This is a genomic window from Ensifer sp. M14 (genome assembly GCF_003355565.1).
Lineage (GTDB): Bacteria > Pseudomonadota > Alphaproteobacteria > Rhizobiales > Rhizobiaceae > Ensifer.
The window spans coordinates 675,035-732,705 of record NZ_QJNR01000004.1 but is presented as its reverse complement, the minus strand read 5'-3'; the positions used below and the strand labels follow the sequence as shown (position 1 = coordinate 732,705).

General features: G+C 63.2%; 40 protein-coding genes (1 of these 40 cut by a window edge). 13 read left to right on the top strand and 27 right to left on the bottom strand.

Annotated elements, in window-relative coordinates; translation table 11 throughout:
- The 4 genes from ispG to BLJAPNOD_RS03550 all read right to left on the bottom strand — a co-directional run.
- Positions 1-82 carry the start of a flavodoxin-dependent (E)-4-hydroxy-3-methylbut-2-enyl-diphosphate synthase gene (gene ispG / locus BLJAPNOD_RS03565; protein ID WP_115418930.1) on the bottom strand. The gene continues 1,172 nt to the left of window position 1, outside the view, so only the first 82 of its 1,254 coding nucleotides appear in the window; it begins with the start codon at positions 80-82; its stop codon lies beyond the left edge, outside the window.
- Positions 83-272: 190 nt separating this feature from the next.
- Positions 273-1,457, bottom strand: a complete 1,185-nt coding sequence (locus BLJAPNOD_RS03560) for an MFS transporter (RefSeq protein ID WP_199565884.1) — start codon at positions 1,455-1,457, stop codon at positions 273-275.
- A gap of 32 nt (positions 1,458-1,489) precedes the next feature.
- Positions 1,490-1,876, bottom strand: coding sequence for a VOC family protein (locus tag BLJAPNOD_RS03555; RefSeq protein WP_115418928.1), 387 nt, complete (start codon positions 1,874-1,876; stop codon positions 1,490-1,492).
- On the bottom strand, positions 1,873-2,655 hold the full coding sequence (locus tag BLJAPNOD_RS03550; protein ID WP_115418927.1) for a DeoR/GlpR family DNA-binding transcription regulator: 783 nt from the start codon (positions 2,653-2,655) through the stop codon (positions 1,873-1,875). Before BLJAPNOD_RS03550 ends, BLJAPNOD_RS03555 begins: the two co-directional genes overlap by 4 nt.
- 272 nt (positions 2,656-2,927) lie before the next feature.
- Between BLJAPNOD_RS03550 and BLJAPNOD_RS03545 the strand changes: the two genes are divergently transcribed.
- From BLJAPNOD_RS03545 to BLJAPNOD_RS03535, 3 genes are all read left to right on the top strand, one after another.
- On the top strand, positions 2,928-3,701 hold the full coding sequence (locus BLJAPNOD_RS03545; protein ID WP_115418926.1) for an amino acid ABC transporter substrate-binding protein: 774 nt from the start codon (positions 2,928-2,930) through the stop codon (positions 3,699-3,701).
- A gap of 206 nt (positions 3,702-3,907) precedes the next feature.
- Positions 3,908-4,588 (top strand): amino acid ABC transporter permease, encoded by a 681-nt coding sequence (locus tag BLJAPNOD_RS03540; RefSeq protein ID WP_077500952.1) that lies wholly within the window; start codon positions 3,908-3,910, stop codon positions 4,586-4,588.
- Positions 4,585-5,346: an amino acid ABC transporter ATP-binding protein gene (locus BLJAPNOD_RS03535; protein WP_115418925.1), complete on the top strand. Its 762-nt coding sequence runs from the start codon at positions 4,585-4,587 to the stop codon at positions 5,344-5,346. The genes BLJAPNOD_RS03540 and BLJAPNOD_RS03535 overlap by 4 nt, the downstream gene beginning before the upstream one ends.
- 104 nt (positions 5,347-5,450) lie before the next feature.
- Here BLJAPNOD_RS03535 and pyc read toward each other — a convergent pair whose 3' ends face one another.
- A complete protein-coding gene (pyc, locus tag BLJAPNOD_RS03530; RefSeq protein WP_115418924.1) occupies positions 5,451-8,909 on the bottom strand; it encodes a pyruvate carboxylase in 3,459 nt (1,152 codons plus the stop codon).
- 115 nt (positions 8,910-9,024) lie between these two features.
- Positions 9,025-9,765 (bottom strand): autoinducer binding domain-containing protein, encoded by a 741-nt coding sequence (locus BLJAPNOD_RS03525; RefSeq protein ID WP_077500898.1) that lies wholly within the window; start codon positions 9,763-9,765, stop codon positions 9,025-9,027.
- A gap of 390 nt (positions 9,766-10,155) precedes the next feature.
- On the opposite strand from BLJAPNOD_RS03525, the gene BLJAPNOD_RS03520 reads away from it, so the two are divergent.
- The gene (locus BLJAPNOD_RS03520) at positions 10,156-11,913 is read left to right on the top strand and encodes a glucan ABC transporter ATP-binding protein/ permease (protein WP_115418923.1); all 1,758 of its coding nucleotides are present in this window, start codon (positions 10,156-10,158) and stop codon (positions 11,911-11,913) included.
- A gap of 63 nt (positions 11,914-11,976) precedes the next feature.
- Here the strand turns inward: BLJAPNOD_RS03520 and opgC are convergent, their stop codons facing one another.
- The 3 genes from opgC to BLJAPNOD_RS03505 form a co-directional block, all read right to left on the bottom strand.
- A complete protein-coding gene (gene opgC / locus BLJAPNOD_RS03515; protein ID WP_115418922.1) occupies positions 11,977-13,134 on the bottom strand; it encodes an OpgC domain-containing protein in 1,158 nt (385 codons plus the stop codon).
- A gap of 213 nt (positions 13,135-13,347) precedes the next feature.
- Positions 13,348-21,963 carry a cyclic beta-(1,2)-glucan synthase gene (ndvB, locus tag BLJAPNOD_RS03510; RefSeq protein WP_115418921.1) on the bottom strand — a complete coding sequence of 2,872 codons (8,616 nt, stop codon included), beginning with the start codon at positions 21,961-21,963 and terminating at the stop codon, positions 13,348-13,350.
- A gap of 349 nt (positions 21,964-22,312) precedes the next feature.
- Positions 22,313-23,227, bottom strand: coding sequence for a LysR family transcriptional regulator (locus tag BLJAPNOD_RS03505; protein WP_115418920.1), 915 nt, complete (start codon positions 23,225-23,227; stop codon positions 22,313-22,315).
- Between the two features lie 113 nt (positions 23,228-23,340).
- Here BLJAPNOD_RS03505 and BLJAPNOD_RS03500 point away from each other — a divergent pair, with 113 nt between their 5' ends.
- From BLJAPNOD_RS03500 to BLJAPNOD_RS03485, 4 genes are all read left to right on the top strand, one after another.
- Entirely contained in the window at positions 23,341-24,741 is a 1,401-nt protein-coding gene (locus BLJAPNOD_RS03500) for a VOC family protein (protein ID WP_115418919.1), read from the top strand.
- A 10-nt stretch (positions 24,742-24,751) separates the two neighbouring features.
- On the top strand, positions 24,752-26,173 hold the full coding sequence (locus tag BLJAPNOD_RS03495) for an FAD-binding oxidoreductase (protein ID WP_115418918.1): 1,422 nt from the start codon (positions 24,752-24,754) through the stop codon (positions 26,171-26,173).
- A gap of 90 nt (positions 26,174-26,263) precedes the next feature.
- Positions 26,264-27,796 (top strand): aldehyde dehydrogenase family protein, encoded by a 1,533-nt coding sequence (locus tag BLJAPNOD_RS03490; RefSeq protein WP_115418917.1) that lies wholly within the window; start codon positions 26,264-26,266, stop codon positions 27,794-27,796.
- 10 nt (positions 27,797-27,806) lie between these two features.
- Complete coding sequence (locus tag BLJAPNOD_RS03485; RefSeq protein WP_115418916.1) at positions 27,807-29,039, top strand: pyridoxal phosphate-dependent aminotransferase; 1,233 nt, start codon at positions 27,807-27,809, stop codon at positions 29,037-29,039.
- A gap of 256 nt (positions 29,040-29,295) precedes the next feature.
- Here the strand turns inward: BLJAPNOD_RS03485 and BLJAPNOD_RS03475 are convergent, their stop codons facing one another.
- A complete protein-coding gene (locus BLJAPNOD_RS03475) occupies positions 29,296-29,844 on the bottom strand; it encodes a cupin domain-containing protein (protein WP_065794728.1) in 549 nt (182 codons plus the stop codon).
- A gap of 148 nt (positions 29,845-29,992) precedes the next feature.
- Here BLJAPNOD_RS03475 and BLJAPNOD_RS03470 point away from each other — a divergent pair, with 148 nt between their 5' ends.
- Complete coding sequence (locus tag BLJAPNOD_RS03470) at positions 29,993-31,330, top strand: aspartate aminotransferase family protein (protein WP_115421113.1); 1,338 nt, start codon at positions 29,993-29,995, stop codon at positions 31,328-31,330.
- 179 nt (positions 31,331-31,509) lie between these two features.
- Here the strand turns inward: BLJAPNOD_RS03470 and BLJAPNOD_RS03465 are convergent, their stop codons facing one another.
- The 9 genes from BLJAPNOD_RS03465 to BLJAPNOD_RS03425 all read right to left on the bottom strand — a co-directional run bounded on the left by BLJAPNOD_RS03465 (position 31,510) and on the right by BLJAPNOD_RS03425 (position 41,460).
- Entirely contained in the window at positions 31,510-32,781 is a 1,272-nt protein-coding gene (locus BLJAPNOD_RS03465; protein WP_115418915.1) for a glycerate kinase, read from the bottom strand.
- A 4-nt stretch (positions 32,782-32,785) separates the two neighbouring features.
- Positions 32,786-33,103 carry a Dabb family protein gene (locus BLJAPNOD_RS03460; RefSeq protein ID WP_115418914.1) on the bottom strand — a complete coding sequence of 106 codons (318 nt, stop codon included), beginning with the start codon at positions 33,101-33,103 and terminating at the stop codon, positions 32,786-32,788.
- 8 nt (positions 33,104-33,111) lie between these two features.
- On the bottom strand, positions 33,112-34,767 hold the full coding sequence (locus BLJAPNOD_RS03455; protein ID WP_115418913.1) for a GMC family oxidoreductase N-terminal domain-containing protein: 1,656 nt from the start codon (positions 34,765-34,767) through the stop codon (positions 33,112-33,114).
- A 105-nt stretch (positions 34,768-34,872) separates the two neighbouring features.
- Positions 34,873-35,652, bottom strand: coding sequence for a 3-ketoacyl-ACP reductase (locus BLJAPNOD_RS03450; RefSeq protein ID WP_115418912.1), 780 nt, complete (start codon positions 35,650-35,652; stop codon positions 34,873-34,875).
- The gene (locus BLJAPNOD_RS03445; RefSeq protein WP_115418911.1) at positions 35,649-37,148 is read right to left on the bottom strand and encodes a GMC family oxidoreductase; all 1,500 of its coding nucleotides are present in this window, start codon (positions 37,146-37,148) and stop codon (positions 35,649-35,651) included. The genes BLJAPNOD_RS03450 and BLJAPNOD_RS03445 overlap by 4 nt, the downstream gene beginning before the upstream one ends.
- 6 nt (positions 37,149-37,154) lie before the next feature.
- Positions 37,155-38,270, bottom strand: coding sequence for a sn-glycerol-3-phosphate ABC transporter ATP-binding protein UgpC (gene ugpC, locus BLJAPNOD_RS03440; protein WP_115418910.1), 1,116 nt, complete (start codon positions 38,268-38,270; stop codon positions 37,155-37,157).
- A 4-nt stretch (positions 38,271-38,274) separates the two neighbouring features.
- The gene (locus BLJAPNOD_RS03435) at positions 38,275-39,156 is read right to left on the bottom strand and encodes a carbohydrate ABC transporter permease (protein ID WP_077500914.1); all 882 of its coding nucleotides are present in this window, start codon (positions 39,154-39,156) and stop codon (positions 38,275-38,277) included.
- Positions 39,153-40,034 (bottom strand): sugar ABC transporter permease, encoded by an 882-nt coding sequence (locus BLJAPNOD_RS03430; RefSeq protein WP_077500915.1) that lies wholly within the window; start codon positions 40,032-40,034, stop codon positions 39,153-39,155. The genes BLJAPNOD_RS03435 and BLJAPNOD_RS03430 overlap by 4 nt, the downstream gene beginning before the upstream one ends.
- 181 nt (positions 40,035-40,215) lie before the next feature.
- Positions 40,216-41,460 carry an ABC transporter substrate-binding protein gene (locus BLJAPNOD_RS03425; protein WP_077500916.1) on the bottom strand — a complete coding sequence of 415 codons (1,245 nt, stop codon included), beginning with the start codon at positions 41,458-41,460 and terminating at the stop codon, positions 40,216-40,218.
- Positions 41,461-41,764: 304 nt separating this feature from the next.
- Between BLJAPNOD_RS03425 and BLJAPNOD_RS03420 the strand changes: the two genes are divergently transcribed.
- Positions 41,765-42,829 (top strand): LacI family transcriptional regulator, encoded by a 1,065-nt coding sequence (locus BLJAPNOD_RS03420; RefSeq protein ID WP_077500917.1) that lies wholly within the window; start codon positions 41,765-41,767, stop codon positions 42,827-42,829.
- A gap of 100 nt (positions 42,830-42,929) precedes the next feature.
- Here BLJAPNOD_RS03420 and BLJAPNOD_RS03415 read toward each other — a convergent pair whose 3' ends face one another.
- From BLJAPNOD_RS03415 to BLJAPNOD_RS03395, 5 genes are read right to left on the bottom strand one after another with little or no spacing between them, the layout of a single operon-like run.
- Positions 42,930-44,438: an aldehyde dehydrogenase family protein gene (locus BLJAPNOD_RS03415; RefSeq protein WP_115418909.1), complete on the bottom strand. Its 1,509-nt coding sequence runs from the start codon at positions 44,436-44,438 to the stop codon at positions 42,930-42,932.
- The gene (locus BLJAPNOD_RS03410) at positions 44,438-45,217 is read right to left on the bottom strand and encodes an enoyl-CoA hydratase/isomerase family protein (protein WP_115418908.1); all 780 of its coding nucleotides are present in this window, start codon (positions 45,215-45,217) and stop codon (positions 44,438-44,440) included. Before BLJAPNOD_RS03410 ends, BLJAPNOD_RS03415 begins: the two co-directional genes overlap by 1 nt.
- Entirely contained in the window at positions 45,210-46,829 is a 1,620-nt protein-coding gene (locus BLJAPNOD_RS03405; RefSeq protein WP_077500920.1) for an acyl CoA:acetate/3-ketoacid CoA transferase, read from the bottom strand. Before BLJAPNOD_RS03405 ends, BLJAPNOD_RS03410 begins: the two co-directional genes overlap by 8 nt.
- A 4-nt stretch (positions 46,830-46,833) precedes the next feature.
- A complete protein-coding gene (locus tag BLJAPNOD_RS03400; RefSeq protein WP_077500921.1) occupies positions 46,834-47,835 on the bottom strand; it encodes a Gfo/Idh/MocA family oxidoreductase in 1,002 nt (333 codons plus the stop codon).
- Positions 47,832-48,875: a LacI family DNA-binding transcriptional regulator gene (locus tag BLJAPNOD_RS03395; protein WP_077500922.1), complete on the bottom strand. Its 1,044-nt coding sequence runs from the start codon at positions 48,873-48,875 to the stop codon at positions 47,832-47,834. The genes BLJAPNOD_RS03400 and BLJAPNOD_RS03395 overlap by 4 nt, the downstream gene beginning before the upstream one ends.
- Positions 48,876-49,192: 317 nt before the next feature.
- Here BLJAPNOD_RS03395 and BLJAPNOD_RS03390 point away from each other — a divergent pair, with 317 nt between their 5' ends.
- Entirely contained in the window at positions 49,193-50,365 is a 1,173-nt protein-coding gene (locus BLJAPNOD_RS03390) for a dihydrodipicolinate synthase family protein (protein ID WP_115418907.1), read from the top strand.
- 63 nt (positions 50,366-50,428) lie between these two features.
- On the opposite strand, the gene BLJAPNOD_RS03385 is transcribed toward BLJAPNOD_RS03390, so the two are convergent.
- A complete protein-coding gene (locus BLJAPNOD_RS03385) occupies positions 50,429-52,450 on the bottom strand; it encodes a TonB-dependent receptor (RefSeq protein ID WP_244610996.1) in 2,022 nt (673 codons plus the stop codon).
- Positions 52,451-52,752: 302 nt separating this feature from the next.
- On the opposite strand from BLJAPNOD_RS03385, the gene BLJAPNOD_RS03380 reads away from it, so the two are divergent.
- Positions 52,753-54,210, top strand: coding sequence for a glycosyl transferase family protein (locus BLJAPNOD_RS03380; RefSeq protein WP_115418905.1), 1,458 nt, complete (start codon positions 52,753-52,755; stop codon positions 54,208-54,210).
- Positions 54,211-54,225: 15 nt separating this feature from the next.
- Here BLJAPNOD_RS03380 and BLJAPNOD_RS03375 read toward each other — a convergent pair whose 3' ends face one another.
- Together BLJAPNOD_RS03375 and BLJAPNOD_RS03370 are read right to left on the bottom strand one after the other, a co-directional pair.
- Positions 54,226-56,289 carry a M3 family metallopeptidase gene (locus BLJAPNOD_RS03375; protein ID WP_115418904.1) on the bottom strand — a complete coding sequence of 688 codons (2,064 nt, stop codon included), beginning with the start codon at positions 56,287-56,289 and terminating at the stop codon, positions 54,226-54,228.
- Positions 56,290-56,413: 124 nt separating this feature from the next.
- The gene (locus tag BLJAPNOD_RS03370) at positions 56,414-57,055 is read right to left on the bottom strand and encodes a LysE family translocator (protein WP_115418903.1); all 642 of its coding nucleotides are present in this window, start codon (positions 57,053-57,055) and stop codon (positions 56,414-56,416) included.
- A 432-nt stretch (positions 57,056-57,487) separates the two neighbouring features.
- On the opposite strand from BLJAPNOD_RS03370, the gene BLJAPNOD_RS03365 reads away from it, so the two are divergent.
- The coding region (locus BLJAPNOD_RS03365; RefSeq protein WP_244610869.1) for an isocitrate/isopropylmalate family dehydrogenase at positions 57,488-57,671 on the top strand (184 nt) is incomplete at its 3' end.

The window sequence follows — 57,671 nt, the reverse complement described above, 5'->3', positions numbered from 1 at the left end:
CGCCGCCCACTATGACGCCGCCGACATCGACGGCGACGGACGCGCGGCGGGGCTGCGGATCAAAATCGAAGGCGGCAGACATGAAGGCCTCTTGGTCCCCCGGGTCACATCCCGTGCCCCGGTCTCGTCGTTTCAGCGCGGGATGCGGAGGGAAAATCCCATGGGTTTTCCCCGCTCCGCTCTCGCTTTTCGTCCATCAGGTGGATGAGGAAAGCATCGTTGTCAACGGCGACATCATGCCCTGACGGCGATTTGATGGCAGGCGCCCGGCCTCAATGCCCCTTTGCGTGGTCCGCGTGATGCGCATGATGCGACAGCAGGAGCACGACGATGAACAGCACCGGCACCGAGGCGAAGATGATCGCAAAGCCGGTATGCTCGGCGACGAAGCCAATCAGCGACGGTGCGAACAGCATGCCGGAGTAGCCCATGAAGGTTGCGACCGAGAGCCCGATGCCCGGCTGCAGGCCCGGCATGTTGCCGGCGGCCGAAAACGCGATCGGCACCATGTTGGAGATGCCGATGCCGGCAATCGCAAAACCAAGGATGGCGATGTAGGCATTCGGTGCGAGGCCCGCCAGCACCATGCCGACAAGCGCCGTGACCGTGCAGATGCGCAACGTGCGCTTGGCGCCGAAACGATCGCGCACATGGTCGCCGGCAAAGCGCATCGTCGCCATGGTCGCCGAGAAGGCGGCAAAGCCGAAGCCGGACAGTTCGACGGAGGCACCGAGTTCGTTGCGCAGGTAGAGCGCGCCCCAGTCGAGCACGGTTCCCTCCGGCACCATCGAAAACAGCGCCATGATGCCGATCAGCCAGGGAAGCGGCGTCATCGGCAGGCGCAGTTTCTCCTTGGTTGCCGCCGGATGCGGCTTGTCGGCGAGGATCATCGGCCAGGCAATTGCAATGACCACAAGCGAAAGCACAGTGACGACGAGGACGTGCGGCAGCACGCCGAAGCGCGCCATCAGGAAGCCGCCGATACCGGCGCCGATCAGGCCGCCGAGGCTCCAATAGGCATGGCAGGAGGACATGATGGCGCGGCGCATCGACTTTTCGACCTCGACCGCGTTGGCGTTCATCGCCACGTCCATCGCGCCGACGAAGCCGCCAAGCAGGAACATGCCGACGGCAGCCGCCCAGACATTCGGCAAAAGCGTCAAAAGCAGCAGCAGCGGCGACAAGAGGATGGCGGTGACCTTGACGACCTTCTGCGAACCGACCCGGGCGATGAAGCCGCCGGCAATCGGCATCAGCACTAGCGAGCCGATGCCGAACATCAGGATGAGAAGGCCGAGCACGCTTTCGCTGATATCAAGACGATCCTTGAATTCGGGAATCTTGGGAGCCCAGCTTCCCGTGACGAAACCGTTCATCAGGAACAGCAGCGAAACGGCAAGCCTGTTTCGGGTCATGTAACCCTGCCGAACGGCAGTGGAAGCGGAGCGTTGGTCCATGGATCTATGCCTCTATGCCGGAAGCCGCCGGCTCAAATGGTGATTTCGATCAGATTGCCGTCGGGGTCGCGAAGCACGGCCTCATAGAAGCCGTCTCCGGTCCACCGCGCCGGCGCTACCAGAATGCCCTCGGCGACCGCCCGGGCCGCCATCGCATCGACGGCCGCTTCGCTGCCGAGCGACAGGGCGACATGGGCAAAGCCTACACGTTCGACGCCTTCGGGATCGGCCGGAGCCACCCAGGGTCCTTCCATGATTTCGATCGCCGGCCCGTTGCCCAGGGTCAGGAAGCGGGAACGAAATCCCGGGCGGCGCCGGCTTTCGTATACCTCGCCGACGTCGGCGCCCAGAAAGCTCGACCAGAAAGCTGCAACAGCCTCCAGATCCTTCGTCCAAAGAGCCACATGGGCGATGCTCATCGTTCGCTTCCTTCAGCCATGATCACGGTCGTCCCCGCTGCCTTGAAGGCGGCGACGTAAGGCGCCGGTGCATCGGCCTCCAGCACCAGCGTCGTCACGTCGTCGATTCCAACGACCGCATGGGATGCGGCCGTGCCGAGCTTGTCGTTGGTAACGGCGACGAGCAGGGCGCGGCTGCGGGACGCCACCAATCGCTTGAACTCGGCGTCCTCAAAATAGATCGCCGTCAGGCCGGCATCGGCATCGGCGCCGCAGGTGCCGAGAATGCAGAGGTCGGGTCGAAGCTGCTCGATATCGCGCTGCGCACGCGCGCCGACGGCCGCGCCGACGGCGCGGTTGAGCGGGCCGCCGACAAGGATCAGGTCGATGCCCGGCTTCTCCATCAGGGCGGCGGCAATCAATGGCGTGTTGGTAACGATGGTCGCCTTCCGGTCCGGCGCGATCAGCTGGGCAATCGCCAGATTGGCCGAGCCGGCGTCGAGGAACACCGTGCTCCCGGGTACGATGAAGCCGACCGACGCGCGGGCAAGCGCTGCCTTGCGCTCCGGCGCCATCGCCACGCGCTGGCTGAGGGGCAGCGAACTCGGCGCAAGCGGCAGCGCGCCGCCGTAGACCCGTTCGCACAGGCCCGCTGCCGCCATTTCCCGCAGGTCGCGCCGGATCGTATCCTCGGAGACCCGGAACTCGGCGGCAAGGTCGGCTGCAAGCACCCGGCCGTCAACCTTCAGCCGTTCCTGGATGATTGTCTTTCGTTCGCGAAGAAGCAGGTCTGTCGACATTTCGCCAATCGTGCATAAACGTGCATGAATCGATGGAAATGTGCATAGCGAATTTTGAAAGCGATTTCAACTGCGCTCGCGCGACAAAATCGAAAACGGCCAGATTTGGCGACAGGCGCGCATTTTGGATGAAAATTCTCCCGATCCGGGGAAAAATCTTCATCAAAATGCTCAGGAATTGGAGTTTTATGCGCTCAAGTACCGGTTTTTTTGTGCGATTCTCCCCTCAATCCGGACGACGGGCCGGAACATGTGAAAGATGGAAAGACACGATGAAACTCCTCCCCACGCTCTTTACCGCCGCCCTCCTGCAGGTTGCCGCTTTCGTGCCCGCGCAGGCCGGTGAGAACCTCGACCAGATCAAATCCGCTGGCGTGCTGAAGATCGGCACCGAGGGCACCTATGCGCCCTTCACCTACCACGACAAGTCAGGCGCGCTCGTCGGCTTCGACGTCGAGATCGGCCAGGCTGTTGCCAAGAAGCTGGGCGTCAAGGCCGAGTTCCTGGAAGGCAAGTGGGACGGCCTGATCGCCGGCCTCGACGCCAACCGGTACGACACGGTCATCAACCAGGTCGGCATCACCGAGGAGCGCAAGAAGAAGTATGACTTCTCCGAGCCCTACATCGCCTCCAAGGCCGTGCTGATCGTCAAGGGCGACGATGCCGAGATCAAGGACTTTGCCGACCTCAAGGGCAAGAAGTCAGCCCAGTCGCTGACGAGCAACTTCGGCAAGCTGGCTGAGGCTTCCGGCGCTGAACTCGTCGGTACCGACGGCTTCGACCAGTCGATCCAGCTGGTTCTGACCGGCCGCGCCGACGCCACCATCAACGACAGCCTCTCCTTCCTCGACTTCAAGAAGCAGAAGCCGGATGCCAACGTGAAGATCGCCGCCGAGAAGGCCGACGCCGACTATTCCGGCATCATCATCCGCAAGGATGAACCGGAACTGCTCGAAGCCATCAACAAGGCGCTGGTCGACATCAAGGCAGACGGCACCTACGAGAAGATCTCGCAGAAGTACTTCGGCGCCGACGTCTCGAAGTAACATCCGTTGGAGATCAAGGCCGGTTTACACCCAGCCTTTCTCGTAACAGCGCCCCGTCGGTCATGATGCGCAAGGGACGCTGAAAGATCTCAAACACGCTGCATGGCCGCGCTTCAAACCGATTTCGATTTAAGGTGTCATGCAGTATGAAAAACGATCCGTTTCGGTCCCCGGAGCGGATCGCGCTTTTTCGAAAGGCCTGTCCCTTGCCCACCTGGCTCCAACTCATGCTGGATTCGCTGCCGTCCCTGCTGTGGGCCGGGCTGACATTCACCATCCCGCTGACGCTGCTTTCGTTCATTCTCGGGCTGACGCTCGGCCTGGCAACGGCCATCGCCCGCCTGTTCGGCCCGGCGCCCGTGGTTGCCGTTGCACGGTTCTATGTCTGGGTCATCCGCGGCACGCCGCTGCTGGTCCAGCTCTTCGTGATCTTCTACGGCCTGCCGAGCATGGGCATCCTGCTCGACGCCTTCCCGGCGGCGCTGATCGGCTTCACGCTCAATGTCGGCGCCTATACCTCGGAGATCATCCGCGCGGTGATTTCGTCGGTGCCGCGCGGGCAGTGGGAAGCGGCCTACTCCATCGGCATGAGCTGGAGCCAGGCGATGCGACGCACGATCCTGCCGCAGGCAGCGCGCGTCGCCGTGCCGCCTTTGTCGAACACCTTCATCTCGCTGGTGAAGGATACGTCGCTGGCGGCCGCAATCACCGTTCCCGAGCTTTTCCAGACGGCGCAGCGCATCGTCGCCACCACCTATGAGCCGCTGATCCTCTATATCGAAGCGGCCCTCATCTATCTCGCCATGAGCTCGGTTCTGTCAGCCCTGCAGGTGCGGCTGGAGCGCCGGTTCGCCCGCTATGGCGGCTTTCTGGAGGCGCGGACATGATCGAGCTTTCCCACATCGAAAAACGCTTCGGCGACAACCTCGTGCTGAAGGACATTTCCGTCACGCTGGCCGAAGGCACGGTGACGGCTCTGGTCGGCCCCTCCGGCGGCGGCAAGAGCACGCTTTTGCGCTGCATCAACCTGCTGGAGATCCCGACATCAGGTTCGATCCGGCTCGGCGACGACAAGCTCGACTTTCAGCCCGGGCGTAAAACCGGCTGGCAGGCGATCCAGCGCCTGCGCCGCCAGACCGGCATGGTGTTCCAGAACTTCCAGCTTTTCCCGCACCAGACCGCACTCGGCAATGTCATGGAAGGCCTTGTCACCGTGTTGAAATGGCCAGCCGACAAGGCGCGCGCCCGCGCCATGGAACTGCTCGAAAAGGTCGGCATGGCCCAAAAGGCCGATGCCTGGCCGGCAACGCTTTCCGGCGGCCAGCAGCAACGCGTGGCGATCGCCCGCGCGCTGGCGCCCTCCCCGCGGGTCCTTCTCTGCGACGAGCCGACCTCGGCGCTCGATCCGGAACTGGCGGAGGAAGTGGTCGAGGTGCTGAGCCGGCTTGCCCGCGAAGGCACGACCATGGTGATGGCGACCCATGACCTCCGGCTCGCCTCGCGCGTCGCCGACAAGGTGGTCTTCCTCGACGGCGGCGTGATCGTCGAAAGCGGCGCTCCGAAGACGATCTTCTCGACGCCCGAACGCGAGCGCACCAAGAAGTTCATCGCCTCACTGAGCGCGCCGCACAGCTACGATATCTGAGCTGCGCCTCAGGGGGCATGGTGGACGGAGGGCGAGTTCCCTTCCGCACATAAAAAACGGCCGGACTCGCGCCCGGCCGTACTTGTCTTGTCTCGCCGAAAGCCTCAGCCGCCAAAAACGATCAGCAGGTCCTTGGCATCGATCTGGTCGCCGGCACGCACCAGAACTTCGGCGACCGTGCCGTCCTTCTCCGCATGCAGCGCAGTTTCCATCTTCATCGCCTCGATCGACAAGAGCACGTCGCCGGCCTTGACCGCCTGGCCCGCATGGACCGCGACCGTCGAGATCACGCCCGGCATCGGCGCGCCGAGCTGCGTGGCGCTGCCGGCCTCCGCCTTGCGGCGGATGGCGCTGGAGGCACCGCGGTTGCGATCGGGAACCTTGATCGGACGTGGCTGGCCGTTGAGTTCGAAGAACACCTTGACCATGCCCTTCTCGTCGATCTCGCCCTGGGTCTGGTTGAGGATGACGAGCGTCTTGCCCTTTTCGAGGTCGGCGAACAGTTCCTCGCCCGGCGCCATGCCGTAGAAATAGGCCGGCGTCGGCAGCACGCTGACCGGGCCATAGGTCTCGGCTGCCAGCGCATAATCGGTGAAGACCTTGGGATACATCAGATAGGAGGCGAACTCGTAGTCGTTGACTTCGCGCTCGAGCTTTTCTTCGATGACTTTACGCTCCGCATCGAGGTCGGCGGCTTCGAGCAGCGAACCGGGGCGGACCACATAGGCCTTCTCACCCTTCAGCGCCTTCTTCTGCAGGCCTTCCGGCCAGCCGCCCGGAGGCTGGCCGAGATCGCCCTTCAGCATAGACACAACCGATTCCGGGAAGGCGATGTCCTTGGCCGGGTTCTCGACATCGGCAACGGTCAGGTCCTGGCTGACCATCATCAGCGCCATGTCGCCGACCACCTTCGAGGACGGCGTCACCTTGACGATGTCGCCGAACATCTGGTTGGCGTCGGCATAGGCCTGCGCCACCTCGTGCCAGCGGGTCTCGAGACCAAGCGAGCGGGCCTGCTCCTTGAGGTTGGTGAACTGGCCGCCCGGCATTTCGTGCAGGTAGACTTCCGACGCCGGTCCCTTGAGGTCGCTCTCGAAGGCGGCGTACTGGTGACGCACCGCTTCCCAGTAGAAGGAAATACGGCGGATCCATTCGGGATCGAGACCCGGATCGCGCTCGGAGCCGCGAAGCGCCTCGACGATCGAGCCGAGGCACGGCTGCGAGGTGTTGCCGGAAAGCGAATCCATCGCCGCGTCGACGACGTCGACGCCGGCATCGACGGCCGCCAGCACGGTGGCAGCGGCGATACCCGATGTGTCGTGGGTGTGGAAGTGGATCGGCAGATCGGTCGCTTCACGCAGCGCCTTGAACAGCACGCGAGCTGCAGCCGGCTTCAACAGGCCGGCCATGTCCTTGACCGCGATGATGTGCGCACCGGCCTTTTCCAGCTCGGCGGCAAGCGCCGTATAGTATTTGAGGTCGTATTTCGGCCGCGCGGCATTGAGGATATCGCCGGTATAGCAGATCGCCGCTTCGCAGATCTTGTTCTCTTCGGCGACCGCTTCCATCGACACGCGCATGTTGTCGACCCAGTTGAGGCAGTCGAAGACGCGGAAGACGTCGATGCCGCCCCGTGCAGCCTGGCGCACAAAGTATTTGACGACGTTATCAGGGTAGTTCTTGTAGCCGACGCCGTTGGCGCCGCGCAGAAGCATCTGCAAAAGCAGGTTCGGCGCGTCCTCGCGGATGCGCGCCAGCCGGTCCCACGGATCTTCGGTAAGGAAGCGCATCGAAACGTCGAAGGTCGCCCCACCCCAGCACTCGAGCGAGAACAGGTTGGGCAGCGCCCGCGCATAGGTGCCGGCAACACGGGCGATATCGTAGGTGCGCATGCGGGTGGCGAGCAGCGACTGATGGCCGTCACGCATCGTCGTGTCGGTGACGAGCACTTGGCGCTGCGCCCTCACCCATTCGGCGAATTTCTTCGGGCCGAGCTCGTCGAGCTTCTGCTTGGTGCCCGGCTTGATCTCGCCGCCGATGAACGGAACGACCGGGGCTGCGATCTCGTCGGATGGGCGCGGACGACCCTTGGCTTCGGGGTGACCGTTGACGGTGACGTCGGCCAGATAGGTGAGCAGCTTGGTCGCGCGATCCTGACGGCGCACCTGCTGGAACAGCTCCGGCGTCGTGTCGATGAAGCGCGTGGTGTAGGTGTTATCCTGGAACTTCGGGTGGCTGATGATCGCTTCGAGGAAGGTCAGGTTCGTCGCCACACCGCGGATTCGGAATTCGCGCAGCGCCCGGATCATGCGCTGGATCGCCTCATCGGGGTTCGGCGCCCAGGCCGTCACTTTTTCGAGCAGCGGATCGTAGTAACGGGTGATGACCGCGCCCGAATAGGCCGTGCCGCCATCAAGGCGGATGCCAAAACCGGTGGCGCCGCGATAGGCGGTGATGCGACCATAGTCCGGAATGAAGTTCTGCTCGGGATCTTCGGTGGTGATGCGGCACTGCAGCGCGTGGCCGTTGAGGCGGATGTTTTCCTGCGAGGGAACGCCCGATTCCGGCGTGCCGATCGCATAACCGTCGAGGATGTGGATCTGCGCCTTGACGATGTCGATGCCGGTGACGACCTCGGTGACCGTGTGCTCGACCTGGATGCGCGGGTTGACCTCGATGAAGTAGAATTTGCCGCTGTCGGCATCCATCAGATATTCGACCGTGCCGGCGCCGATATAGTTCGTCGCCTCGGCAATGCGCTTCGAATAGGCGGCAAGCTCCTCGCGCTGGCTGGCGCTGAGGTAAGGGGCCGGCGCCCGTTCGACGACCTTCTGGTTGCGCCGCTGGATGGAGCAGTCACGCTCGAACAGATGCACGACGTTGCCGTGTGTATCGCCAAGCACCTGGCTTTCGACGTGGCGAGCACGCTCAAGCAGCTTTTCCAGATAGACTTCATCCTTGCCGAAGGCGGCCTTCGCTTCGCGCTTGGCTTCCGTCACCTCGCGGGCGAGATCCTTGGGGTCGCGGATGGCGCGCATGCCGCGCCCGCCGCCGCCCCAGGAGGCTTTGAGCATCACGGGATAGCCGATCGCCTCGGCCATCTTCGCCACTTCCGCCATGTCGTCGGGAAGCGGCTCCGTCGCCGGCACCACCGGTACGCCGATCGAGATCGCCAGATTGCGGGCGGCAACCTTGTTGCCGAGCTGGCGCATCGTTTCGGCCTTGGGGCCGATGAAGGTGATACCCGCCTCCGCACAGGCCTCGGCGAACTCGGGGCTTTCCGACAGGAGGCCGTAGCCGGGATGGATGGCGTCGGCGCCGGAAAGCTTGGCGACGCGGATCACTTCCTCGATAGACAGGTAACTTTCGATCGGGCCGAGGTCGCGCGCCAGATGCGGGCCGCGGCCGACTTGATAACTTTCGTCCGCCTTGAAGCGGTGCAGCGCCAGTTTGTCCTCTTCAGCCCATATCGCGACCGTTTTCAGACCTAGTTCATTGGCCGCGCGAAACACGCGGATTGCAATTTCAGAACGGTTGGCAACAAGGATCTTAGAGATGGGCAAGTCGGACTCCTCAAGACTTGAAACGCGGGAAATGCTGCACCCGCGAAGTAAAGTATTAGCGGGTCGCAGAATGAAGCGCAATTTCAGAGTCGAGCAGAAATCCGAGAGAATTGGATCAGGAAATCAACCCCAGCCGGAAGGCAATCGCCACGACGTGGTGACGGTTCTTGCCCTTCAGTTTCTCCTGGATGCCATTCATGTACCAGTCGACCGTGTGACTGGAGATGTCGAGCACCTTGCTGATGTCGTTCGAGGTCATGCCATCGGCGAGATAGTTGAGCGCTTCCATTTCGCGTCGCGTCATCTGTACTTCGACGCGGGATGCCAGCTCGGCTGAAATCTCCGGGTCGGTCAGTTCGAGTAGCTTCCAGAACAGGCGCTTGGCAATCTGGTCGAACAGGCTGATCTCGATCGGGCTCAAGTCGACGACGCGACCGCCGACCGTCAGATTGCCGAGCAGGCCACGGCGGCCGTGCACCGGGAAGATGTAACCATCGTGAAGGCCATGGTTGCGGCCCTCGATCATCATGCTTTCCATGCGCTTGCGATGCGGATCGGAGCGGAAGGCAAACAGCGTGTCGCGCCAGCGGAAACCGCGCTGGGCGTGGCCAAGGTAGCGGATGGTCGGATCGATCACCACATACTTCTTGCGGATGTAGATCTGCGGCCAGCCTTCCGGCCAGCGACCGGCAAGCAGCAGCCTCAGCGGATTTTCGTGAGGCTTCGGCTGCCTGACGACCCCATAGAAGTCGAAGCCGCAGCGGTCGAGCAACCGTTCGAATTCCGGCACGATTTCTTCGCGCGTCTTCATCTCTTCGATCAGCGCGAGAAATTGCACGAGCAGCGTGATATTCATGGATCACCTTCCAGGTAGAACAGGCGTGCGGGGCCCGAAAGCCGGACATGAATGAACCGTTCAGGGGCCATTCATGTTGCACCCGCGATAATTCGACATACCATGCCCGGTCTTGTGCGAAAATCGCAAGAAATCGGAATTGGGCGGAAAAGATAGCAAACTATGAATGCCCGCACCAAGCCCACTGATGGGCAAACGGGCTTCAGCCGTCAAGACCGTCTCAAGCTCCTGATTTCCCTCGGATATCGCCGATGACCGTCCCAAAGCGGCCTTGACGGCCGGCAGAACGGAGCCTAGCGCCCCTTGTGTCGGTAAGTGTCGAGGCGTGACACATTTGCCGCGCGGAAATTTGCTGCGGCGCAAAATCCGGTACCCGGAAGGGGTGAGACAGTGTCATTGTTCCAAGTGTATGCGAGAGCGCTCCAGTATCTTGCGGTTCACAAGTTCCGTGTCTCGGCGATCGTGCTCGCCAACGTCGTGCTCGCGATCATCACGATTGCCGAGCCGATCCTGTTCGGTCGCATCATAGACGCCATTTCCTCCAAGGGCGAAGTCACGCCGATGCTGCTGATGTGGGCGGGCCTCGGCGTGTTCAACACCGTCGCCTTCGTCCTCGTTGCCCGCGAAGCCGACCGGCTGGCCCATGGCCGCCGCGCCACGCTTCTGACGGAAGCTTTCGGCCGCATCGTTTCGATGCCGCTTTCCTGGCACAGCCAGCGCGGCACGTCGAACGCGCTGCATACCCTGCTTCGCGCCTGCGAAACGCTGTTCGGCCTCTGGCTCGAATTCATGCGCCAGCACCTGGCGACGGCCGTAGCACTCGTCCTGCTTATCCCGACCGCGTTTGCGATGGATGTGCGCCTGTCACTGGTGCTCGTCGTGCTCGGCGTCTCCTATGTCCTGGTTAGCAAAGCAGTGATGAGCCGCACTAAGGAAGGCCAGGCCTCGGTCGAAAACCACTACCACACGGTTTTCTCCCACGTTTCCGACGCCATCAGCAACGTATCGGTCGTTCACAGCTACAACCGCATCGAAGCCGAGACGCGCGAACTGAAGAAGTTCACCGAGCGACTGATCTCCGCGCAGTTCCCGGTGCTTGACTGGTGGGCACTGGCAAGCGCGCTCAACCGCGTCGCCTCGACCATCTCGATGATGGTGATCCTCGTCATCGGCACGGTGCTGGTCCAGCGCGGCGAGCTGCGCGTCGGCGAAGTCATCGCCTTCATCGGCTTTGCCAACCTGCTGATCGGCCGTCTCGACCAGATGAAGGCCTTCGTCACGCAGATCTTCGAAGCCCGCGCCAAGCTTGAAGATTTCTTCCAGCTGGAGGATTCGGTGCGCGAACGCGAAGAGCCGGCTGGCGCCACGGACCTGGGTGCCGTCAAGGGTGAAGTCGAATTCCGCGACATCTCCTTCGACTTTGCCAACACCACTCAGGGCGTGCGCAACGTGTCGTTCACGGCCAAGGCCGGACAGACGATCGCGATCGTCGGCCCGACCGGCGCCGGCAAGACGACGCTCGTCAACTTGCTTCAACGCGTCCACGAGCCGCGTGACGGCCAGATCCTGATCGATGGCGTCGACATCGCCAAGGTGACGCGCAAGTCGCTGCGCCGCTCGATCGCCACCGTCTTCCAGGATGCCGGCCTGATGAACCGCTCGATCTGCGAGAACATCCGGCTCGGTCGCGACGACGCATCGCTCGATGAAGTCATGGCTGCCGCCGAAGCGGCTGCCGCCAGCGACTTCATCGAGAGCCGCAACAGTGGTTATGACACCGTTGTCGGCGAGCGCGGCAACCGCCTGTCGGGCGGCGAGCGTCAGCGCGTGGCTATCGCCCGCGCCATCCTCAAGAACGCACCGATCCTGGTGCTCGACGAGGCGACCAGTGCGCTCGACGTCGAGACCGAGGCCCGGGTGAAGGATGCGATCGATGCGCTGCGCAAGGACCGCACGACCTTCATCATCGCCCACCGCCTGTCGACCGTGCGCGAGGCCGATCTGGTGATCTTCATGGATCAGGGCCGGATCGTCGAAATGGGTGGCTTCAACGAGCTCAGCGCAAGCAACGGCCGCTTCGCCGCTCTTCTGCGCGCCAGCGGCATCCTGACGGACGAGGACGTCCGCATGAGCCACACCGCGGCCTGAGCCGACGCCTTATAGGTCGTAAGATAACAAAGCCCCGGATCCGAGATCCGGGGCTTTTTTCGTTCACGCCGCCCGCGCCGGCTTGGCACTGGCAAGGCCTTTCAGCCATTCAAGATAGTAGCCGTAGACGAAGTGCAGGCCGATGCCGACAATCACGAAGAGCGCTCCGGCGAGAGGATTCCGGCCAGTCACGAACAAGAGCACCTGGCCAACCATGGCGAGGATCGTGCCGAAGATGAAGATCGGCAGCGAGTGGCGGCCAAGCATCGCCAGCGGATGGTCGGCGTCGAGCCGAGCAAGGCGATTGACAGCCGGCAGCACCGCAACGAGATAGGCGAGCGCCAGAACATGTGTCAGCCGCGTCAGCGACAGGAAGGTCTTGTCGAAGCCGGTCAGCACCGCCGGAAGGCCGAAGGACAGGTCGATGCTCCACCAGGAGAACAGCACCCACAGCGCCGAAACGACAAGATAGGTCGCCGCAATCGCGATCAGCAGCGGCCTTCGCGGCAGCACCGCGCCCCGGCGGATCGCCGTCATCGCGACGATGCCGATGACGAACAGGAACTGCCAGGACCACGGATTGAGAAACCAGTAGCCCTCGTCGAGGAAGTTGGAGGGCACCAGTTTGAACACCCCGGCCACAAGCCAGAGCACTGCGGAACAGACCAGCAGCAGCCGGTTGCTGATGCCGTTCAGCCAGAGGATGCCGGGCAACATCAGGAACAGCACGGCATACATCGACAGGATGTTGTTGTAACCGAGCTGGTGCCCGAGCAGCACCATGGCGACGATACCCTGTTCGGTCTGCTCGACGAAGGGCCGGATGTTAATCTCACCGATCAGGTCCTGCCGGCCGAAATAGAGCGCGCCGCCGGCAAAGATCGCCAGGGTGACGATACTGGTCATGATGTGGGCGACATAGAGCGCCAGCGCCCGCCGCCAGACCTTCAGCATCAGCGCCAGGCGCGCGCCGGTGACGAACTTGCCGCCATAGGCAAGCCCGACGGAGAGACCGGAGATCAAAACGAAGGCTTCGGCCGAATCCGAGAAGCCGTAGTTCTTGTGGGTCAGATATTCGAGATATTGCCCGGGAACGTGGTTGACGAAGATAGTCAGAAGGCAGAGCGCCCTCAGCACGTCGAGGCGCGTGTCGCGCTCCCTGGGAACCATGCGGGCGGATAACGTCGGGTTCGGGCCGCCCCCAAATGTCTTTTGCAGCATGCGGTCTGGTATCCGGGATCTGGCGCCCCTGCCCCACCCCTGTTGAAACAGGCGCCGGAATGTCCACTGCCGCCAAAGCAGATGAATGTTCCGATGCCGTCGATCGATGCGTAAACCTGTTGTCGGTTAGCTCCGCCGGCAAATCTGCAAGAAAAAACCGGCCTTGCCCGTTCGGGTGCAAAGCCGGTTTCAACGTTCATTCAATACCGGCAGTTACAGCAAAATGCCTTCATGCGCGTTTTTTGTGACACTATTATTGATGCTGACGATCGGCTCGCGACTTTTCGCATCTCGGCTGACCGAAATCTTGTGCTTCGTGCCGTTCAGCGTCACTTCGGCCGAATAGCCATCCCAGGCCTCCGGCAGCACCGGCCGGATGACCAGCTTTTCGCCCTGCCGACGAATGCCGAGAATGCCCTCGACGCCAGCGCGGTAGAGCCATCCGGCCGACCCGGTGTACCAGGTCCAGCCGCCACGTCCCGCAAGCGCGCCTTCGCCGTAGATATCGGCCGCAACCACATAGGGCTCGACCCGGTAGTGATCGGCGTCTTCGCGGTTCTGGGCATGGGAGACCGGGTTCAGCATCTGGAAGACGCGCCAGGCTTCCTCCGCCCGTCCCTGTTCGGCAAAGGCCAGCGCAACCCAGGTGGCCGCATGGGTATATTGACCGCCGTTTTCACGCACGCCGGGCGGATAGGCCTTGATGTAGCCTGGGTCCTGCCTGGTTCGTTCGAGCGGTGGCGTGAACAGCCGGACGATGCGGCGATCGGGATCGACGAGTTCGGCCATGACCGCATCCATCGCATGCTGCGATCGCTGCTCGTCACCCTCGCCCGACAGCACGCTCCAGGACTGGCCGATCGAATCGATCCGGCATTCGTCGCTTTCGCTCGACCCAAGCGGCGCGCCGTCGTCGTAGTAACCGCGACGGTAGTAGTCGCCATCCCAGCCGGCTTCATCGAGCACCTTTTTCAGGGCCACCAGATGCGTTTCCCAATGGCCGATACGCGCCTTGTCCTTGCGCTCGCGGGCAAAGGGCAGGAAGCCGCGCAACGTGCCCGCCAGGAACCAACCGAGCCAGACGCTGGTGCCGCGGCCGGCAATGCCGACTCGGTTCATGCCGTCGTTCCAGTCGCCGCCGAGAATGAGCGGCAGGCCGTTTTCGCCGCTGCGCTGGATCGCGAGATCGAGAGCCCGGGCGCAATGCTCATAGACGTCGGCGATCTCGTCGGAGATCTCCGGCTTGTAGAAGCTGTCGTGCTGACCGTCTTCGAGTGCAGGGCCGGTGATGAAGGCAATCTTCTCACCGAGAATATCGGCGTTCCCGGTCACTTCGCAGTAGTGCGTGACGGCATGGGCGAGCCAGACGACATCGTCCGAGATCATCGTGCGCACGCCGGCGCCGGTGCCCGGAAGCCACCAATGCTGCACGTCGCCTTCGACGAACTGCCGTGCAGCCGCGTTGAGGATCTGTCCCCGCGCCAGTTCCGGCCGGTGGATGAGGAACGCCAGCGTGTCCTGCAGCTGATCGCGGAAGCCGAAGGCGCCGCTCGCCTGATAGAAGGCTGAGCGGGCCATGATCCGGCAACCGAGGCTCTGATAGGGCAGCCAGTTGTTGATCATCGTGTTGAAGGCCGCATCCGGCGTGTCCACCTTCACGATGTCGGTGAACTCGCTCCAGAAGGTTTTCGCGGCATCAATGACCGTGTCGAATGCCGTCTGGCGCAACTCACCGAGCACCGAGCGCATCTGCTCCTCATTGTCGGCATCGCCGAGAATGAAGGTGAGCTGCTTTTCGGCACCGGGCTCGATCACCAGATCGGTTGCGAGCGCAGCACAAGCGTCGCCGTCGACATCGACAGAGCCTGACAGCTCGGCGCCGGCAAGAACTGCCTGCGGCACGAGAATGCCGCCGACCCGTCCGAGGAACTCCCGACGGCTTGCCGTATGGCTGACGCCTTCGCCGCCCTCGACGGCAAAGAAGGCCGAACGACCGGCATAGTCGATGCTGTAGGGGTTGGTGGCCACCAACGCATCGGCGGCCTCGTCCCACTTCGACAAGACGAACGGGGCCATGCGGGCGCGGTTGTTGCCAAGCACCCATTCGGCAAAGCCGTAGATCTTGAGCTGGCGGGCGGCCGTCGAGCGGTTGCGGATCGAGATGCGGACGAGCTTGGCCGGCAAGGTCCGGTGCACGGTGTGCGAAGCCTCGATATCGAGATCGTCCTGAGAGCTGCGGAAGGTCGAATAGCCAAGTCCGTGGCGTGCCTCGAAGACGACCGACCGGCTGCGCGACAAGGCTGCGTAGGGGGTCAGCACCGAGCCGCTCGCCATGTCGCGGATGAAGATGGCTTCGCCCGGTCGGTTGACGACCACGTCGTTGGCCCACGGCGTCAGCTGGTAATCGCGCGAATTGCGGCTCCAGGTGAAAGCGGCCCCTTCGGCCGAAACGTGGAAGCCGAACTGCTCGTTGGAGATGACGTTGATCCACGGCTGCGGTGTCGCCTCGCCGCCGCGCAGGCGCACGACATATTCGCGCCCACCTTCGGCAAAACCGCCGTAGCCGTTCCAGAAGTCGAGGCCGTCGCCGACGATCTCGGCATCGACGGCATCCGCCGGCTGCTGCGGCGCTGCGAGCAAGGGGAAATTGCTTTCGCTGCCCTTCACCGGTGGCGTCGAATAGAGCGAGTTGGCGCGGGCGATCTGGTCGGAGATCGTGCCGTTGCGGGCGTGGAAGACGGCGCGCGAGGCCGACAGCAGCGTCGACCAGGTCTCCGCTTCCATCAGGTCGCGCCGCACCGAGAAGATGTGCTGGCGCGGACCGTCGGAAAGGCCGCGAAGCCTCAGGTTCTCGCACATGGAATCAAGCGCGTGCTGCATGTCCTGCGCATAGGACGAGGCCCGCTCGTTGATGATCACCAGATCGGCGGTGATGCCGCGGGCGCGCAGATATTCCTGGGCCCGAAGGGCTTCACGGGCAATGCCGAGGTCGCCGTCGTCGTTGATGCGCAGGCAGAAGATCGGGAAGTCTCCCGAGATTGCCAGCGGCCAGAGCGTCGACTGCGACGCGAGCCCCGCCTGAACCGTTGCGGTATCGGCGCGCAGATGCATGTCGGGATAGACGAGATAACGGCCGAGCATCTGGAAGCTTGCGGCTTCCTGCGAGGTGACGCCGACATGGCGCATCTGCACCTGGCTGCGTGTCCAGGCATGGATCAGCTCGTGATTGAAGGTTTCCGTGTGCCGGTAACGGTCGATGGCACGGTCGACAGCCTCGCGGTTCGGCGCGGCGATCGTCCAGAAGACGACGCTGACCTTCTTGCCGGCCGGAACGCGCACGACGCGACGCAGCGACATGATCGGGTCGAGCGTATAGCCATCGGTTCCGGAAAGCACCGCGTCCGTGTCGAAGGCGGCAGCCTCGGCAAGCGTGCGTCCCTGGCCGATGAAGCGGCGACGATCGGTCTCGGCTTCGGTCGGACGATCGCTGCCGGCATTGTCGGTGACGAGATGCGCCACTTCCATATCCGGATCACTAGGGCTGCGCTTGTTGCGGCTGACATGGATGACGTCGCCGCGGCGGCTGATTTCCGTTCGCAGGAACATCTTGGAGAAGACGGGATGGGCGCTGTCAGCCTCGTCGGTCGAAAGCACCGGTTCGGCGTAGGACGTTACCTCGATGAAGCGATCCTGCGTTCCGGTGTTGAGCAGGATGACGCGGCGGCCTTCGGCATCGTGCTCGGTGGCGACGATGCACTCGACCTCGCTGGTGAGATCACCAACGGTCTTGACGAATTCGGCCTTGTCGTCGCCGAACCGCGTCTGCACCTTTTCGCCGACGGCACGCCGCGGCTCCGATGTCGCCGACCACCAATCACCCGTCGTCGTGTCGCGCAGGAAGATGAAGGTGCCCGTGCGGTCCTCGACCGGGTCCGGCTTCCAGCGGGTGACCGACTGGCCGTTCCAGCGGGCATAGCCTGCACCGGTTGCCGTCAGCATCACGGCATAGTGGCCGTTCGACAGGAATACGGTTTCGCGGTCCTGGGCGAGCGGATTTTCGATGACGCGCACTTCCGGACGCAACAGGTCGTCCTGGCCCTTGCCGAGCGATTCCGGCTCGCGCTTGGCGTTCATGATCGGAATGTCGCGCGGCGCCTTTTCCTGCAAGAGCAGTTCGGCGGCCTCGATCACCGGATCGGCGTGGAACCATTCGCGCAGCTTGCCGGTGAAGACGACGTTGGCGACGGCCGCAATCGACATGCCATGGTGGTGGGCATAGTAGTTGCGCACGACGGCGCATTTCTGCCCCTCGGGCACGCGCGTCGGGGTGAAATCGACGGCATCGTGGAAACCGTAGACGCCGAGCGCGCCGACTTCGCGCAGACGGCCGAGATTGGCGAGCGCCGCCTTCGGATCGTACATGCAGGCAAGAATGGAGGCATAGGGCGCGATGACGGCGTTCTGGCCGAGACCACGCTTGAGACCAAGCGTCGGCACGCCGAAGTTGGTGTATTGGTAGGTCAGCTCATGGTCGCGGGCATTGAAGGCCGCTTCGGAGATGCCCCACGGCGTGCCGAGACGGCGGCCGTGATTGATCTGCTCCTTGACCACCAAGTTGTTGGTCTGGTTGAGGATACCGCCCTGCCGCTCCTGCATCACCAGTGGTGGCATCAGATATTCGAACATCGAGCCGGACCAGGAGATCAGCGCGCCGCGCGCGCCGATCGGCACGATCGGACGGCCGAGCTTGTACCAGTGTTCGGTCGGCAGGTCGCCCTTGGCGATGGCAAACAGGCTCGTCAGACGGGCCTCGGATGCCAAGAGATCGTAGCAGGCCTCGTCGAGCTCGTTGGCATTGACGCGGAAGCCGATCGACAGCAGGCGCCGCTCCGGCCGGAACAGGAAGCCGAAATCCATCGAGAAGGCGATGTCGCGAGCGCGGTCCTTCAAGACCACCAATCGCTGACGCAGCGCTTCGATCGCACCAAGATCAAACACGCCATCGGCAATATGCGCCTCGCAGGTGGTGACAAGCGCATTCGCCCATTTCGTCACTTCGCTGCTCTGGCCCGTGCGCACCTCGTGATCGAGGTTGACGGTCAGCTTGTGCATGTCGCGCGCCAGAACCGCGAGGTTGATCACCCGGATCGATGCGAATTCATGCTCGCGCTTGACCGCAGCCAATGCGTTCTGGAAGCCGACGATGCGTTCCTCGATCAGGCGGCGCAGCGGGCGAACGGTCTTGCGATCGTCAGGAAGGTCCTTCAGTACCTCGGCAAGGATGGCGACCACGTCGCCGATGCCGTCGAGGCTGCCCTGCACATGCGCCGACGGCGCTTCGGCCCATTCCCGGCACATGGACGACACGGCGATCAGGTGGCCAGCAAGGTTGCCGCTGTCGACCGACGAAATGTAGCGCGGCTCCATGGTTTCGAGCGTGTTGGTGCGATACCAGTTGAACAGGTGCCCGCGATATTTCGGCATCCGGTCGATGGTCGCGATCGTCTGCTCCAGGCGGTTGATCGTTTCTTCAAAGCCGATCCAGCCGAAGTCGCGCGCCGACATCACCGAGAGCAGGTAGACGCCGATATTGGTCGGAGACGTGCGCTCGGCCAGCACCGGCTGAGGCGTTTCCTGGAAATTGTCCGGCGGCAGGAAGTTCTGCTCGGCGGTGACGAAGGTCTCGAAATACCGCCAGGTGCGCCGAGCGATCAGGCGCATCTCCTCGATCGCCTCGTCGGACACGACCAGTTGGTCCTCGGTTTCAGCCGATTGGCTGACGAACCAGGCGACCGCGGGAGAGAGTGCCCAGAGCAGCGCGAAGGGAATGCCGATGAACGGCAGGCCGGTATCGGAAATGGCCGCAAGCGCCAGAGACACCGCCGACAGCGCCGGCGCAATCCACATCGCCTTGTAATAGTCGCCGATGCTTCCGTGTCCGGCACTTTGCACCTGGGCGGCCGTGCGCCATTCCAGCATCAGCTTGCGGCTGACGAAGGTACGGTAGAGCGAGCGAACGATCGCATCGCCCATCATCGCCGCGCCATGGGCGATAAAGACGATGCGAAGGGCAACCTGGGCGTTGGCGGCGCGAACTTCGGTCAGCACCGCATGGAGATGGGCGCGCGCGACGATATCGTTGCGGCGTGGCAGCAGGCCGTTGATCAGCGACAAGGTCGGCGCGACGAACAGGCTGAAGATCAGCACGATCTGCCAGATCAACGCCTCGGTTGGCTGCATGTAGTACCAGCCCATGACGGAGGCGACGAGCCAGGCGCAGGGGATCAGCGACCGGCGCAGGTTGTCGTACATCTTCCAGCGGCCGAGCATCGACAGGCCGTTCGACGGATTGAAGATATAGGGCAGCAGCTGCCAGTCGCCGCGGGCCCAGCGATGCTGGCGCGACATCTCGACCTCGTAGCGGGTCGGGAAGTCCTCGACGAGCTCGACATCGGTCACCAGCGCGCAGCGTACATAGGAGCCTTCGAGCAGGTCGTGGCTGAGAACGGCATTTTCCTCGATCCGGCCCTTGAGCGCCGCTTCGAAGGCGTCCACGTGATAGAGGCCCTTGCCGGTGAAGCTGCCTTCGCCGGCGATGTCCTGATAGACGTCGGACACGGTGAAGACATAGGGGTCGATGCCGCGGTTGGCCGAGAAGATGCGCTGGAAGGCCGAGGCTTCGCTTCCCGTTGTCAGCGACGGCGTCACGCGCGGCTGCAGCAGGCTGTAGCCGGCAATCACCTTCTGTGTTTCCGGGTCGACGATCGGGCGGTTGATCGGGTGATACATCTTGCCGACGAGCTTCGTCACCGCGTCGCGCATCAGGCGCGTGTCGGCATCGAGCGTCATGACGTATTGGATGTTTTCCGGAACGGTGTTGGCGCCCTGCAGGAACGAGGTGTCGCGATCGCCGCGCAAGAGCAGGTTCAGCTCATGCAGCTTGCCACGCTTGCGCTCCCAGCCCATCCACACGCCTTCCGCCTCGTTGAACAGGCGACGGCGGTGCAGAAGGAAGAAGCGGGTCTTGCCGTCATAGGCGTAACGCGCCGAAAGCTCGGCAACCTCGCGCCGGGCATAGTCGAGAACGTCGGTATCGGCCGGCGTTTCCTCTAGTTTGCTGTCGGCCCAGTCGCTGAGAAGCGCGAAATAGATCTCGCCACGCGGGTTGGCGAGGTAGTGGACCTCGAGGTTGCGCACGAGTTCGTCGACATGATCGCGCTTGGAGATCAGGCAGGGCACGACGACCAGCGTGCGGGCATATTCCGGAACGCCCTCGAGGAACTCGTAGCCGACCAGACGCGACGGCTTGACGAAGAGCGTGACCAGCGTGTTGAACAGACCCATCGCGCCTTCGGATGCCGGCAGCGCGAACAGCAGCAGCATGATCAGCTTGGCGCCGTTGGGAATGTCCATCGGGCTGACGAAGGAATAGACCGCGAACATCGCGAGAATCGTCAGCAGAATGTTCGGCCCGGCAATCGCGAACCAATCGAGCTTGCGACTGAGGCGGATGATATTCTGCAGCAGCGACGGGCGGTAACCGATCTTCTGCTCCAGCGCCTTGCGCTGCTTGCCGACGAGGAAGGAGCCGACATTCGGCTCCTGCAGCTGCGGCTCGACGGCAGCCGCCGCTTCCGCTTCCTTCACCATCTCGATGGCGATCTGGGTGACTTCGTACTCGCTGTGGCCGGAGCGGCGCGCCAGCTTTTCGATCGTGTCGCGGTACTTGTTGCGAGAGCCGAATTCGAGCGCGGCATAGTCGGAGCCGTCGCGCAGCGCCGCGTCGATCTTGCTGACGCTTTCGAACCAGACGGCCCAGTCGGTGTCGTCGATCTCGCGCAGGCTGCGGATGATGTTGCTCATCGTCGCGTTGCCTGAGGACAGGCGGTTCTGCTCGGCGACAAGCGCGTCCTCGACGTCGCTGCCGCGCTTCTCGAGCTGTTCCTCGATCCAGGCGATCACCGAGCCTGATGTCTGCGAGCCGTCGCGCATACGGTAGAGCAGCTGAGCCACGAAGGTGTTGTCGGCTGCAAGCGCCTCGGATTCGGCCAACAGCGCGCGGCACTTCTCGGGATCATTGTGACGGATGATCTGGTCGGCGATGTCATTGGCCTTGCGCCGCATGCCGCGCGAGCGCTCGACGCGGATGGCAATGCGCCTCAGATTCTCGATCAATACGAAGCGCAGGATCGAGGGCAGGGCCCACAACTCGCCGATCTTGAACGTATCGTGCTTCTGAAAGCCCTCGACTATCGCGGTGACGCTCTCGCGCGAAACCGTGCTGTGTGTGTGGGCGACGTAGAGCCAGGCTAGCGCCATGGTGCGCGGTATGACAGTGCCAGCGACGGAGATCGTCGGCAGTTGGCGGTAGAACTTGCGCGGAAAGTCGCGGCGAACTTCCTGGATGGCTTCCTCGACCACGTGATGGTTGTCGAGCAGCCATTCGGCGGCCGGCGTGATCGACGCGCCCGCTTCGACGTCAGCCGCTGTCGCCCGATACACCCTCAGGATTTCGTTTTCATTCTCGCGGTGGCGCGGACGAAATTCGAACGGGAAGAAGCCCGGCAGAGACGGTGCGCCCTTGAGCGCAAGGGTCTCGCCGCATTGCCGCAAATCCTCCATCGAGAAAAAGGTCGAGCGGATCGAATCGTTGTAATCGATCTGTTTCGGTTCCGGTTCGCGCGAAGAGGAGGACGGCGTGTTATGAAGGGGCATGGGTGCTGGTTCTGAATCCAACCGGGGTTGATCGGCCCGGCTCTCGTTGTTCTGCCGGGTTGGCTGCGGTCCTGAGGTTCCAGGCTTGGCCGGCGCGTTGCTAGACACGGTCATGTGTCCTCCCATCCGCCGTCAATTTCCGGATAACCGGAAACTGGCGGAAACTGGCACCGCCCTTGAACTGGGCATCGGAGAAAGCAAAGCCGGCGGCGCATTGGTTTTCAAGGCCGCGTGATGCATGAAAGTGGCATTTTTTAGCCGTGCTGCCAACAGCTTGCAAGGATCGGCGGCGCAAGTTTGAACGAATTGCGCACACTCTGATCGGGCGAAAGCGGGAGTGTCCGCGCCCGCCGATGGCACCCTCAGATCTCTGTATCAATTTGGCCCCTTCTCGGCGCATCTCTGGGTAGCAGTCCGTCGCCAAACGCTAAGGGCGTCAGGAAGGTTCCGACCAACGACCCAATCAAGTCGAGGCGTTAGGAACCGAGCCGACCTGTTCGGTGATCCATTCGCGGAAGGCGAGGCTGATCGGGTTTTCGAGTTTGCCTTCCGGAACCGCGAGATAATAACTGTTCTCCGTCTGCATCGGCCGGTCGAGAACGATGCGCAATGTTCCCGCTGCCAGCTCCTGCTCGATCAGATAGCGGGGCAGCAAGGCGAAACCGAGACCGGCGGTCGCCGCCTCGATCACCATCGAAAACTGATCGAAGCGGTTGCCGCGATAAGCACCCCGGCCGTCCATCCCGTTGGCCTCGAACCATTGCGCCCAGAGCTTGGGTCGTGTCGCCAGGTGCAGGAGCGGACCGCCGACGATATCCTCCAGCGTCGACACCGGATTGGCGGCAAGCAGCTTCGGGCTCGCAGCCGGCACGATGATCTCGCTGCAGAGATAGCTGCAGGTCGCGTGCGCCCACACCGGCTGGCCATAGTGGATGGCGATGTCGAAATTCTGCTCGTCGAAATCGAACGGCGCCGAGCGCGACGCGATGTTGACCACCGTGTCGGGATGCTGGCGAAGGAAATCGGGCAGCCGCGGCACCAGCCAGCGGCTGCCGAAAGTCGGCAGCGATGCGATCGACAGGGTTGAGTCCGCGCGCGCCGAGGCCATCGCCCGCACCATCAGCTCTTCCGTCTGGTTCAGCAGGCGGCGAACCTCGGGCAGGAACTTCTGCCCGGCTTCCGAGAGGATGACGCGCTGGCGCACACGCTCGAACAGCAAGACGCCGAGCTGGTTTTCCAGATCCTTGATCTGTCGGCTGACGGCGCTCTGGGTGAGATTGAGCTCGGCGGCGGCCTGCGTGAAGCTGCCATGCCGGGCCGCGCATTCGAAAGCCTGCAGCGTCGTAACGTCAGGAACCAGTCTGCGGCTTAACTTCATTCCAACCTCGCATCAACATAGTCACAAGCAACGCGATCAATGCCCAGTTCCTTCGGATATGATCCGAAATGAGAATGACCTTGTCCTTCACCCATAGCGCGAGGCGAGCCCCAGTGAAAGAGAATAGTTTCGTATCCGCCGATGACATCCGTTCGGCCTTTTCCGCAGCCATGTCGGTCATGTACCGCGAGGAGGTGCCGGCCTACGGCACGCTGATGGAGCTGGTTGCCAAGGTCAACGACGAGACGCTCAATGCCGATCCGGCCCTCAAGCAACGCCTCGATGCGACGGATTCGCTCGATCGCATTTCCGAGGAGCGCCACGGCGCGATCCGTCTCGGCACACCCGCCGAACTGTCGATGATGCGTCGAGTCTATGCCGTCATGGGCATGTACCCGGTCGGCTATTACGATCTTTCGACCGCCGGCGTTCCGGTGCATTCGACCGCCTTCCGCCCGGTCGGCGATGCGGCTTTGAAGCGCAATCCCTTCCGCGTCTTCACCTCGCTTCTCCGTCTCGACCTGATTGCCGACGAGAGCCTGCGCGCCGAGTCCGAGGCTGTCCTTGCCGAGCGCCGGATCTTTACGCCCGCTGCGGTCGAACTCACCGAAAAAGCCGAGCGTGACGGCGGCCTCGACAAGGCCGACGCCGAGCGTTTCGTCTCCGAGGTGCTGGAAACCTTCCGCTGGCACGACAAGGCCAATGTCAGCGCCGACATGTACAAGCGCCTGCATGACGCCCACCGGCTGATCGCCGACGTCGTCTCGTTCAAGGGGCCGCATATCAACCATCTGACGCCGCGCACGCTGGATATCGACCAGGTCCAGAAGCTCATGCCGGAATACGGCATTGCGCCGAAGGCCGTCGTCGAAGGACCCCCGACGCGCAAATGCCCGATCCTGCTGCGCCAGACCTCGTTCAAGGCGCTGGAAGAGGCCGTCTCCTTCAGCGACGGTGACGGCGAGTGGAAAGCCGGCTCGCACACCGCCCGCTTCGGCGAGATCGAACAGCGCGGCATTGCGCTCACCCCCAAGGGCCGCGCGCTCTATGACGAACTGCTGGAAGCCTCGCGCAAGATCGTGCGCCCGGCGGCCGACGGCTCCAACGCCCGCGAATACGAAGCAGCGCTTGCCAAAGCCTTCGAAAGCTTCCCCGACAGCTGGGCAGGCATCCGCGAAGCCGGCCTCGGATATTTCAGCTATTCGCTGACCGAGAAGGGCTCGAAGACCCGCATCCTCGACCGCCGCGATATCAATGCGCTGATCGCCGACGGCCTCGTGCAGTTCGACGCCATCGTCTACGAAGACTTCCTGCCGGTCAGCGCCGCAGGCATCTTCCAATCCAACCTCGGCGACGGCGCACAGCAGGATTTCGTCGCAAGCCCGAACCAGAAGCGCTTCGAAATCGACCTCGGCGCCACCGTGCTCAACGAGTTCGATCACTATGCCGGCATCGAAGCGGCATCGATCGAAAGCTGCCTGCGGGTCTTGACCGCAGCCATCGCTGCGGAATGATGCTTTCCCGATGATCGAACAGGCACACATCGACGCGCTGACCGGCATCCTTGGCGACAAGGGTGTGGTCACGCGCGCTGAGGACAGACAAGCCTATGAGACCGGCGCCCGCTACGATCACGGCCTGGCTTCGGTCGTTCTGCGGCCGGCAACGACAGAGGAAACCTCGGCCACCGTCGCCTATTGCGTGCACCACGGCATCGCCCTGATCCCGCAATCGGGCAACACCGGCCTTGTCTCCGGCTCGACCCCGGACGCATCCGGCAGCGAAGCGATCCTCAGCCTCGACCGCCTGACCAAGGCCTTCGAACTCGATCTCGACAACCGCTCGGTGCGCGTCGATGCCGGGCTCCGGCTGTCCGATGTCAATCGCCGGCTGGAAGACCACGGTCTGTTCTTCCCGATCGATCTCGGCGCCGATCCGCGCATCGGCGGCATGATCGCCACCAACACCGGCGGCTCGCGCTTCCTGAAGTACGGCGACGTGCGCCGCAATGTGCTGGGCATGACGGTGGTTCTCGCCGATGAAGACGGCACCGTGCTCGATCTTCAGTGCGACCTGCGCAAGAATAACACCGGCGTCGACTGGAAGCAGCTCTTCGTCGGCACGTCGGGCGCCTTCGGCGTCGTCACCGAATGCGTGCTCAACCTGGAGCGCCTGCCGCAACAGACGGCGACGGCGCTGCTGGTACCGGCAAGCGGTGCCCATGTGATGCCTTTGCTGCGCGCCATGGAAGAGCGGCTCGGCGCCTATCTCTCGGCCTTCGAAGGCATGTCGAGCAACGCCGTCAAGGCGGCGTTCGCGCATGTGCCATCGATGAAGAACCCTTTCCAGGGCGGCCATGTCCCTGACTACGTCATCCTGGTCGAGATCAGCCGCACCTGGGGCCCACGCGAAGGCGAGCAATCGCTCGACGCCGTGCTCGAAACGGTGCTGGCCGAGATCTGGGAGATGGAGACGGCACCGCTGGCCGATGCCTTCGTCGGCCCGCCGCATGAAATCTGGGCGCTGCGCCACGCGCTTTCCGAAGGCGTGAAGCACCTGGGCAAGCTGATCGCCTTCGACGTTTCCTTCCGCCGGGGTGACATCATGGCCTTCTGCGACCATATGAAGGCCGAAATGCCGAGCAAGTTTCCTGATGTCACCGTCTGTGACTTCGGCCATATCGGCGATGGTGGTGTACACTTCAATCTCGTGGTGGCGAAGGATAGCCCGCTTCTTAGCGATCCGGCATTCGAGCCGCGTTTGAGAGAATGGGTTTTCGCCGTGGCCGTCGAGGAGTATCACGGCAGCTTCAGCGCGGAACATGCGATCGGCCGCCGCAACCAGGCCTATTACGACCTTTATACAAACGACAAACTCAAGGACATGGCCGCGGGCCTGAAGACGCTCACCTCGCCGGGAAAGCTCGGCAGCGTGCGCTTCGGATAGGCCAGAGCGGAATGAGGAAAAGTGTGTGCGGTTTTCCGCCCACATTTCGCTCTAACCAATGATCTAAGACAGGAAAACGGGAGTCAGACCATGAACATTGCAACGAAGACGATCGACGTCACCAAGGAAGCAGCAGCGCTGCTCGAGAAGCTGGGTGTCGCCAAGGAACTCTACACCGGCGGCGACATGCCGTCCTTCAGCCCGGTCACCGGCGAGCAGATCGCCAGCCTGAAGACCGTTTCGGCCGCGGAAGCCGCCGCCAAGATCGACAAGGCCCATGAAGCCTTCAAGGCCTGGCGTCTGGTCCCGGCGCCGAAGCGCGGCGAACTGATCCGCCTGCTCGGTGAAGAGCTGCGCACCTTCAAGGCCGACCTCGGCCGCCTGGTTTCGATCGAAGCCGGCAAGATCACCTCCGAGGGCCTCGGCGAAGTCCAGGAAATGATCGACATCTGCGATTTCGCAGTCGGCCTGTCCCGCCAGCTCTACGGTCTGACGATCGCCACCGAGCGCCCCGGCCACCGCATGATGGAAACCTGGCATCCCCTGGGCGTCGTCGGCGTCATCTCCGCCTTCAACTTCCCCGTCGCCGTCTGGTCGTGGAACACGGCGCTTGCGCTCGTCTGCGGCAACTCCGTCGTGTGGAAGCCGTCGGAAAAGACCCCGCTTACGGCGCTTGCATCGCAGGCGATCTTCGAGCGCGCGCTTGCCCGCTTCGGCGATGCACCGGAAGGCCTGTCGCAGGTCCTGATCGGCGACCGCACCGTCGGTGAAGTCCTCGTCGACAACCCGAAGGTTCCGCTGGTCTCGGCCACCGGCTCGACCCGCATGGGTCGCGACGTCGGCCCGCGCCTTGCCAAGCGCTTTGCCCGCGCCATCCTCGAACTCGGCGGCAACAATGCCGGCATCGTCTGCCCGTCGGCCGATCTCGACATGGCGCTGCGCGCCATCGCCTTCGGCGCCATGGGCACCGCCGGCCAGCGTTGCACCACCATGCGCCGCCTGTTCGTGCATGAAAGTGTCTACGACCAGCTCGTTCCGCGGCTGAAGAAGGCCTATGGTTCGGTCTCCGTCGGCAATCCGCTCGAAACCACCGCACTCGTCGGCCCGCTGGTCGACAAGGCCGCTTTCGACGGCATGCAGAAGGCGATCGACGAAGCCAAGGCCCATGGCGGCACCGTCACCGGCGGCGAACGCGTCGAACTCGGCTATGCCAACGGCTACTACGCCAAGCCCGCTCTGGTCGAAATGCCGAAGCAGGCCGGCCCGGTTCTCGAGGAAACCTTCGCGCCGATCCTCTACGTCATGAAGTATAGCGACTTCGACGCCGTCGTTGCCGATCACAATGCGGTTGCAGCCGGTCTGTCCTCGTCGATCTTCACCCGCGACATGCAGGAATCCGAACGGTTCCTGGCCGTCGACGGCTCGGATTGCGGCATTGCCAACGTCAACATCGGCACGTCAGGTGCCGAAATCGGCGGCGCCTTCGGTGGCGAAAAGGAAACCGGCGGCGGCCGCGAATCGGGCTCCGATTCCTGGAAGGCCTATATGCGCCGCGCCACCAACACGGTGAACTACTCGAAGGCTCTGCCGCTGGCGCAGGGCGTTTCCTTCGACATCGAGTAAGGCGCAAGCGATGACCATCAACGCAACGGTCAAGGAGGCGGGCTTCAAGCCCGCCTCGCGGATCTCCTCGATCGGGGTCTCCGAAATCCTCAAGATCGGCGCACGCGCGCAAGCCATGAAGCGCGAGGGCAAGCCGGTCATCATTCTCGGCGCAGGCGAGCCGGATTTCGACACGCCTGATTACGTCAAGGACGCCGCCTGCGCGGCGATCCAGCGCGGCGAAACGAAATACACCGCCCTCGATGGCACGCCGGAACTGAAGAAGGCGATCCGCGAAAAATTCCAGCGCGAGAACGGCCTCGCCTACGAGCAAGACGAGATCACGGTTGCCACCGGCGCCAAGCAGATCCTGTTCAACGCGATGATGGCGACGATCGATGCCGGCGACGAAGTCGTCATCCCGACGCCCTACTGGACCTCCTATTCGGATATCGTCCAGATCTGCGAAGGCAAGCCGGTGCTGATCCCCTGCGACGCGGCCTCGGGTTTTCGCCTGACCGCCGACAAGCTCGAAGCGGCGATCACGCCGAAGACGCGCTGGGTGCTCCTGAACTCGCCGTCGAACCCTTCGGGCGCCGCCTACAGCGCCGACGACTACCGTCCGTTGCTCGACGTGCTCTTGCGGCATCCGCATGTGTGGCTGCTGGTCGACGACATGTACGAACACATCGTCTATGACGGCTTCCGCTTCGTCACGCCCGCCCAGCTGGAGCCGCGCCTGAAAGACCGCACCCTGACGGTCAACGGCGTCTCCAAGGCCTATGCCATGACCGGCTGGCGCATCGGTTATGCCGGTGGTCCGCGCGACCTGATCAAGGCAATGGCCGTCGTCCAGAGCCAGGCGACGTCCTGCCCGTCGTCGGTCAGCCAGGCCGCGTCGGTGGCAGCCCTCACCGGCCCGCAGGACTTCCTGAACGAGCGCACGGCCAGCTTCCAGCGCCGCCGCGATCTCGTCGTCAACGGCCTCAACGCCATCGACGGCCTCGATTGCCGCGTTCCGGAAGGTGCCTTCTACACCTTCTCCGGCTGCGCCGGCATGCTCGGCAAGGTGACGCCTTCGGGCAAGACCATCGAGACGGACACGGACTTCTGCGCCTACCTGCTCGACGATGCCTATGTCGCCGTCGTCCCCGGCTCGGCTTTCGGCCTGTCGCCGTTCTTCCGCATCTCCTATGCGACGTCGGAAACGGAACTGAAGGAAGCGCTCACGCGCATCGCCGACGCCTGCGCGCGGCTTTCGTAACTCGGAAGTCGCCCCTCACCCTAGCCCTCTCCCCGCTTGCGGGGAGAGGGGACACCGTTGAGTGTGCAGCACCGGCGCTCTCCCACTTGCGGGAGGCATTCCCATCTACGCCGGCTCGCGGCCCGACTAGTTCGAGAGGGACCGCAGCGCGGGCCGCATGTCCCTTCGCCCCGCCTGCGGGGAGAAGGTCGCGGCAGCGGGATGAGGGGCGTGCCCGCACCCCACCCGTGCCAATGGGCGAAGCGAACCTACTCCCTCAAAACGTCGGCGGCGTGCAGGCGCTGATCACCTCGCAAGGCACCGGCCCGACGCAGCGAAACCGATGCGGCCTCCGGCTTTCGAAATAATAGGCATCCCCCGGCCCCAGGATCCGCCGCTCGTCATCGACCGTGACCTCGATGCGGCCCGAAAGCACGATGCCGCCCTCCTCGCCGTCATGCACCAGCGGCACTTTTCCGGTATCCGCGCCCGGCTGGTAACATTCCTTCAGGATCTGCAGGCTGCGGCCGAAGAGGTTTTCACCGATCTGGCGATAGGAGATCGGGCCCTTGCCGATCTCGACCAGTTCCTCCGCCGCATAGAAGGCCTTGCGCGGCCGCTCCGGCTCGAAGGAGAAGAACTCCGCGAGCCCGATCGGAATGCCGTCGAGGATGCGCTTCAGCGCGCCGACGGATGGATTGGACGCGTTCGATTCGATCAGCGAGATCGTCGAGTTGGTTACGCCCGCGCGTTTCGCCAGTTCTCGCTGCGAAAGATTGTGCATCAGCCGGAGGTGACGCAGCCGGTTTCCGATATCGACGCTCATGGCTGTGCATTCCGGTGTTCAGGTTGTTCGAAATACCGCAACTTCCAATCTCACATCCCATAAAATTCAATGGCTTGAACGACAACAGAAAAGGACTTGTTTGGCAAATCAAATCATGGCGTCAATCGCCGACCTTCAGGAGGACGCCATGAACCAGCACACCAAGCCAAACGCCCCGGTACTCGACAGCTACTGGATGCCCTTTACCGCCAATAGGCAGTTCAAGGCGGCACCGCGCCTGCTCGCCTCGGCCGAGGGCATGCACTACACCAGCACCGACGGACGCACGATCCTCGACGGCACCGCTGGTCTCTGGTGTGTCAACGCCGGGCACGGCCGCCGCCAGATCGCCTCCGCGGTCGAGCGCCAGCTGACCACGATGGATTTCGCACCCTCCTTCCAGATGGGCCACCCGATCGCCTTCGACTTCGCCGAACGCCTCGCCGAGATCGCACCGGGGCCGGAAGGCCAGAAGCTCGACCGCGTGTTCTTCACCGGCTCGGGCTCGGAATCGGTCGACACCGCTCTGAAGATGGCGATCGCCTATCAGCGCGCGATCGGCCAGGGCACCCGCACGCGCCTGATCGGCCGCGAGCGCGGCTATCACGGCGTCGGCTTCGGCGGCATTTCGGTCGGCGGCATCCTCAACAACCGCCGGGTCTTCCCGCAGCTTCCCGGTTCCGACCACCTGCGCCACACCCACGATCCCGCCAAGAACGCCTTCGTCAAGGGCCAACCGGAGCACGGCGCCGAGCTTGCCGACGATCTCGAGCGGCTGGTGGCCCTGCATGGCGCCGAAACAATCGCCGCCTGCATCGTCGAGCCGGTTGCCGGTTCGACCGGCGTGCTCATCCCGCCGAAGGGCTATCTCGAGCGCCTGCGCGCCATCTGCGACAAGCACGGCATTCTCTTGATCTTCGACGAAGTCATCACCGGCTTCGGCCGTCTTGGCGCCGCCTTCGCCACCGACTTCTTCGGCGTGACGCCTGATATGGTAACGGCGGCCAAGGGGCTCACCAACGGCGCCATCCCGATGGGCGCTGTCTTTGCCAGCCGCAAGGTGCACGACGCGCTGATGCACGGTCCGGAAAACGCGATCGAACTCTTCCACGGCTATACTTACTCCGGCCACCCGGCAGCCTGCGCCGCCGGCATTGCCACGCTCGACATCTATCGCGACGAGGGCCTGATGACCCGCGCCGCCGAGCTGCAGGACGCCTGGCACGACGCCATGCATTCGCTGAAAGACCTGCCGTATGTCATCGACATTCGCACCATCGGCCTGATCGCCGGTATCGAGCTGCAGTCGCGCGAAGGCGCAATCGGCGCCCGCGCCTATGACGTCTTCGTCGATTGCTTCGAAAAAGGCCTGCTGATCCGCGTCACCGGCGACATCATCGCCTTCTCGCCGCCGCTGATCGCCGACGAAAATCACTTCGGCGAAATCGTCTCGATCCTCGGCGAGGCGCTGAAGCGCGCCAAGTAACCCAAAGCGACACCAACGCCGAGATCTTCGGCGGTGGTGTCGCAAGCGGGGCTTTTCGCCAGAATCCGGCTAATCGATCTCCTGAGAGCACCCTGCGTTCGGACGAACGCAGGGTGCTCTCAGCACTTTGATGCTCGAGTGTCTTATCCGCAACAAGTGATTCCGCTTCGAACGCATACTTAGCGGATCAGCATCGCCCTGAAATCATTGACGTTGGTTCCGGTCGGGCCGGGCACGAAGAGATCGCCGCTCGCAAAAAAGGCAGACCAGGCGTCGTGACAGGCGAGATGCGCGCGCGGATCGGCGCCCGCAGCCCGCATGCGATTGACGCTGCCGCCATCGGCGAAAGCGCCGGCATTGTCCTCGGATCCGTCGATGCCGTCCGTATCCGCCGCCAGGGCATCGATCCCGGAAGTACCTTCGATGTCGAGCGCCAGCGACAGCAACAATTCGCTGTTACGGCCACCCTTGCCGTAGCCCTTGCCTGATATCGTCACCGTCGTCTCACCGCCGGATAAGAGCACGACCGGCTTTTCGAACGGGCGGTTGCGCAGCACGACTTCGCGTGCCAGCGCCGCATGCATGCGGCCGATATCGCGCGCCTCGCCTTCGATCGCGTCCGAAAGAATGCGCGCCTCCACGCCCAATTCGAGAGCCTTGCGCGCGGCGGCTTCCAGCGAAACGCGGGCTGACGCAATTACGTGGCATTCGTGCCGACGGAAAACCGGATCGGACGGATGGGGCGCCCGCGCCGCATCCGTTCGCAGGTGGGCCATCACACCTTCGGGAAGGGCCATGCCGTAGCGGCTGACGATCTCCAGCGCCTCCTTCACCGTCGAGCCGTCCGGCACCGTCGGGCCCGAGGCGACGAAGGCGGGATTGTCGCCGGGAACGTCGGAGACGACGAGACTGACGAGACGCGCCGGGCCTGCGGCTGCAGCCAGGCGCCCGCCCTTGATGCACGACACATGCTTGCGCACGACGTTCATCGCCGAGATCGGCGCACCGGAAGCAAGCAGTGCCCTGTTGACCGCAATTTCGTCGGCAAGCGTCAAGCCCTCCGGCGGTGCCGGCAGAAGTGACGATCCACCGCCCGAAATCAGCGCGACGACCAGATCGTCTGCGGTCAGGCCTTCCACCAGCTTCAACAGCTCTTCGGAGGCGCGGAGACCGGCCTCATCGGGCACCGGATGGGCAGATTGCAGCACGCGAATGCGCTCGCAGGGCTCGATCGGGCCGTGGCGGGCAACGACGGCTCCCGTTAGCGGGTGATCCCAGAGCTTTTCAAAAGCTGCCGCCATCTGGCTTGCCGCCTTGCCGGCTCCGACGACGACCGTCCGTCCCTTGGGCTTTTCCGGCAGATGCACACGGATCGCCTCATAGGGGTCGGCGGCACGCACGGCCGCTTCGAAAAGGGTGGTGAGAAAGTCCCGCGCGTCGAAGGCTGCCATCGTTTCAACCCGGGATTTCGAGGTCGTAGACGAAGATACCGTCGATGCCGCCCTCTGCGGCCGCAACGATCTTGGCGCCGGTCTTCTGGTGCTCTGGGTCGGCAAGGTAGGCGTCGCGCGCAGCGGCATCGGCAAAATCGACGATGAAACCTTCCGAATACCCTTTGTCCATACCGACCTCCGGGCTGACATTGGTGCCCTCATAGGTCGCCAGCATGCCGGCAAGCCGGCTTTTCAGTGCCGCGATCTCGGCGAAGATCGAGACTTTCTCGTCCGCCAAAATTTCGGGGCGGAAGCGAATGAAGACGCAGTGACGGATCATGATTTTCCTCAGCGGATATCGGCGCGGGCACGCGGCCTGATATCGTTGCGTTCATGGGCGAAGATCGCCGGCGGCAGGGGCTGGCGCTCGCGGATGATGTCGGCGCCCTTTTCGCCCATCATGATCGTCGGCCCGTTGGTGTTGCAAGAGGGAACGCGCGGCATGACCGAACTGTCGCAGACGCGAAGGCCTTCGAGTCCACGCACCTTCAGGTCGAGGCCGACGACAGCCATGGCGTCGGTGCCCATCTTGCAGGTACCGACAGGATGATGGTCGGTCTTGGCATTGGCGCAGCCGTAGTCGAAAAACTGCTCGTCGGAGACGACACTGTTGCCCGGCAAACGTTCGGCGAGCACGAAGGGCTTGAGAGCTGCCTGCTGCATGATCTCTCGGGCGATCTTCAGTCCCTCGATCGACATCTTCCGGTCGTGCGGATCTTCCCAGTAGTTCGGATCGATCAGCGGCGCTGCGGCCGGGTCGGCTGCGGAGAGCCGGACGGTGCCCCGTGAACGCGGATGCAGATAGGCGGAGTTGAGTGTCACGCCGGCGTTCTTCAGCCGCGCGACGCCCGCTTCGATGCCGGAGCCGAGGCCGAGATGAAACTGGATATCCGGCGAGCGCGCATCCGGATCGGCGTACCAGAAGCCGCCCGTTTCGAAGAGCGACGACGCGACGGGGCCCGAGCGGAACAGCACGTACTGCAGGCCGGCCCATAGCGTACGATGAAGTTTCGCCACGTTGTCATAGGTATGGTCGCCGGTGCATTCGGAGATGACAAAGAGATCGAGGTGATCCTGGAGATTGCCGCCGACGCCGGGCAGATCATGCTTCACTGGCACGCCGACCGACTTCAGGTGATCCGCAGGCCCGATACCCGACTGCAAGAGCAGCTTCGGCGAGCCGATGGCCCCGGAGGTGACCAAGACCTCGCGCTCCGCCCGAATGATCTCGCTGCCCTTGGCCGTCACAACCTCGACGCCGACGGCGCGCGTGCCCTCGACCACGATCCGCGCGACACGTGCGCCGGTGCGCACGGTCAGGTTCCGGCGGTCCTTGATCGGCGAGAGATAGGCAAGTGACGCACTCGACCGGCGGCGGTTGCGCTGCGTCAGCTGGTAGAAGCCGACGCCCGCCTGTTGGCGACCATTGAAATCGTGATTGTAGGGAATACCGATCTCCTGGCCGGCGCGGATGTAGGCATCGCAGATCGGCAGCGTCGCCACGGGCATCGAGACGCCGAGCGGCCCGCCATAGGCATGATAGTCGTCGGCAAAGCGCTGGTTGTCTTCGGCGCGCTTGAAATAGGGAAGAACACTGCGGTAGTCCCAGCCGCTGCAGCCATCCTCCGAGGCCCAGAGGTCGTAATCGGCGGCATTGCCGCGGGTATAGAGCTGGGCATTGATCGACGAGCCGCCGCCGATGACCTTGGCCTGGGTGTAGCGCAACACCCTGCCCTTCATGTGCTTCTGCGGCACGGTCTCCCAGCCCCAGCTGGCGACGCCCTTGGTCATCTTGGCAAAGCCGGCCGGCATATGGAACAGCGGGTTCCAGTCGCCGCCACCCGCCTCCAGCAACAGCACGCGCACCGAAGGATCTTCGGAGAGGCGGTTGGCGAGAACGCAGCCCGCAGGCCCAGCACCGGTGATGATGTAGTCGTAATTCATTGCTTGTCTTCCTCCACGGCACGGCATTTGGAACGATCCAAATTTCCGACGTGATAAACCCGAACCTCGCTCGCCCTTGCGAGCCCCTGACTGCTCTGCACTTTCCTAGAGTCTTCCGATCGACAGACCGCCATCCGCCTGGATGACCGAGCCCGTGGCAAAGGCGAATTTTCCGCTAGCAAGCCCGGCGGCGATGTTGCCGATGTCTTCGGGTTCGCCCCAGCGCCTCATCGGCACCAGGCCACCATCGATCAGGGCGTCGTATTTCGCCGAAACGCCGGCGGTCATGTCGGAGCGGATGATGCCGGGCCGGATTTCGAAAACCGAGATGCCGGTGTCGGCCAGCCGCAGGGCAAGCCCTTGGCTGAAGGCGGCAAGACCGGCCTTGCTCATGCAATAATCGAGCCGCTCTGGTGAACTCATCGTGGCCGAAACCGAGGTGATGTTGATGATTGACCGCGCCGTCGCGCCGGGACCGTCGGCCAGCATCGAGCGCAGCACGGCTTGCGTGAAAAACACCGTGCCGCGGAGATTGGTGGCGACGATCGTGTCGAAATTCTCCGGCTGGAGATCGAGGAAGTCACCGCGCACGACCGAGGCGATGCCGGCATTGTTGACGAGGCAGCGGATCGGCCCAAGCTGCTCACGAACGCTGTCAACGGTTGCCGCATGCGCGCCGACATCGGCAAGATTGGCCTCGAGATAGATGGCGCGACCGCCCTCAGCCGCCAATTCGGCAAGTGTCGCCTCGGTCGTCCGGTCGGCTGCACCGAGTCCCGTCAGCGCGATATCGAAGCCGTCGCGCGCCAGCGCCCGGGCGACGCCAAGGCCGATGCCGCGGCGGCCGCCGGTCACGATCGCGACAGGACGCGTCGATGTCGTCATGCGCTCAGCTCCTTGGCAACAATATGGTCGGCGACGCGCAGCGCCTGTGCCGCCACCGTCAGCGCCGGGTTGACGGCGGCCGAGGTCGGCAGGAAGCCGGCATCGACGACGAAGAGGTTAGGATGATCGAAGGCGCGGCAATAGACATCGAGCGGCGCCTGTGCCGGATCAGTGCCCATACGAACCGTGCCGCACTGGTGTGACGGGGTGCGTTTGTCAAACGCCTGAGAAAGCACGATCGGATAGCCTGCAGCCTTGAAGTGGGCGCGCATCTTCGTTTCGAGGCCGGACAGCGCCTCCATGTTCGAGCGCCGCCACTGCATGATGATGCCCTTGCCGTCGACCATGATGCGGCTTTCCGGGTTCGGCAGGTCCTCCGTCATCATGTACCAGTCGACCGCATGGCCGGCCATGAAGTCGAAAACGAAACGCGGCGCCCAGACCGGCGCGTTGGCTTTGAGGATGTCGCCGTTGATCTTGCCGAGCAGCTGGACATTGCCGAGCGGCAGGCCGTCCCTGCCGCCCGTCAGGTAATAATCGTTCAGCATCAGCGTCTTCTGGTAGATGCTGTCATTGCGCCGGAACGGATTGATCGCCAGCATGGCGCTGCAATTGTGGTTCATGAAGTTGCGGCCGACCTGGTCGGAGGCGTTGGCGAGCCCCTTGCCATCGCCGGAGCGAAGCAGGATTGCGGCCGAGTTGATCGCACCCGCCGACAGGATCACCAGTTTGGGCGACAGGCGCTTCTTCTCGCCCCGATGAGTATAATGGATGGCTTCTATCCGTCCGTTCGGACCTTTCTCCAGCGTGTCCACATGCGCTGACGTGATCAGCTCGATATTTGGGTCGTTCAGGGCCGAGGCGAGCGATGCGGTCTCGGCATCCTTCTTGCCCTTGCCGGTGTTGGGAAATCCGTCCCAGGGCGTGCGCCCGCCGGAAAGCCACGTCTCGATGTCGACGCCAAGCGGCAGTGTCGCCGGATTGAGCCCCTGCGCCTTCAACTCGGCGCGCGCGCGGGCAATCGCCGGCTCGTCCGGCACCGGGCCGTAAGGATAGGGCGAGGCGTGAAACGGCTCCGTCGGGTCCTGACCCAGCTCGCCGCGCACCTCGAACAGTCGCTCGGCCTTGCCGTACCATGGTTCAAGCTCGTCATAAGGGAAAGGCCAGGCCGGCGAAACGCCGCCGAGATGTTGCATCTCGGTGAAATCCTCGGCGCGGTAGCGCAGGAGCACCGCGCCGAAGAGCTTGGAATTGCCGCCGACGAAATAGAAGTTGCCCGGATTGAACTCCGTTCCGTCGGCTTCGCGCCACATCTCCTTCGGCCGGAAGTGGCCCTTGACGAAGATCGAGCTGTAACTGCGCGCCTCCGGTGTGTCCGGCAGACGTTCGCCGCGCTCGAGTATGACGATGCGCGCCCCGGAGCCGGCAAGCCCCGCCGCAACGGTGGAGCCGCCGATGCCCGACCCGATGATGACGATATCCGGCTGCTGCTCCATCGGTCGTTACGCGATCCGCTGCTGCGTCTGGGGATCGAAGAACACCGCCTTGTCGAGATTGAAGGCGAGCTGCGAGGTCTGGCCGGGCGCGATGCGTGCATCGGCGCGCAGGCGGGCAACGACCTCCTTGCCGCCGAGACGAGTCACTGCAAAGGTGTCCGAACCGGCGGGCTCGACCACCTCGATCAGGCATTCGCCCTCGACGATCGCCTTGGCATTGCGGTCGGCACCGTCAGGGTCGGTCAAGGCTTCCGGGCGGATGCCGAAGACGACGTCCTTGCCGGCATAGCCGGAGAGTGCGCCGCTGGCGTGCGGCACCGTCAGCTTCATCGGCTCGGCATTCGGACGCGCCAGCGTGACGGCGACATCAGCGCCGTTCTTTTCGATGCGCGCGGTCAAGAGGTTCATGGCCGGCGACCCCATGAAGTCGGCGACGAACATGTTGGACGGATTGTTGTAGATCTCGGCCGGCGTTCCGAATTGCTGCAGCACGCCGTCCTTCAAAACCGCGATCTTGGTCGCCAGCGTCATCGCCTCGATCTGGTCGTGGGTGACATAGACGATGGTCGTCTTCATCCGGTGGTGCAGGCGCTTGATCTCCGTGCGCATGTCGACGCGCAGCTTGGCGTCGAGGTTCGACAATGGCTCGTCGAACAGGAAGACCTGCGGGTTGCGCACGAGCGCGCGGCCCATGGCGACGCGCTGGCGCTGGCCGCCGGAAAGCTGGCTCGGCTTGCGATCGAGCAGATGGCCGATCTGCAGCATGTCGGCGACCTGCTTGATCGCCTTCTCGCGTTCGTCCTTCGGCACGCCGCGGATTTCCATGCCGAAGGCGATGTTGCCGGCAACCGTCATGTTCGGATAGAGCGCGTAGGACTGGAACACCATGGCAATGTCGCGCTTGGACGGATGCAGATCGGCGACCGAGCGGCCGTTGATGGCGATCTCGCCCGAGGTGATCGGCTCCAGCCCGGCGATGGTGTTGAGCAGCGTGGACTTGCCGCAACCCGACGGGCCGACGAGCACCAGGAAGCCGCCCTCGTCGATCTCCAGATTGATGTCCTTCAGGATCTCGAGCGAGCCGTAGGATTTGCGCAGGTTGCTGATTTTGAGGAAAGACATGGGCTTATCCTTTCACGGCGCCGGACATCAGCCCGCGGACGAAGTAGCGGCCGGAGACGATGTAGACGATGAGCGTTGGCAGGGCGGCGAGGATCGCGCCCGCGAAGTGAACGTTGTATTCCTTGACCCCGGTCGACGACGAAACGAGGTTGTTGAGCGCCACCGTCATCGGCGTCGACGACGCGCCGGAGAAGGACGCCCCGAACAGGAAGTCGTTCCAGATATTGGTGAACTGCCAGATGACCGAAACGACTATGATCGGTCCTGACGACGGCAGCATGATCCGCCAGAAGATCTGGAAGAAGCTGGCGCCATCGATCTGGGCTGCGCGCACGAGCTCCGTCGGGAAGGCTTCGTAGTAGTTGCGGAAATAGAGCGTGGTGAAGCCGAGACCGTAGATCACGTGGACGAAGATCAGGCCCCAGATCGATCCGGCAAGCCCAATGATCCCGAGTACGCGCGCCATCGGGATCAGCACGATCTGGAACGGGATGAAGCACGACAGAAGCAGCATGCCGAAGAAGATGTTGGCACCGGGAAAGCGCCATTTCGTCAGCACGTAGCCATTGAGCGCGCCGATGATCGTCGAGATCGCGACGGCCGGCACCACCATCAGGATGGAGTTGATGAAAAACGGCTTCAGGCCCGTCGGCTGCACCCCGATCTGCGCCGTCGACCAGGCCTGAAGCCAGGGCTCGAACGTCAGAGTTTGCGGCAGGTTGAGCATGCCGCCCTGGCGGATCTCGTCGAGCGGCTTCAGCGAATTGGCCAGCATCACGTAGAGCGGCAGCAGCGAATAGAGCGCAAAGACGATCAGGACCGTGTAGATCAGCGCCCGCATCAGGCGGTTGTGCGAGATGACGTTGTCTGGGCTGGGAGCGCTCATGAGCGTTTTCCTCCGCGGATTTCGGAGTAGAGATAGGGAACGATGATCGAGAAGATCATCACCAGCATGATGATCGCCGACGAGGCGCCGATGCCCATCTGGTTGCGGGTGAAGGTGTAGGAATACATGAAGGTCGCCGGCAGTTCGGTGGCCTGGCCCGGCCCGCCGCCGGTCAGCGCGATGATCAGGTCGTAGGCCTTGATCGCCAGATGCGCGAGAACGACGAAGGCGGAAAGGAAGACCGGTCGCATCAGGGGAATGATGATCCGCCGGTAGATCGTCGCGGTCGGTGCGCCGTCGATCTGCGCCGCCTTGATGATCTCGTTGTCGACGCCGCGAAGGCCCGCAAGGAACATCGCCATGATGAAGCCGGTCGATTGCCAAACCGCGGCGATCACCACGCAATAGATCGCGTAGTTGCGATCCTTGATCCAGTTGAACGAAAAGCTCTCCCAGCCCCAGAGGTGCATGGTGTTTTCAAGCCCGATGCCGGGATCGAGGAACCATTTCCAGGCCGTGCCGGTGACGATGAAGGACAGCGCCATCGGATAGAGATAGATCGGCCGCAGAAACCCTTCCGCCCGGATCTTCTGGTCGAGCAGGATCGCAAGCCCAAGCCCCAGCACCGAGCAGATGGCAATGTAGAGCGAGGCGAAGATCGCCAGGTTGCTCACCGCCCGCCACCAGTGCGGCAGGGCCCAGAGCTTCTGATAATTGCTGAAACCGACGAAATTGTAGGACGGCAGCATCTTGCTGTCCGTCATCGACAGGAAGCCGGTATAGGCGATGAAGCCATAAACAAAGATCAGGACGATAACGAAGCTCGGGGCAAGGACCAGTTTCGGTATCAGGTCCTGCAGGCGACTGCGGTTATCCATGAACGTTCACCACTTCTGGCGCTCAGCCATCGGGGACCCTCCCCGGTACGGCACTCACGCAGGTTCTTGGTATCAAAAGGCTTCCCGGCGTCCGCGGTGAAACGCGGCGCTTGAAAGACGCTTGCATGTCAGAATGGGTGTCCGGGACGCTTGTTTCGCGTCCCGGACCGGGTCTTGCCCGTTACTTCGCAGCCGCGACGGCGGCGACGAGTTCCTTGACAGCCTCTTCCGAGGTCAGTTCACCGTTGAACTCGCGCGTCACGACGTCGTAGATCGCGTTCTTGACGGCGGCCGGGTTGGCATGGCCATGGGCCATGGAGCCGAACAGCGTGCCGTTGGTGTTGGCTTCGGCGAGATCCTTGATGCCCTTCTTGCCACAAGCGTCGAAGTCGGTATCCGGAACGTCAGTGCGGGCCGGAACCGATCCCTTGACGACGTTGAAGGCCGACTGGAAGGTCGGGCTTTCGATCGCCGACGCCATGGCGAGCTGAGCCGGGATCTTGTCGTCGGCAACCTTGAACATCGCGAACTGGTCGGAGTTGAAGGTGACGGAGCCCTGAGTGCCCGGGTAGCGCATGCAGACGAAATCGGTGCCCGGCACCTTCTTCGCCTTCAGGAACTCACCCTTGGCCCAGTCGCCCATGAACTGCATGCCGGCCTTGTTCTCGATGACCATCGCCGAAGCAAGGTTCCAGTCGCGGCCAGAGAAGTTGTCGTCGACATAGGAGCGCAGCTTCGTCATGCGATCGAAGGCTTCCTTCATCTTGTCGCCGCCGAGCGCTGCCGGGTCGAGATCGATGAAGGCCTGCTTGTAGAAATCGTTGCCGAGCGAGAGCACGACGGCGTCGAAGATCGTCGCGTCCTGCCACGGCTGACCGCCATGGGCGATCGGCGTCAGGCCCTGAGCCTTGAAGTTGTCGAGCAGAGCAATGAGTTCTTCCCAGTTGGTGGGCTCCTTGCCGCCGGCCTTGTCGAGCGCAGCCTTGTTGATCCACACCCAGTTGGTCGAGTGGACGTTGACCGGAGCAGCGATCCAGTGGCCGTCATATTTCGAGAACTGCTGCAGGGCCGTCGGGATGACCTTGTCCCAGCCTTCCTTGGACGCGGTATCGTCCAGGTTGCCGAGTGCACCTTCCTTGGCCCAGTCGAGAATGTCGAAACCGAGCATCTGAACCGCGGTCGGGGCGTTGCCCGAGGTGACGCGGGCGCGAAGCACGGTCATGGCTTCCGTGCCGCCACCGCCGGCGACCGGCATGTCGGTCCAGGAAATGCCCTTGCCTTCGAGATCCTTCTTCAGGACGTCGAGTGCGGCGGCTTCACCGCCGGATGTCCACCAGTGCAAAACTTCCACGTTTTCTGCTGCGCGCGCGGCAGTGGCCGCCATCATCAGCGCCACAACAGCCGTCGTCGTCATCAACTTGCGCATCGTTATCCTCCCGTTTGCAAGTTATCGAAGCGGAACCTCCTCCCGCCTCGGATATCGCACCGCCTAAGGCGGCGGCTGGCCCAATTTAAAACGTTATAAATTCAGCAAGTCAAGCATTCCGCACGCGTGCGCTTCTCCACCTCAAGAAGCAATTGAATTTACTGACTTATATACAATTTCAGGCCTTTCGCAGCGCAGCAATCCTTGCCGCGGCGCAAGATTTAAAACGTTTTCATGATTCGATTGCCTAAGCGTTCGTGCCACGTTACAAAAGCCGCCTTGACCGCCTTGAGGATGACTAGCATTGGCCGATCCCTCCAAGCCCGCCCGTTCCGAAGACAATGGCTCGTCTGCCAGACGCGGCAAGCCGACCCTTCGCACGATCGCTGAGATCACCGGACTTGCGGTCACCACCGTTTCGCGCGCGCTTGCCGAAGCACCGCAGATTTCCGCCGAGACGCGCAGGCGGGTGCGCGAGGTGGCGATCGAGATCGGCTATTCGCCCGATCGCGCCGCCCAGCGCCTGAAGACCGGGCGCACCAACGTCATTGCCGTCCTTCTCGACCCGCACGAGGAAATCCTCGGCTACGGCACCTCGATCATGAACGGCATATCCAGGGCGCTGCAGGGCACGCCCTACCACGTCATTGTCATGCCGAACTTCCTCAACACGACTAACGTCGAAGCGGTGAACTACATCACCCGCAACAGCATGGCGGATGGCGTCATCTTCTCGCGCACCGAACCGCTCGATCCGCGCGTCATGCTGCTTTCGGAAATCGGTTTTCCGTTCGTCACCCATGGCCGCACCGAGCTTTCGACCCCGCACGCCTATGTCGACTACGACAACTTCACCTTCTCCTACCAGGCGACCCGTCGGCTGATCGCGAAGGGGCGTCGCAAGCCAGCGCTGATCAGCGGTCCGGCCGATTTCACCTTCGCCGGCCATCTGCAGCACGGCTTCATGACCGCCGTGCGCGAGGCGGGCTGTGCCTATGAAATTCTCTCCGGCATCGATCTCGACAGTCCGGCCGGCGATATTCGCGACCGTGTGCGCCAGCGTTACACCGAGCCCGATCCGCCCGACAGCTTCATGTGCGGCGGCGAGGTCTGCGCTCTCGCCACCATCACCGGCATGAGCGATTGCGGCCTGACGCTTGGGCGCGAGTACGACATCGTCGCCAAGCAGACGTCGCACTTGCTTGGTGCGATCCAGCCTCAGGTGGAGACGATCTACGAGGACTTGACGGCCACCGGCGAAGACATGGGCCGGGTGCTGCTGCAGCGCATCGGTGGAGAAACCGACGTCAACAAACTGCAGATACTGCTCTCTCCGCAGATCCCATCCAACTGGTCCGCATCCGGCTGAACCGCACGACAACGGCCGGAAGGAAAGGCGCCTTGACGCCCCTTCCCACTTCGTTGTTGCGATCCCTGCCCTCATCATCATCATCCCTTTGACCGTTAAGTTAGCGCGGCATCCACCAGCCGGTGCGCGCGCCGATGTGCATGTTGAGTGTCTTGGTTTCGGTGTAGTCCTCGACCGCATGGCGGCCAAGCTCGCGGCCGAGGCCGGACTGGCGGTAGCCGCCGAAGGGTAGCTCCGAAGCGCCGTCCATGAAGGTGTTCATCCAGACAGTACCGGCGCGCACGCGACGACCGATGGTCAGGCAGGTGTCGAAGTCGCGGCTCCAGACGCCGGCGGAAAGGCCGTAGTCGATCGAGTTGGCAATGCGGATCGCCTCGTCGGTGGTCTCGAACGTCAGCACCGACAGCACCGGGCCGAAAACCTCCTCGCGGGCAACGGCCATGTCGGGCCGCACCTGCGAAAGAATGGTCGGGGCCATGAATTGCCCCATGCCGAGATCGAGTGTCCCACCACCGTGGGCGACGGCAGCGCCATCCTTCGATGCAGCAGAAACATAGCCGGCGATCTTTTCCAGATGCTGCGGCGTGATGATCGCGCCGACCTGGGTTTCCGGATCGAGCGGATCGCCGACCTTCACCTTGGCCGAGAGGGCCGCGATGCGCGCCGTCACCTCTTCGGCGATATCGCGATGAAGGATCAGGCGCGAGCCGGCATTGCAGCATTCTCCGGCGTTGAAATAGGCGCCGAACACCGCCGCATCGATGAACTCGTCGAGATTGGCATCGGGGAAGACGATCTGCGGGTTCTTGCCGCCGAGTTCGAGCGACACTTTTTTCAGGGTCTGGGCGGCATTGGCCATCGTCAGGCGGCCGACGCCGGTCGAACCGGTAAACGAGATCATGTCGACATCGCCATGCGTCGTCATCGGCGCGCCAACCTCCGGGCCGGTACCGGTGATGATGTTGACGACGCCGGCCGGCACGCCGGCCGCTTCGAGAATTTCACCGAGCACCAGCGTCGAGGCAGAGGTCAGCTCCGAAGGCTTGACCACGGTGGTGCAGCCGGCGGCCAGCGCAAACGGCAGCTTCTGGCTGACGATCAGGAAGGGGAAGTTCCACGGCGTAATGATCGAGACGACGCCGATTGCTTCACGCAGGACGACGCCGAGCGTGCCATCTCCCAGCGTGTTGTAGCTTTCGCCGTGAAGATCACGGGCAAGAGCGGCGGCATAACGCCAGATATCGGCAGCGCCACCAAGCTCGCCCTTGGCCTGGCTGATCGGCTTTCCCGATTCGATGGCGTCGAGGAAGGCAAGCTCGTCGGCGCGCGCGGCGATCATGTCGGCCGCCTTCAGCAGGACCAGTGAGCGCTCGGATGCCGTCATGCGCGGCCAGGGGCCATCGTCGAAGGCGCGACGCGCAGCAGCGATCGCCCGTTCGGCATCGACACCTGATGCCGCCTGATAGCGGCTGACGACAACGCCGTGGCCAGGGGCAACACGTTCGAGCGTGCGCCCGTCGGCGCTATCGACCCATTTGCCGTCGATCAGCATCTGGAACGTACGCACCTTGTGATCGCTGAGTGCCTTGGGCCTCACCAGAACCGTCATTACCATTCTCCCTTGAACTGGGCTTCGCGCTTTTCGGTAAAAGCCGCGACGCCTTCCCTGAGGTCGCCGGTCTTGGCGACGAGGATGGAACCGAGCGCTTCGACCGCAGCCCCTTTGTCCTCGCCGTTCGCCGAGGCGATCATCAGCTTTGAAATTTCGAGCGCGGCCGGGCCGCGTTTTGCCACGCGGGCGGCATATTCACGGGCCGCCGCCATCACCGTTCCAGTCTCGACAACCGCGTCGACAAGGCCCTCGGCCTTGGCCGCCTCAGCCGTGAACATCTCGCCGCCGAGCACCATGCGCCGTACGATCTGCGCGCCGAAGCGGGTGGTGAGACGTTGCGTGCCCGACCAACCCGGGACCATGCCGAGGCTCGTTTCCGGCAGGCCGATCCTGATCTGACTTTCGGCAATGCGGATGTCGGCTGCTGCGGCCAGTTCCAGGCCGCCGCCCAGCGCATGGCCGTTGAGCGCTGCGATGACGGGCATCCTCAGCGTCGCCAGCCGTTCAAAGACGCGATGGCCGAAGCGCACCCAGTCGTGGCCGAACGCGGCCGCATCCATGCCGCCCCAGGCCTTGATGTCGCCGCCGGCCGAAAATGCCTTCCCCTCGCCCGTCAGGATCAGAACGCGAACCTCGCGCATCATCTCGACGGTATCGCAGGCCGCGGCGAGCGCCTTCAGCATGTCGATGTCGAAGGCATTGAGCTTTTCCGGACGGGCGACAGTCATTGTGGCGACCGCGCCGTCGACGGCGATCCGGATGCGATCCTCAGACATGGGCGCCTCCGCCGAGCGTGCGGGCAGGCTTTGCCGGCAGCGTCAGGCCGATCGGCACCTCATGGAACAGCGCCGCATCCATGGTCTTCAACCGATCGGACACGAGGAGCGGAAACTCGGATTGATCGAGGATATGCGCCTGCAGGTCGACGCCTGGCGCGATCTCGGTCAACATCACGCCTTCGGGCGTCAGCTTCATCACGCAGCGCTCGGTGACGTAGGTGATCTCCTGCCCTTGCTCGATACCGCGACGGCCGGAAAACGTCACGTGCTCGACCTCGTTGACCAGCTTCTTCAGCTTGCCTTCCTTCTCGATCACCAACCTGCCATCCTCAACGGCAAGCTTGGCGCCGGCATTGAACATGCCGGAAAACACGATCTTCTTTGCCCGCGCGGTGATGTCGACGAAGCCGCCGGCTCCGGCCGTCACATGCGGCCGGAAGGAGAGCTTCGAGACATTGACCGAACCGTTGCGGTCGATTTCGAGGAAAGACAGCAGCGAGGCATCAAAGCCCGCGCCCTGGAAATAGGTAAATTGATAGGGCGACGGCATGAAGGCGTCGGCGTTCGAGGCGCAGCCGAAGGCAAAATCGAGCAGCGGCACGCCGCCGACAGCCCCCTGCTCTATCACCCAGGTGACGGCACCGTGCAGGCCTTCTTCCAGCAGAATGCGCGGCACGTTGGCCGAAATGCCGAAGCCGAGATTGACGGCGCTGCCCGATTGCAGCTCCTGCGCCACCCGGCGGGCAATGACCTTCTGGATGTTGAATTCCGGCACACGGAAACTGTCGAGCGGACGGAAGATCTCGCCGGAGATGGCGGGATCATAGAGCGTCTGCGTCGTCTGCTTCTGGTCGGGGTCGACGACGACGTAGTCGACGAGCACGCCCGGCACCCGCACGTCGTGGGGTTTAAGCGAGCCTTCCTTGGTGATGCGCTTGACCTGGGCAATGACGATGCCGCCATTGTTGCGGGCGGCCAGCGCCTGGTCGAGACCGCCGAGATAGGCGCCCTCGTGCTCATAGGTCAGGTTGCCGCGCTCGTCCGCCGTGGTCGCGCGAATGATCGCCACCTGAGGCGCGATCGCCTTGAAATAGAGCCAGTCCTCGCCCTCGAAAGAGACCTTCTTGACCACCGGTTCGGCTGCCGCCGAAGCATTCATGGCGCAGCCTTGGCGCGACGGATCGACAAAGGTGTCGAGCCCGACCTTGGTCATGACGCCAGGACGCTTCGCCGCTGCTTCCCTGTGCATGTCGAAGAGGATGCCGGAGGGAACGTTATAGGCAGCCACCTCGTCGGCGCCGATCATCTGCCAGATCAAGGGCGGCTCGGCGCTTGACGGGCCGGAGGGATAGGAGCCGCCGATGATCTTCTTCAGGAGCCCTTTCCTGGCGATGTAATCGACCCCCTTGATGCCGCTCATGTCGCCGGCGGCGATGGGGTGCAGCGTCGTCAGGTCGCGCGGATGGCCGGTCGCCTCGAAGCGCTCGCCGATTGCCTTCAGCGTCAAGTCGGGGCAACCGAGACCACTCGAAGACGAGACCGAAACGACGGCACCGTCGGGTATCAAAGCGGCAGCTTCAGCGGGTGAAATATGCTTGTTCATCGACATCCACTCAAAGTCCCGTTTCGATCGCAACCGCCTGGCCGGTCGCCGCCGCCTTGACGACGGCAAGCCCGGCTGCAAGCGACCAGACCCCGTCCTCGCCGGTTGCCGACGGCTGACCGTTGCCTTCAATCGCGGAATGGAAGGCCGTCAGCGCGGTCTCGTAGAGATTGCCCGCGTCGAGCGGCAGCAGGCTTTCGCCCTCGGCATTGCGCAAGGTGACGGTGCCGACCGGCTTCTGCGTCATGACGTTGCGGCCGATCAGCGACCCCTCGGTGCCGTGCACCTCGAACCCGGTTTCGGCGAACTTGGTGGTGAAGGCATCGTGGAACTGGGCGATCACGCCGGACCGGAAGTGCAGCACTCCCATGACGCCATCCTCCAGCCCTTCCTTGCCCATGCCGGCACTATGGCTGATGGCGACGGCCTCGACCGGATCGTCGTTGAGGACGAAGCGCAGGGTGTCGGCGTCGTGCACGGTGATGTCGAGAATGACGCCGCCGCCGGCCTCCGGCCGCTCCAGCCGCCAGCCCTGAAGATGCGGCGGCAGATAGACGGCATGAAACACCCTGGCCGCGATCGGCCGGCCGATCCGGCCCTCGGCAATCGCGTTCCGCATCGCCCGATGGGCGGCGGCGTTGCGCAGGTGATGATTGGTGGCGAGCACAACACCGGCTTCGCGCGCTGCGACCACCATGTCGCGCGCATCCTCCAACGTCATCGCCAGTGGTTTTTCACACAACACGTGCTTGCCGGCGCGGATGGCGGCCAATGTCTGCTCGCGGTGCAGCTCATTGGTGGTCGAGACATAGACGGCCTGGACATCGGGATCGTTGACCAGCTCTTCGAGCGACGTCACCGACTTGCCGATGCCGTTTTCCGTGGCGTAGAGCGCGCCGCGCTCGGCGCTGGTGCTCATCACCGAAACCACCTCGCCACCCGTCGCGCGAATTGCGCCGATCACCCATTCCCGTGCGATCGTGCTCGCGCCGATCAGACCCCATCCCGTCATGACAATGCCTCCCTCTTTTTGCGCTCGATCGCAGCACCGCAGCTCTGGCGGACGACGAGACGGACCGAACCGACGATCGATTCCGCCTCCGCCTTGCCTGCATTGATCTGCTTCAGCAGCAGTTCCGCCGCCCTCTGCCCCATGCCTTGCGGATCGACCGACACGGTCGTCAGTGCCGGCACCGCCGTCTTTGCCTCGATCACATCGTCGAAGCCGATCACGGCAAAATCGGCGCCCGGTTCCAGCCGCCGCGCCCGCAGGCCGTCGCAGACGCCGAAGGCGACCGCGTCGTTGAAGCAGAGTGCTGCCGTCGGCCGGTCAGAAAGCATCATCGCCTGCTCAATGGCAGTGACGCCACCGGCGCGCGATGGCGCCGAACCGATGACAAGCCCGTCCGCCGTATCGAGCCCTGCCTCGAGCAAGGCATCGCGGTAACCGCGCATACGCGCCTCGAAAACCGCCGTATCCGGGAAACCGCCGAGGAAGGCGATGCGCCGATGGCCGCGCTCGATCAGGTGGCGCACGGCCGCCATGGCGCCGGCATGATTGTCCGATGTCAGCGAGGAAACACCAGCGTCAGCAATATCGCGAACGACAAGCACGACGGGAATGCCGCTCTCGACCAGAGGCGCTAGATCGGCAGCCTCGGTGCCACGCGCCGGTGAAATGATCAGCCCGGAAACCCCATGCTCGCGCATGGAGGCCACCACTTCGCGCTGGCGCTCGATCTTTTCGCTGGTGTTGGCAAGAAACTGAACGAAGCCGGCCGACTGTACCACGGTATCGACGCCGACTGCCAATTCCGCGAAGAAGCTGTTGGTCAGGTCGTTGACGACGATGCCGATGATCTTCGATTTCGACTGGCGCAGATTGGCGGCACTGCGGTTATAGACATAACCAAGCTCGCGAATGGTCGCATTGACCTTGGCGCGCGTGCCCTCGTTGACCAGCGAACTGCCCTGCAGGACGAGCGATACGGTCGACTTCGACACGCCGGCTGCGCGTGCGATATCCACCACCGTTACCCGTTCCTTGGCCAAAGCATCCTCCCAAGCGTGTCTTATTTTTCATATTCATAATTGGAACGTTCCAAATTCGTCAAGAGTGTTTCGTTCACATTTTGATTTCCGCGATTCTACGGAAGCGAAAATGCAGAAAACGGAATGGGAAGATCAGGGAAGAATGGATGATTCCTATCGACGGTATTTTACGTATTTTCATGTATTTAAGTTGACGATAACCAATTGCGCCTCTGGCCGAGCATGAGCCATCCAGCCGACGATTCACAAATCTCGCTTGAAATTTGGAACGATCTAAATTATTCGAATGCAACGGTCCGAGGAGGAGACGAAAGCCGATGACAAGCCTGACGTTGCCACGCCAAGATGGTTCACTCGAGCAATACCGGCTGACGGGAACGCCGATCGAGCGGCCGAAGTCGGCGCCGGCTTTCAACCGCATCGCCTATGCCGCCGCCCATGTGGTCTCCGATCCGCTTCGCGATGCCGATCCCTGGGGCAATGCCGCCATCGACTGGGACCGAACCATGGCCTTCCGCCATCATCTCTGGGGCCTGGGCTTCAAGATTGCCGAAGCGATGGACACAGCCCAGCGCGGCATGGGCCTTGCCTGGCCGGGCGCACAGCAGCTGATCCGCCGCTCGCTTGCAGAAGCCCGAAGCGTGCCGGGCGCCGACCTTGCCTGCGGCGCGGGAACCGACCATCTTTCGCCCACCGACGCCCGCTCGCTCGATGACGTCATTGCCGCCTATGAGGAACAGATCGGCTTCGTCGAGGGCGAGGGCGGCCGCGCCATCATGATGGCAAGCCGGGCACTTGCCCGTGTCGCCCGCTCGCCCGATGATTATCGCCATGTCTACGGCCATATCCTGCGCCAGACGAAGGACAAGGTGGTGTTGCACTGGCTCGGCGACATGTTCGATCCACAGCTGAAAGGCTATTGGGGATCAGACGATTTCGATGCGGCGCTGGGCGCTGTGCTGTCGATCATAGAGGCCAACCGCGACAAGGTCGAAGGCATCAAGATCTCGCTTCTCGACAATGCCAGGGAAGTCGCCTTGCGCAACCGGCTACCGGAGGGCGTGCTCTGCTTCACCGGCGACGACTTCAACTATGCGGAGCTGATCGAGGGCGACGGCACGAAATACAGCCACGCTCTGCTTGGCATTTTCGATGCGGTGGCACCTTCCGCGTCCAAGGCGCTTGCGGCATTGGCCGAGGGCGATGTGGCCACCTTCCGCAGCGTGATCGAGCCGACGGTGCCGCTGTCGCGCAAGATCTTCGAGGCGCCGACGCAATACTACAAGGCCGGCGTCGTCTTTCTCGCCTGGCTGAACGGCCACCAGAACCATTTCACCATGCCCGCCGGCATGCAGTCCGCCCGTGGCCTTGTGCACTATGCCGATATCTTCCGGCTTGCCGACAAGGCCAACGTGCTCGATCGGCCGGAGCTTGCCACGAAGCGGATGCAGAGCTTTCTCGCGACCCTCGGTGTAGAGCAGGCCAGCTGAAAGCGAAAACGGCGCCCGCAAGCGCGCCGTCCGTAGCCGGGGCAGGGACCTCGACGGATTGTCTCAGAACGTCGCCGTCAAGCTCATCCAGAAACGGCGACCTTCCATCACCGTGTTGAAGTCGGTCTGCTCGACCGTCTTGTCGAGCAGGTTGTAGACGGCCGCATTCAACGTCAGGCCCTCGCCGAGCGCATATTTCGTGCCGATGTCTACGGTAGTGTATGCGTCATACTTCCGCCCCTGCTGGCCGTTGATCGTCACCGGCTTGCCGTTGGTGCCGATGCGCGCGCCGGCCGCGATCTCTTCGCCATGATAATTCACCGAGGTCCAGGCTTCCAAGCCTTCAACCGGGGTGAACCAGTCGGCCCTGAGATTGGCCATATGCTCCGGCGTGCGCGCCAGCGGGAAGCCGGCATAGGTTCCGGTCATCTGTTCGGACTGCGTGTAGGTGTAGCTGCCGCGAAGCGTCAGGTCGGCGGTCGCGTTCCAGGTCGCCGTGAGTTCGACACCCTGAATGACGGCGTCGTCGATATTGTAGTTGTACCAGAGCCGATAGTTCGGATCCTCGCTCCAGCGCACCGGATTTCCTGAGGCGTCGAGCACCAGCGAGTTGGAGATCTTGTCCTTGAAGTCCGTGTAGAAATAGGTGCCGCCGAGAATGACGTCGCCATTGTCCCAGACAGCTCCGATTTCATAGCTCGTGCTCGACTCTGCCTTGAGGTTAGGGTCGGCGATGATCACGCCGCAGGTGCCGGCCGGCCCATAGGAGCAACCGCCGCCGCCCGTCGTGTAGGCATAGCCAGGCGCAATGCTGCGGATGTCCGGCGCGCGGAAGCCGGTGGAGATGCCGCCCTTGACCGTCAGCGTGTCGGTTGCATCCCAGACGCCATAGAGGCGCGGGCTCAAGTGGTAGCCATATTCCTCGTGGTGATCGAGGCGCAGGCCGCCCGTCAGCGCGAAATTATCGAGCATGCGCCACTCGTCCTCGGCAAACAGCGCCCATTGCGTGGCCGAGAATTTTTCCGTGAGCCCGGTGCGCCGTCCGGGGTTCTGGTCGGAGAGCCGCGCTTCGAAGAACTGTCCGCCGGTCACCAGCGTGTGGCTGCCGCCAAGGTCGAACGTCGTAAACTTGCCGTCGATGACTGTGTTGCGAACCTCAGGCGCGCGCGGTTGCTTGTCGAAGCGGCCTTCCGCCGCATTGTAGTTGTAGTTCCGCCGCTCCGCCCATTCCTGCAGGATCGAGAAATCAGACGTGGTCGGCCCCCACCGGCCGGTGTGGGAAAACGACCAGTGATCGCGATCATTGTCGTTGTAGGTGCTGACGGCCCTTGGGCCCGTTTCGATCGTGTTACCGACATTGGCTTCGCGCCGCAGTCTTGCGGTACCGCCCTCGAGGTAGAAGTCGTGGTCCTCATTCGGCGTGTAGGCAAGCCGTGCCGTCATGTCGTGCTCGCGGGCGCCGGTGATACCGGACAGGACCTTGTCCTCACCGCGCTTCAGCCCACGCCCCCAGATCTGCATGCCGAGCGTGTCCTTCAGGATCGAACCGTTGGCATAGAACGACAGCTGGCCGGAATTGCCGTAACGCTGATGCTGCTGCATCGTCGCGTCGGTGGTGATCGAGCCGTTCCAGGTGTCGGAAACCTTGCGGGTGATGATGTTGATGACGCCGCCCATCGCGTCCGAGCCATAAAGCGACGACATCGGCCCGCGCACGATTTCGATGCGCTCGATTGCGGCCGCCGGCGGCACGAAACTCTGCTCGAAGCCGGAATTGCCGTTGGTGCGGGCATCACGCGTGCTCTGGCGTTTGCCGTCGACGAGGATGAGCGTGTAGGAGCCGGGCAGACCGCGGATGAAGATGTCGCGTTCGTTGGCAACACCCGTCACCGCCACACCCTGAGCATCGCGCAGCGCGTCGGTCAGGTCGCGAAACGAGCCTTTTTCCAGCTCTTCGCCGGTGACCACGGTGATGCTCGCCGGGGCATCCTTGACGTTCTGCTCGAAGCCGGTCGCGGTGACCACGATCTGTTCGAGCTCGGTGTCTTTCCCCTTGTCCTTGGCTTTCTGCGCCTGCGCTTCCATCGGCACCGTCAGCGCTGTGCCGGCAAGGCAGGCGTAGACAAAACGCCGACGACGCCCCGACGACCGCTGCGCGGACTTGCGCCGAACCCGTAACGCGAATGTGTGCCGCTCGATGCCGTTATCCAGCGGGCCGCGGGCCTCAATGCTCATCTTTGTCCCCACAAATAACTTGAGTATCAAAGTCCACTTAGTTAATGGCGACAATGGCGGCAACGCCACTGTTTTAGAATTATTCTAAATGTGAATGAGCGCAAAACACGAGCTTCGAATATGCCGGAGCGATGTTTGAGGGAGCGACAGCGATGAAGGTTCAAGCGCAGGCGTCTCCAGCGTCGCACGAACGGCAGACCGACATGAGCAAGTTGCGCCTGCTGCTGGCGCTTGATGCGCTGTTGCGCGAAAACAGCGTCAGCCGGGCGGCGGCAAGCGTCGGCCTGCAACCCTCCGCCATGAGCCGGCTCCTCTCCCAGTTGCGGGAAGAATACGACGACCCCCTGTTCCTGCGCACCGGCCATGGCCTGCGGCCGACGCCCCTTGCCGAAACCCTGAGACTGCGGGTGCGCGCCCTTGCTGCGGAGACGGAGGCGCTTTTCGAACGAGCGGGTGCTGCCGCAGCGGCCGACCCGCAGGAGCAAAGCGGCTGGGAGGGGGCAGGGCTGATTGCAGCGCCACCACTCTCGGTACGACCAAGCCTGATGCTGGACGGCGAGCCGACGCCGCAAGCCTTTGCCGCCAAGCTTGCGCGGATCGGCGACGATGCGGCCCCGCAACGCCGGCTTGCCCGCAGCATCGCAACCATCGGCACCGGCGCCGGTCGCAGCCGACCTTTGAGCGAGGCCGAAGCGGAAGATGCCTTGACGATCATCCTGGCCGGGGAGGCGGATCCGGTGCAGATCGGGGCTCTGATGGTCGCGTTGCAGTATCGCGGCGCAACCGCCGTCGAGATCGCCGGCTTCGTCAAGGCGATCCGCCGCCATGTCGGTGCCGTCGCCGGCAGCGGCGCGGCAGATCTCGACTGGCCGTGCTATCTCTCGCCGAAGTTGAAGACCGCGCCTTGGTTCCTGCACGCAGCAAGGCTGGTGGCAAGTGCCGGCTACCGTGTCATGCTGCACGGTCATTATGGCCAGGACGGCACCGAGCGCGGAAAACTGGAGATCGCGGCCGCCCGAAGCGGAATCGCCATTTGCGCTTCGCTTGAGGAAGCCGACAGCGCGCTGACAAGGTCGGGGATCGCCTATCTGCCGCTACCGGCACTCTCGCCGCAGATCTATCGTCTGCTTGGCCTCTACGGGCTGATGGAGATGCGCATTCCGCTCGGCGCCGCCGTCCATCTGATCAACCCCCTGGGCGCACGCACGAGCCTGCTGGGGGTCGCCAATTCAGCCGCAAGGACGCTGAGCCGGGACATCGCGCTTTTACTCGGTCTGAAGGATCTGACGATCCTCGGCAACACCCGCGACCATGCGGAGTTCACCCCCTATCGCCAGACACCTGTGTATCGCCTGATCGGCAGCGAGACCGTCGATCTCATCATTCCGGCACTGCCGGCGCCCCCCGTCGAAGGGCGCGTGGGCCTCAGCACCCGCGAGTATTGGGAGGCGGTGTGGACGGGAGCGGCCCGCGACGAGCGCGCGGAGACGACGATCATCACCACGACAGCCGCAGCCCTTCTCAGCCTGGGCAATACCTCTGACTTCGAGACCGCCTGCGAGACGGCGCGGGCGCTTTGGACAGGTCGATCGCGCCAGATGGCGCGATAAACCTTTCGACAAAGCTCAGGCCGCCAGCCCCTTCTTGGCGAGCATGGCATCCGGGCTCGGCAGCTTGCCGCGGAACCCCTTGTAAGCATCTTCCGGATCGATCGAACCACCGACCGAATAGACGCTGTCCTTGAGCTTTTTGGCCATGCCGGGGTCAAACGGATTTCCCGTCTCTTCGAAGGCGGCAAACGCATCCGCGTCCAGCACTTCCGACCACATGTAGGAATAGTAGCCGGCCGAATAGCCGTCGCCGGAGAAGACATGCAGGAAATGCGGGCTGCGATGGCGCATGACGATCGACCGGGGCATGCCGATCTTGTCAAGCGTCGCCGCTTCGAGCGACATCGGTTCGCCCTGCGTTTCCGCCGTGTGGTAGGCCATGTCGACGAGGGCAGACGAGGTGAACTCGACGGTCGCAAAGCCGGAGTTGAACGTGCGCGCAGCAAGCACCTTGCCGAGCAACGCCTCGGGCATCGGTTCGCCGGTCTGGTAGTGCACCGCGTAGCGCTTGAGGATGTCGGGAACGGTCAACCAGTGTTCGTAGAGCTGCGAGGGCAGTTCAACGAAATCGCGCGACACACCCGTGCCGGAAACCGAGGGGTAGGTAACATTGGATAGCATGCCATGCAATGCGTGTCCGAACTCGTGGAACAAGGTGCGTGCATCGTCGAGCGACAGCAGCGCCGGCTTGCCTTCGGCGGGTTTCGCAAAGTTGCAGACGTTGTAGATGATCGGCAGCTCGCCGACGGCGCCGTTCTTCAGTGTCAGCTTGTGCTGCGACTGAAACGCGCTCATCCAGGCGCCGGAGCGCTTCGACGACCGCGCGAAGTAATCGCCGAGAAACAGCGCCACAAGCTTTCCTGCGGCGTCTCTAATCTCGAAGACGCGCACATCCGGATGATAGCCGGCAATGCCCTTTTTCTCGGTCGCGGTGATGCCGAAAAGCCGCTGGGCGACATCGAAGCAGGCCTCGATGATCTTTTCCAGCTGCAGATAGGGCTTCAGCTCGCCTTCCGAGAAGTTGAACTTTTCGGCGCGCAGCTTTTCGGCATAGTGGCGCCAGTCCCAAGGCATGACGTCATGGTTGCGGCCTTCGGCGGCGACCAGCTTGGCAAGATCGGCCTCTTCCTCACGCGCACGGGCAACGGCCTTTTCCCAGACCTGCATCAGCAGACCGTTCACCGCCGCCGGTGTCTTGGCCATGGTGTTGTCGAGCTTCAGCGCCGCGTAGTTGTCGTAACCGAGCAACTTGGCCTTCTCGGACCTGAGAGCCAGGGTTTCGGCAATGAGGCCGCGATTGTCGGTTTCGCCACCATTTTCGCCGCGGGCAATCCAGGCGCGGAACGCCTGTTCCCTGCGTTCGCGATTGTCGGAGAAGGTCAGGAACGGCTCGATGATCGAACGCGACAGCGTCACGGCATATTTGCCATTTTCACCACGGTCGCTCGCGGCAGCCGCCATGGCGTCGCGCAGGAAGTCCGGGACACCGGCGAGATCCTCGTCGCTGGCGAGAAAAAGCGCCCAGTTCTTTTCGTCGGCAAGCACGTTCTGGCCGAATTTGGCGCCGAGGCCAGCAAGCGTCTCGTTGATCGCGGCCAATCGCTCCTGCTCGTCCTTGCCGAGCTTCGCACCGGATTTGACGAAACCTTTCCAATGGCGCTCAAGGACCCGCGTCGCTTCAAGGTTGAGACCGAGCCTTTCGCGGTTTTCCCAGAGCGTATCGATCCGCTTGAACAGTGCCGCATTCATGCCGATCTTCGAATAATGCCGCGACATTTTGGGCGCGATGTCGCGCTCCAGCGCCTGGATGGTTTCGTTGGTGTCGGCGCCGGCCTTGTTCCAGAAGATCGAGGAGATGCGCGACAGCTCGTCCCCGGCGATCTCGAGCGCAATCACGGTGTTGGCGAAGGTCGGCGCCTCAGGATTTCCGGCGATATCGTCGATCTCCGCCTCGTGCGCTTTGAAGGCAGCATCGAAGGCCGGTGCAAAATCCGTGTCCTTCACCAGATCGAAGCGGGGCAGGCCCTCATGCCCGGTCCAGGTCGTCAGGGCGGGATTGAGCGGGGTGCTGGCGGTCATGAAGGGTCCTTTCGCATGCGGATACCGGCAAGGAGCCGGGGAGGGAAGCGCCCGCGAAGCTGGAGCAACGCCGACGGAAGAGCTTGAGGTGGTCGCTGATGGACCCGGCGTCAAGGTTTGGACGTCAAGGCTTACGCAAACCGAGAAGGCCGGGGGCGGCGTGCCACACCGCCTGGACGGCAAAGCCGATGAACAGCAGTCCCGACAGCCGGACGATCGCCAGTTCATGGCGGCGGTAGAAGCGCCGGACGACCGAAGCGCCGATGATGACAATCAGGATCAGGTCGGCGACGAGAAAACCGATAAGCGAGACGCCAAGCAACATCGGCAGGGCATCGAATTCCAGCGCATTGGCGGAGCCGGCAAGCAGCGCGGTGAAGGTTGCGAGCGCCACCGGATAGCCCTTCGGGTTGGTCAGGCCGAAGATCAGCCCGCGCCGCAGCGGTTTCTCCACGGTGATCAGCGCCCGGTTATCACCTTTCGGTCGGGCGCGCAGAGCGGTCCAGCCGATCCAGCCGAGATAGAGGCCGCAGAAGAGACCAAGGATATCGAAGACCGTCGTGCCGACCGAACGCGCGCCGATGATCGCCACCAGCGCCAGCCCTGACCAGAGGATATCGCCGGCGAGATGGCCACCCATGAACAGCGCGCCTGCCTTGCGGCCCTGGCCGGCGCCGATGCCGAGCAAGGCGAGAAAGGCCGGCCCGGGAATGAGCGTATAGGAAAGGGCGGCGAGAAAGGCACCGATCAGCAGCGTCTCGGACATGGCAAGTCCCCGGTTGTTTCACCGGCCATTCGATCCCCCGCCAGCGATTCCGTCAAGCGGAAAGGCAAGGCGTTGGCGAATGTCGAAACGAAAATGGGCTTCGACCGGAGAGTGGTCGCGCGAAGAAACAACGTTAGCGATGGCGCGCCTCGTTCCGGCGGTTACCGAAGATAAGGGCATTGATGCTGGCGCCGAGAAGCGCGGTGATCTCGTGAGTGAAAGTGCGCATGGTGCGGGTCCTTCCGGGTGTTCGGGCGTTGGCGGCGTCAGGCCATGGATGTGAGAATTCCATCCTTTCGATCGGCGTGCTGTTTCTCCGGGAACGGGCGCGGGACAGAGACGGCGGCGCACAATTCTTTCGTTGCGATCATTTCCCTCGATACGAAGTTGCGCTAAGACGCGCGCGAGTTTTCCCCGCGAGAAGGACTTTCCATGACAGTGCGCAATCTCTTCCTTCTGCCCGGCGACGGCATCGGCCCGGAAGCCATGGCGGAAGTCCGCAAAATCATTGCCTACATGAATGCCGAGCTTGGCGCCGGTTTCGTGACGGACGAAGGCCTGGTCGGCGGCTCGGCTTACGATGCCCACGGCCAGGCAATTTCGGAAGGGGACATGG

What these genes read in the sequence shown, in the direction of transcription:
- BLJAPNOD_RS03470 (WP_115421113.1), top strand. Translation starts at nt 29,993, where the DNA reads ATGAACCAGCACACCAAGCCAAACGCCCCGGTACTCGACAGCTACTGG.
- BLJAPNOD_RS03375 (WP_115418904.1), bottom strand. Translation starts at nt 56,289, where the DNA reads ATGACCGCCAGCACCCCGCTCAATCCCGCCCTGACGACCTGGACCGGG.
- BLJAPNOD_RS03430 (WP_077500915.1), bottom strand. Translation starts at nt 40,034, where the DNA reads ATGGATAACCGCAGTCGCCTGCAGGACCTGATACCGAAACTGGTCCTT.
- ugpC (WP_115418910.1), bottom strand. Translation starts at nt 38,270, where the DNA reads ATGTCTTTCCTCAAAATCAGCAACCTGCGCAAATCCTACGGCTCGCTC.
- BLJAPNOD_RS03425 (WP_077500916.1), bottom strand. Translation starts at nt 41,460, where the DNA reads ATGCGCAAGTTGATGACGACGACGGCTGTTGTGGCGCTGATGATGGCG.
- ndvB (WP_115418921.1), bottom strand. Translation starts at nt 21,963, where the DNA reads ATGACCGTGTCTAGCAACGCGCCGGCCAAGCCTGGAACCTCAGGACCG.
- BLJAPNOD_RS03485 (WP_115418916.1), top strand. Translation starts at nt 27,807, where the DNA reads ATGACCATCAACGCAACGGTCAAGGAGGCGGGCTTCAAGCCCGCCTCG.
- BLJAPNOD_RS03525 (WP_077500898.1), bottom strand. Translation starts at nt 9,765, where the DNA reads ATGAATATCACGCTGCTCGTGCAATTTCTCGCGCTGATCGAAGAGATG.
- BLJAPNOD_RS03385 (WP_244610996.1), bottom strand. Translation starts at nt 52,450, where the DNA reads ATGGAAGCGCAGGCGCAGAAAGCCAAGGACAAGGGGAAAGACACCGAG.
- BLJAPNOD_RS03555 (WP_115418928.1), bottom strand. Translation starts at nt 1,876, where the DNA reads ATGAGCATCGCCCATGTGGCTCTTTGGACGAAGGATCTGGAGGCTGTT.
- BLJAPNOD_RS03550 (WP_115418927.1), bottom strand. Translation starts at nt 2,655, where the DNA reads ATGTCGACAGACCTGCTTCTTCGCGAACGAAAGACAATCATCCAGGAA.
- BLJAPNOD_RS03370 (WP_115418903.1), bottom strand. Translation starts at nt 57,055, where the DNA reads ATGTCCGAGACGCTGCTGATCGGTGCCTTTCTCGCCGCCCTTTCCTAT.
- BLJAPNOD_RS03465 (WP_115418915.1), bottom strand. Translation starts at nt 32,781, where the DNA reads ATGGCAGCCTTCGACGCGCGGGACTTTCTCACCACCCTTTTCGAAGCG.
- BLJAPNOD_RS03545 (WP_115418926.1), top strand. Translation starts at nt 2,928, where the DNA reads ATGAAACTCCTCCCCACGCTCTTTACCGCCGCCCTCCTGCAGGTTGCC.
- BLJAPNOD_RS03380 (WP_115418905.1), top strand. Translation starts at nt 52,753, where the DNA reads ATGAAGGTTCAAGCGCAGGCGTCTCCAGCGTCGCACGAACGGCAGACC.
- BLJAPNOD_RS03450 (WP_115418912.1), bottom strand. Translation starts at nt 35,652, where the DNA reads ATGACGACATCGACGCGTCCTGTCGCGATCGTGACCGGCGGCCGCCGC.
- BLJAPNOD_RS03560 (WP_199565884.1), bottom strand. Translation starts at nt 1,457, where the DNA reads ATGGACCAACGCTCCGCTTCCACTGCCGTTCGGCAGGGTTACATGACC.
- BLJAPNOD_RS03405 (WP_077500920.1), bottom strand. Translation starts at nt 46,829, where the DNA reads ATGTCGATGAACAAGCATATTTCACCCGCTGAAGCTGCCGCTTTGATA.
- BLJAPNOD_RS03400 (WP_077500921.1), bottom strand. Translation starts at nt 47,835, where the DNA reads ATGACGGGATGGGGTCTGATCGGCGCGAGCACGATCGCACGGGAATGG.
- BLJAPNOD_RS03535 (WP_115418925.1), top strand. Translation starts at nt 4,585, where the DNA reads ATGATCGAGCTTTCCCACATCGAAAAACGCTTCGGCGACAACCTCGTG.
- BLJAPNOD_RS03455 (WP_115418913.1), bottom strand. Translation starts at nt 34,767, where the DNA reads ATGAATTACGACTACATCATCACCGGTGCTGGGCCTGCGGGCTGCGTT.
- BLJAPNOD_RS03390 (WP_115418907.1), top strand. Translation starts at nt 49,193, where the DNA reads ATGACAAGCCTGACGTTGCCACGCCAAGATGGTTCACTCGAGCAATAC.
- BLJAPNOD_RS03460 (WP_115418914.1), bottom strand. Translation starts at nt 33,103, where the DNA reads ATGATCCGTCACTGCGTCTTCATTCGCTTCCGCCCCGAAATTTTGGCG.
- BLJAPNOD_RS03495 (WP_115418918.1), top strand. Translation starts at nt 24,752, where the DNA reads ATGATCGAACAGGCACACATCGACGCGCTGACCGGCATCCTTGGCGAC.
- BLJAPNOD_RS03475 (WP_065794728.1), bottom strand. Translation starts at nt 29,844, where the DNA reads ATGAGCGTCGATATCGGAAACCGGCTGCGTCACCTCCGGCTGATGCAC.
- BLJAPNOD_RS03490 (WP_115418917.1), top strand. Translation starts at nt 26,264, where the DNA reads ATGAACATTGCAACGAAGACGATCGACGTCACCAAGGAAGCAGCAGCG.
- BLJAPNOD_RS03415 (WP_115418909.1), bottom strand. Translation starts at nt 44,438, where the DNA reads ATGACGGTTCTGGTGAGGCCCAAGGCACTCAGCGATCACAAGGTGCGT.
- BLJAPNOD_RS03445 (WP_115418911.1), bottom strand. Translation starts at nt 37,148, where the DNA reads ATGGAGCAGCAGCCGGATATCGTCATCATCGGGTCGGGCATCGGCGGC.
- BLJAPNOD_RS03505 (WP_115418920.1), bottom strand. Translation starts at nt 23,227, where the DNA reads ATGAAGTTAAGCCGCAGACTGGTTCCTGACGTTACGACGCTGCAGGCT.
- opgC (WP_115418922.1), bottom strand. Translation starts at nt 13,134, where the DNA reads ATGCTGCAAAAGACATTTGGGGGCGGCCCGAACCCGACGTTATCCGCC.
- BLJAPNOD_RS03410 (WP_115418908.1), bottom strand. Translation starts at nt 45,217, where the DNA reads ATGTCTGAGGATCGCATCCGGATCGCCGTCGACGGCGCGGTCGCCACA.
- BLJAPNOD_RS03435 (WP_077500914.1), bottom strand. Translation starts at nt 39,156, where the DNA reads ATGAGCGCTCCCAGCCCAGACAACGTCATCTCGCACAACCGCCTGATG.